Source organism: Massilia sp. ZL223 (assembly GCF_018119395.1).
GTDB lineage: Bacteria > Pseudomonadota > Gammaproteobacteria > Burkholderiales > Burkholderiaceae_D > Telluria.
On the sequence record NZ_JAGPWD010000027.1, the window covers coordinates 1 to 56,796 of the forward strand.

49 protein-coding genes and 1 tRNA gene (1 of these 50 only partly in view) are annotated in these 56,796 nt (G+C 66.5%); 11 read left to right on the forward strand and 39 right to left on the reverse strand.

Annotation, left to right across the window (positions count from 1 at the left end; genetic code table 11):
- Window positions 1-770 (reverse strand): beta-ketoacyl synthase N-terminal-like domain-containing protein (locus tag KBW95_RS16460; protein ID WP_267875473.1); only part of this gene is annotated, 770 nt, incomplete at its 3' end.
- Window positions 771-960: 190 nt separating this feature from the next.
- Here KBW95_RS16460 and KBW95_RS16465 point away from each other — a divergent pair.
- Window positions 961-1,938 carry an AraC family transcriptional regulator gene (locus tag KBW95_RS16465; RefSeq protein ID WP_229429811.1) on the forward strand — a complete coding sequence of 326 codons (978 nt, stop codon included), beginning with the start codon at window positions 961-963 and terminating at the stop codon, window positions 1,936-1,938.
- 17 nt (window positions 1,939-1,955) lie between these two features.
- On the opposite strand, the gene prfH is transcribed toward KBW95_RS16465, so the two are convergent.
- The 20 genes from prfH to KBW95_RS16565 all read right to left on the reverse strand — a co-directional run bounded on the left by prfH (window position 1,956) and on the right by KBW95_RS16565 (window position 26,987).
- On the reverse strand, window positions 1,956-2,579 hold the full coding sequence (gene prfH, locus KBW95_RS16470; RefSeq protein WP_211528785.1) for a peptide chain release factor H: 624 nt from the start codon (window positions 2,577-2,579) through the stop codon (window positions 1,956-1,958).
- Entirely contained in the window at window positions 2,579-3,772 is a 1,194-nt protein-coding gene (locus KBW95_RS16475; RefSeq protein WP_211528786.1) for an RNA ligase RtcB family protein, read from the reverse strand. Before KBW95_RS16475 ends, prfH begins: the two co-directional genes overlap by 1 nt.
- A gap of 212 nt (window positions 3,773-3,984) precedes the next feature.
- Window positions 3,985-5,430: a phosphatase domain-containing protein gene (locus KBW95_RS24815; RefSeq protein WP_211528787.1), complete on the reverse strand. Its 1,446-nt coding sequence runs from the start codon at window positions 5,428-5,430 to the stop codon at window positions 3,985-3,987.
- Between the two features lie 147 nt (window positions 5,431-5,577).
- A complete protein-coding gene (locus tag KBW95_RS16485; protein WP_211522802.1) occupies window positions 5,578-7,773 on the reverse strand; it encodes a DUF4962 domain-containing protein in 2,196 nt (731 codons plus the stop codon).
- Between the two features lie 339 nt (window positions 7,774-8,112).
- Window positions 8,113-8,895, reverse strand: coding sequence for a glycosyltransferase family 2 protein (locus KBW95_RS16490; protein WP_211522803.1), 783 nt, complete (start codon window positions 8,893-8,895; stop codon window positions 8,113-8,115).
- On the reverse strand, window positions 8,831-10,096 hold the full coding sequence (locus tag KBW95_RS16495) for a glycosyltransferase family 4 protein (RefSeq protein ID WP_211522804.1): 1,266 nt from the start codon (window positions 10,094-10,096) through the stop codon (window positions 8,831-8,833). Before KBW95_RS16495 ends, KBW95_RS16490 begins: the two co-directional genes overlap by 65 nt.
- A 14-nt stretch (window positions 10,097-10,110) precedes the next feature.
- Window positions 10,111-11,637, reverse strand: coding sequence for an oligosaccharide flippase family protein (locus KBW95_RS16500; protein ID WP_211522878.1), 1,527 nt, complete (start codon window positions 11,635-11,637; stop codon window positions 10,111-10,113).
- Window positions 11,637-13,100 (reverse strand): O-antigen ligase family protein, encoded by a 1,464-nt coding sequence (locus KBW95_RS16505; RefSeq protein ID WP_211522805.1) that lies wholly within the window; start codon window positions 13,098-13,100, stop codon window positions 11,637-11,639. Before KBW95_RS16505 ends, KBW95_RS16500 begins: the two co-directional genes overlap by 1 nt.
- Before the next feature lie 14 nt (window positions 13,101-13,114).
- The gene (gene epsI, locus KBW95_RS16510; RefSeq protein ID WP_211522806.1) at window positions 13,115-13,825 is read right to left on the reverse strand and encodes an exosortase-associated protein EpsI, B-type; all 711 of its coding nucleotides are present in this window, start codon (window positions 13,823-13,825) and stop codon (window positions 13,115-13,117) included.
- Window positions 13,822-14,778 (reverse strand): exosortase B, encoded by a 957-nt coding sequence (xrtB, locus tag KBW95_RS16515; protein WP_211522807.1) that lies wholly within the window; start codon window positions 14,776-14,778, stop codon window positions 13,822-13,824. Before xrtB ends, epsI begins: the two co-directional genes overlap by 4 nt.
- 1 nt (window position 14,779) lies before the next feature.
- Window positions 14,780-15,649 carry a chain length determinant protein tyrosine kinase EpsG gene (gene epsG, locus KBW95_RS16520; RefSeq protein ID WP_211528788.1) on the reverse strand — a complete coding sequence of 290 codons (870 nt, stop codon included), beginning with the start codon at window positions 15,647-15,649 and terminating at the stop codon, window positions 14,780-14,782.
- A gap of 15 nt (window positions 15,650-15,664) precedes the next feature.
- The gene (gene epsF / locus KBW95_RS16525) at window positions 15,665-17,071 is read right to left on the reverse strand and encodes a chain length determinant protein EpsF (protein WP_211522809.1); all 1,407 of its coding nucleotides are present in this window, start codon (window positions 17,069-17,071) and stop codon (window positions 15,665-15,667) included.
- A gap of 47 nt (window positions 17,072-17,118) precedes the next feature.
- Window positions 17,119-17,907, reverse strand: coding sequence for a polysaccharide export protein EpsE (epsE, locus tag KBW95_RS16530; protein ID WP_211522810.1), 789 nt, complete (start codon window positions 17,905-17,907; stop codon window positions 17,119-17,121).
- Between the two features lie 42 nt (window positions 17,908-17,949).
- A complete protein-coding gene (locus KBW95_RS16535) occupies window positions 17,950-19,014 on the reverse strand; it encodes an EpsD family peptidyl-prolyl cis-trans isomerase (RefSeq protein ID WP_229429812.1) in 1,065 nt (354 codons plus the stop codon).
- A gap of 164 nt (window positions 19,015-19,178) precedes the next feature.
- Window positions 19,179-20,168: a GDP-L-fucose synthase gene (locus tag KBW95_RS16540; RefSeq protein WP_211522811.1), complete on the reverse strand. Its 990-nt coding sequence runs from the start codon at window positions 20,166-20,168 to the stop codon at window positions 19,179-19,181.
- A gap of 2 nt (window positions 20,169-20,170) precedes the next feature.
- Window positions 20,171-21,286 (reverse strand): GDP-mannose 4,6-dehydratase, encoded by a 1,116-nt coding sequence (gene gmd, locus KBW95_RS16545; protein WP_211522812.1) that lies wholly within the window; start codon window positions 21,284-21,286, stop codon window positions 20,171-20,173.
- A gap of 306 nt (window positions 21,287-21,592) precedes the next feature.
- Window positions 21,593-22,975, reverse strand: coding sequence for an undecaprenyl-phosphate glucose phosphotransferase (locus tag KBW95_RS16550; protein ID WP_211522813.1), 1,383 nt, complete (start codon window positions 22,973-22,975; stop codon window positions 21,593-21,595).
- Between the two features lie 29 nt (window positions 22,976-23,004).
- A complete protein-coding gene (epsL, locus tag KBW95_RS16555; protein ID WP_211522814.1) occupies window positions 23,005-24,219 on the reverse strand; it encodes an XrtB/PEP-CTERM-associated polysaccharide biosynthesis outer membrane protein EpsL in 1,215 nt (404 codons plus the stop codon).
- A gap of 36 nt (window positions 24,220-24,255) precedes the next feature.
- Window positions 24,256-25,014, reverse strand: a complete 759-nt coding sequence (locus tag KBW95_RS16560; RefSeq protein ID WP_211522815.1) for a CAAX prenyl protease-related protein — start codon at window positions 25,012-25,014, stop codon at window positions 24,256-24,258.
- A gap of 44 nt (window positions 25,015-25,058) precedes the next feature.
- The gene (locus KBW95_RS16565; protein ID WP_211528789.1) at window positions 25,059-26,987 is read right to left on the reverse strand and encodes an ATP-binding cassette domain-containing protein; all 1,929 of its coding nucleotides are present in this window, start codon (window positions 26,985-26,987) and stop codon (window positions 25,059-25,061) included.
- Window positions 26,988-27,222: 235 nt separating this feature from the next.
- Between KBW95_RS16565 and KBW95_RS16570 the strand changes: the two genes are divergently transcribed.
- Window positions 27,223-27,297: transfer RNA gene (locus tag KBW95_RS16570), tRNA-Arg, on the forward strand.
- Window positions 27,298-27,390: 93 nt separating this feature from the next.
- Here the strand turns inward: KBW95_RS16570 and KBW95_RS16575 are convergent.
- Window positions 27,391-28,419: a hypothetical protein gene (locus tag KBW95_RS16575; protein WP_211522817.1), complete on the reverse strand. Its 1,029-nt coding sequence runs from the start codon at window positions 28,417-28,419 to the stop codon at window positions 27,391-27,393.
- A 351-nt stretch (window positions 28,420-28,770) separates the two neighbouring features.
- On the opposite strand from KBW95_RS16575, the gene KBW95_RS16580 reads away from it, so the two are divergent.
- Window positions 28,771-30,060: a right-handed parallel beta-helix repeat-containing protein gene (locus tag KBW95_RS16580; RefSeq protein WP_211522818.1), complete on the forward strand. Its 1,290-nt coding sequence runs from the start codon at window positions 28,771-28,773 to the stop codon at window positions 30,058-30,060.
- 55 nt (window positions 30,061-30,115) lie between these two features.
- Here the strand turns inward: KBW95_RS16580 and KBW95_RS16585 are convergent, their stop codons facing one another.
- The 8 genes from KBW95_RS16585 to KBW95_RS16620 form a co-directional block, all read right to left on the reverse strand.
- Window positions 30,116-30,661 carry a MarR family winged helix-turn-helix transcriptional regulator gene (locus tag KBW95_RS16585; RefSeq protein WP_211522819.1) on the reverse strand — a complete coding sequence of 182 codons (546 nt, stop codon included), beginning with the start codon at window positions 30,659-30,661 and terminating at the stop codon, window positions 30,116-30,118.
- Window positions 30,658-32,316: an AMP-binding protein gene (locus KBW95_RS16590; protein ID WP_211522820.1), complete on the reverse strand. Its 1,659-nt coding sequence runs from the start codon at window positions 32,314-32,316 to the stop codon at window positions 30,658-30,660. Before KBW95_RS16590 ends, KBW95_RS16585 begins: the two co-directional genes overlap by 4 nt.
- A gap of 106 nt (window positions 32,317-32,422) precedes the next feature.
- Window positions 32,423-33,157 (reverse strand): response regulator, encoded by a 735-nt coding sequence (locus tag KBW95_RS16595; protein ID WP_229429813.1) that lies wholly within the window; start codon window positions 33,155-33,157, stop codon window positions 32,423-32,425.
- Between the two features lie 27 nt (window positions 33,158-33,184).
- A complete protein-coding gene (locus tag KBW95_RS16600) occupies window positions 33,185-37,465 on the reverse strand; it encodes a hybrid sensor histidine kinase/response regulator (RefSeq protein ID WP_211528790.1) in 4,281 nt (1,426 codons plus the stop codon).
- On the reverse strand, window positions 37,462-38,631 hold the full coding sequence (locus KBW95_RS16605) for a patatin-like phospholipase family protein (RefSeq protein ID WP_211522822.1): 1,170 nt from the start codon (window positions 38,629-38,631) through the stop codon (window positions 37,462-37,464). The genes KBW95_RS16600 and KBW95_RS16605 overlap by 4 nt, the downstream gene beginning before the upstream one ends.
- Window positions 38,632-38,691: 60 nt before the next feature.
- Entirely contained in the window at window positions 38,692-40,473 is a 1,782-nt protein-coding gene (ggt, locus tag KBW95_RS16610) for a gamma-glutamyltransferase (RefSeq protein ID WP_211528791.1), read from the reverse strand.
- A 107-nt stretch (window positions 40,474-40,580) separates the two neighbouring features.
- Window positions 40,581-41,339 carry an SDR family NAD(P)-dependent oxidoreductase gene (locus tag KBW95_RS16615; RefSeq protein ID WP_211522824.1) on the reverse strand — a complete coding sequence of 253 codons (759 nt, stop codon included), beginning with the start codon at window positions 41,337-41,339 and terminating at the stop codon, window positions 40,581-40,583.
- A 122-nt stretch (window positions 41,340-41,461) separates the two neighbouring features.
- Entirely contained in the window at window positions 41,462-42,073 is a 612-nt protein-coding gene (locus tag KBW95_RS16620; protein WP_211522825.1) for a hypothetical protein, read from the reverse strand.
- Between the two features lie 397 nt (window positions 42,074-42,470).
- Between KBW95_RS16620 and KBW95_RS16625 the strand changes: the two genes are divergently transcribed.
- A complete protein-coding gene (locus tag KBW95_RS16625) occupies window positions 42,471-42,998 on the forward strand; it encodes a DsbA family protein (RefSeq protein ID WP_211522826.1) in 528 nt (175 codons plus the stop codon).
- A gap of 165 nt (window positions 42,999-43,163) precedes the next feature.
- Here KBW95_RS16625 and adk read toward each other — a convergent pair whose 3' ends face one another.
- From adk to KBW95_RS16655, 6 genes are all read right to left on the reverse strand, one after another.
- Entirely contained in the window at window positions 43,164-43,820 is a 657-nt protein-coding gene (gene adk, locus KBW95_RS16630; RefSeq protein ID WP_211522827.1) for an adenylate kinase, read from the reverse strand.
- Window positions 43,821-44,004: 184 nt separating this feature from the next.
- A complete protein-coding gene (gene kdsB / locus KBW95_RS16635; RefSeq protein WP_211522828.1) occupies window positions 44,005-44,757 on the reverse strand; it encodes a 3-deoxy-manno-octulosonate cytidylyltransferase in 753 nt (250 codons plus the stop codon).
- 8 nt (window positions 44,758-44,765) lie between these two features.
- On the reverse strand, window positions 44,766-44,936 hold the full coding sequence (locus tag KBW95_RS16640; RefSeq protein WP_211520764.1) for a Trm112 family protein: 171 nt from the start codon (window positions 44,934-44,936) through the stop codon (window positions 44,766-44,768).
- Complete coding sequence (lpxK, locus tag KBW95_RS16645; RefSeq protein WP_211522829.1) at window positions 44,917-45,942, reverse strand: tetraacyldisaccharide 4'-kinase; 1,026 nt, start codon at window positions 45,940-45,942, stop codon at window positions 44,917-44,919. The genes KBW95_RS16640 and lpxK overlap by 20 nt, the downstream gene beginning before the upstream one ends.
- Window positions 45,943-45,972: 30 nt before the next feature.
- Window positions 45,973-46,410, reverse strand: a complete 438-nt coding sequence (locus KBW95_RS16650; protein ID WP_211522881.1) for a biopolymer transporter ExbD — start codon at window positions 46,408-46,410, stop codon at window positions 45,973-45,975.
- Window positions 46,410-47,018, reverse strand: coding sequence for a MotA/TolQ/ExbB proton channel family protein (locus KBW95_RS16655; protein WP_211522830.1), 609 nt, complete (start codon window positions 47,016-47,018; stop codon window positions 46,410-46,412). Before KBW95_RS16655 ends, KBW95_RS16650 begins: the two co-directional genes overlap by 1 nt.
- A gap of 1,254 nt (window positions 47,019-48,272) precedes the next feature.
- On the opposite strand from KBW95_RS16655, the gene xseA reads away from it, so the two are divergent.
- Window positions 48,273-49,634, forward strand: a complete 1,362-nt coding sequence (xseA, locus tag KBW95_RS16660; protein WP_211522831.1) for an exodeoxyribonuclease VII large subunit — start codon at window positions 48,273-48,275, stop codon at window positions 49,632-49,634.
- An 89-nt stretch (window positions 49,635-49,723) separates the two neighbouring features.
- Window positions 49,724-50,302 (forward strand): superoxide dismutase, encoded by a 579-nt coding sequence (locus KBW95_RS16665; protein WP_211528792.1) that lies wholly within the window; start codon window positions 49,724-49,726, stop codon window positions 50,300-50,302.
- Window positions 50,303-50,395: 93 nt separating this feature from the next.
- Here KBW95_RS16665 and KBW95_RS16670 read toward each other — a convergent pair whose 3' ends face one another.
- A complete protein-coding gene (locus KBW95_RS16670) occupies window positions 50,396-51,130 on the reverse strand; it encodes a hypothetical protein (RefSeq protein ID WP_211528793.1) in 735 nt (244 codons plus the stop codon).
- Window positions 51,131-51,344: 214 nt separating this feature from the next.
- Between KBW95_RS16670 and KBW95_RS16675 the strand changes: the two genes are divergently transcribed.
- Both KBW95_RS16675 and KBW95_RS16680 read left to right on the forward strand, forming a co-directional pair.
- The gene (locus KBW95_RS16675) at window positions 51,345-52,310 is read left to right on the forward strand and encodes a hypothetical protein (RefSeq protein ID WP_211528794.1); all 966 of its coding nucleotides are present in this window, start codon (window positions 51,345-51,347) and stop codon (window positions 52,308-52,310) included.
- A 108-nt stretch (window positions 52,311-52,418) separates the two neighbouring features.
- Entirely contained in the window at window positions 52,419-53,105 is a 687-nt protein-coding gene (locus KBW95_RS16680) for a response regulator transcription factor (protein WP_211522835.1), read from the forward strand.
- 1 nt (window position 53,106) lies between these two features.
- On the opposite strand, the gene KBW95_RS16685 is transcribed toward KBW95_RS16680, so the two are convergent.
- Window positions 53,107-54,006 carry a LysR family transcriptional regulator gene (locus tag KBW95_RS16685; protein WP_211522836.1) on the reverse strand — a complete coding sequence of 300 codons (900 nt, stop codon included), beginning with the start codon at window positions 54,004-54,006 and terminating at the stop codon, window positions 53,107-53,109.
- 65 nt (window positions 54,007-54,071) lie between these two features.
- On the opposite strand from KBW95_RS16685, the gene KBW95_RS16690 reads away from it, so the two are divergent.
- Together KBW95_RS16690 and KBW95_RS16695 are read left to right on the forward strand one after the other, a co-directional pair.
- Window positions 54,072-55,292: a YbfB/YjiJ family MFS transporter gene (locus KBW95_RS16690; protein WP_211528795.1), complete on the forward strand. Its 1,221-nt coding sequence runs from the start codon at window positions 54,072-54,074 to the stop codon at window positions 55,290-55,292.
- Window positions 55,289-55,906: a carboxymuconolactone decarboxylase family protein gene (locus KBW95_RS16695; protein ID WP_211528796.1), complete on the forward strand. Its 618-nt coding sequence runs from the start codon at window positions 55,289-55,291 to the stop codon at window positions 55,904-55,906. The genes KBW95_RS16690 and KBW95_RS16695 overlap by 4 nt, the downstream gene beginning before the upstream one ends.
- A 13-nt stretch (window positions 55,907-55,919) precedes the next feature.
- Here KBW95_RS16695 and KBW95_RS16700 read toward each other — a convergent pair whose 3' ends face one another.
- Window positions 55,920-56,282, reverse strand: a complete 363-nt coding sequence (locus tag KBW95_RS16700; protein WP_211528797.1) for a winged helix-turn-helix domain-containing protein — start codon at window positions 56,280-56,282, stop codon at window positions 55,920-55,922.
- A gap of 97 nt (window positions 56,283-56,379) precedes the next feature.
- Between KBW95_RS16700 and KBW95_RS16705 the strand changes: the two genes are divergently transcribed.
- Window positions 56,380-56,796: the 5' portion of a hypothetical protein gene (locus KBW95_RS16705; protein WP_211522840.1), read on the forward strand. It continues 144 nt past the right edge of the window; the window shows 417 of its 561 coding nt (coding positions 1-417); the start codon lies at window positions 56,380-56,382; the stop codon falls past the right edge of the window.

Here is a 56,796-nt window from a genome sequence, read left to right on the forward strand (position 1 = left end):
CCCCCCCCCCCCCCCCCCCCCCCCCCCCCCCCGCCCCCCCCCCGCCCCCCCCCCCCCCACGCCTGGGTCGGGTGCCCGTTGAAGCCCGTGGACATGGTCCTTGCCGCGGCGAAGGCGCCGAAACTCACGCGGTCGATGCAGGCCTCGGCGCCGCCGCATACGGCGATGTCGGCTTCGCCGGCGCGAATCAGGCGCGCCGCATCGCCGATGGCCTGGGCGCTGGCGGCGCAGGCGGTGACGGGCGCCCCGAGCGGGCCGCGCAAGCCATGACGGATAGAAATGTGGCCAGCCGCCATATTGGCGAGGAAGCTGGGCACGGTGAACGGCGACAAGCGCTTCGGTCCGCGCTGGTCCGTGGTCCGGACGGCCTCCACGACGGCGCCGAAACCGCCGATGCCGGAAGCGACGATGGTCGCCGTCCTCTGGCGCGCGCTGTCCGACTCCGGCTGCCAGCGCGCCTGGTTCAAGGCTTCCTGCGCCGCGGCCAGGGCGAACATGGTGAAGCGGTCCATCTTCTTCTGGTCCTTGGGTTCGACGGCAAGGGCCGCGTCGAATCCCCATGGCCGCTCGGGCGCCAGGCTAGTGACGACGCCCGCGACCTTCGCTGCGATCCCTTCCGTGATCTCCTCCCCCAGGCCCGCCAGCCCTGAGTCGCCATTCAGGAGGCGCCGCCATACGGCCTCGACACCACACCCCAGAGGCGACACCACCCCCATGCCAGTCACGACAATGCGTTTCGTATTCACAGTTGCTCCCTCGTTGAAGATCATTGGCAAAATACGCCACACAACGCTCAAGGAAACCCTTGAGCGCCGCTTTACACGTGGGCCAGTATAGGGACAGTCAGCTAAAGAAATTGACGCATCGCGCCAACGAATGTGCAAAACGCGCCATAATACGCGCACTATGGATCGGTCCTGGCAACACTCGCTCACCGTCTCATCCCACTTCCTGCATGGGATGCTGCACTTCATCCGCACGCGTCACGGCGAAGCCGCGGCGGCGCAGGCGCTCGCCAGCGCGGCCATCCCGCAATCGCTGCTGGTGCAGCCCGATGCGCGGCTGACACGCCAGCAGTACGTGGCGCTGTACCGGACGGTCGCGGCGACGCTCGACGACGAGATGCTGGGACTGTGGTCCCGCCCGATCCGGACCGGTACCCTGAAATATCTGATGCTGAGCCTGCTCGACGCCCCGACCGTGCTGGTTGCCCTGAACCGCTTCGTGCGCTTCTGGAATCTGCTGCTGGACGATTACCGCCTGCAGATCTCGACGAAGAGCAATCTGGTGCGCCTGAGCCTGATGGAAAGAACGCCCGGCACGCCGGTCACGGTGCTGGGACATGAGTTGATGATGAAGCTGATCCACGGGATCACCTCCTGGCTGCTCGGCAGGGACATCAGCCTGCACCGCGTCGAGTTCGCCTTCGCCAGGCCCCGGCATGCGGAGGACTACGCCTTCTTCTACCCCGGTGACGTACGCTTCGATGCCGGCATGACCGGCATCACCTTCACCTACCAGGATTGCGCGGAGACCTTCAAGCGCGAGAAGCACGAGCTCTGGGCTTTCCTGAAGCGTGCGCCCGAAGACTGGACCTTCAGCGCGTTCCATCCCGGCTCGGTCACCGCCAAAACACGCGACTACCTGGAACAGCATATCGCGCGGCCCGTGAGCATCCAGGACCTGGCGCAGGCCTTGCACACCTCGGTGCGCACGCTGAATCGCCGCTTCGCGGAGGAAGGCACGCACTTCCAGCTGGTGAAGGATGGCCTGCGGCGCGACATCGCCGTCCACCGGCTGGCCAACTCGAACACGGGCGTGGCCAAGCTGGCCTACGACCTGGGCTTTTCCGACGCCACGGGATTCTGCCGCGCGTTCAAGCATTGGACCGGCAGCAGCCCGCTCGATTACCGCAAGGGCGCCCGCCACGAGGAGTGACGGGCGCCCTGCCCGGCTCAGGCTTCGGTGAAGGCCGGCCCGGCGAAGCGCTTGACCACCTCGCCGCCGGCTTTCGCGCAATGCCTGAGACGACGTTCCGCCTTGTGCAGGCGTGCCGACGCATCCACATGGTCGCGCACCCTGGCGCTGAGCAGCGCCAGCGCCGCCGCCTTGTTCGCGCTCTGGCTGCGCGAGCCGCCGATCTTGACCGACAGGCCCGTGGCCACATGGGTGGCCCGCACGGCCGTCTCGGTCTTGTTGGCGTGCTGCCCGCCCGGACCGGAGGAGCGCATCGTCTCGAACCTGACCTCGTTGCCGAAGCCGCGATCCGGTTCCGCAAACAAGCTCACATCGAGATACCAGTTCTTGCGGCGGTGCGCCGGCCGCAAGGGACTGGGACAGACCCACAGGATCGTGCCGGCGTAAGGCGCGGCGAACAGGCGGCAGGCCGCCTCCTCGCCTTCCAGCGCCAGCAGGACCGACTGCAGCAGGCCCGATCCGCCTTCGCGGGTCTCCTCGACCAGCGTGAGCGTGACGCCGCTGGCCCCGGCCTTCGCCTCCAGGTGCCCAAGCAGCTTGGCGACAGCCAGGCAGCATTCCGCCGGGCCGGTATTCGCGGAGATTTGCATCAAGGTCGTCATCAGCAGCACTCCCCACGCGTCTTGTAGGTCAGCACCGGCCGGAACGAAGCAACCGCCTCGACCAGCCCTGCGCCGACCAGGCTGTCGATCACGGTATCGATCGGCTTGTAGGCGGCGCCGGCTTCTTCATAGACAAGGTCCTTGTCGTTGCAGATGATGCGGCTGCCCAGCGCGCCTTTCGACACGTCCTTGCCCTTGATGTGGCGGCCGAGGCGCGCCTTGCAATCGGCGCGCATCCATTTGCGGCCGGCGCCGTGCGCCAGCGAACCCAGGCTGGATTCGGAGGCTTCCCCGATGGGCCTGACCAGGTAGCTGAAATGGTCCCGCGATCCCGGAATCAGGACGAGTTCGCCCGACATCGGGGTGGCGCCCTTGCGGTGCACCCAGCCGTCGGCGCCGTCGAAACGCTCGCGCGTGACCGTGTTGTGGTTCACATCCAGGCGCTGGCTGCCTTGCACGCCCAGGCGCACCAGCACGCGCACCGCGACCAGCCAGCGATTGAGTTCGGCAAACGCCACGGCCGCCTGGTGGCGCCGGACGTAGTCCAGCGCCTCGGGCGTGCCCTCCGCCAGGCCGCCATGCCCGAACTGCTCGACGTGCTCGCGCAGGATCGCGCCGCCGAGGCCCCTGGACCCGGTGTGCACGACCAGGTTCAGGTGCTTCGTATTGAGTACCTTGTCGTCCGCCGCGTCCGGATCGAGCACGTCTTCCAGGCGCTGCAACTCCAGGAAGTGGTTGCCCGAACCGAGCGAAGGCGCGGCCCGCATCCAGCCCGGATCGAGCCCGGCATCGGCCAGCGCCTGCTCGACCTGCGCCACCCTGGCGTCGAGTTCCGGATAAGCCGCGGCCATGTGCTGGCGCTCTTCGCCGGTCAGCGGACCATCGAGGTTGCCGACGAGCTTGTCCAGCTTGTCGAGCTTGACTTTCGCGGCCGGCAGTTCGGTGGTCCAGACGCTGACGCCGCAGCCGATATCGCCGCCTACCAGGGCCGGGTAGAAGCGGCCGGCGGTGAAGAAGGCGGCGCCGATCGGATAGCCGCGGCCAGGGTGCAGGTCGGGCATTCCGACGGCGCGCACCATGCCTGGCAGTTCAAGGGTTTTAGAAAGCTGTTGGATTGCCGCGCCCTCGATCCACAGACGTGGGGCGGCAACGAGGGTCGCACGGTCTGCGACCCGAGAAATGAAATTTCCCATTTGATTCCCGTATTCATACATTCAGAATTCCGGGAGCGGGACGAGGCGAGGCTGCTTGGACTGTTAGCGCCTGTGCGACGACACCGACCCAGAGATTGGAGGCTGCTGGGCGTGTTGGTATTGCATGCTTGCCTCCTGTTGGGTCGGTTGAAAGAAGCCGAATAGTAATGGAAAAACAACTCACAGCGCAAGAGCCGGAACAATTGTCCGGCTCAGGCTTTCGTCGTGATCAGCTTGTCGTCCTCGCGCTTGTCCGAGCGCACGTCGGCCAGGCGATCGACATGGATCAGCCCTTCCGCCGCCGCGTGCGAGGCGGCGAACACGCTGTCCGGCGCCAGGATCAGCTGGGCGCCGGTGGCGCTGACTTCCGCGATCAGGCGGTCGAGCGCGTCGATGCGGGCCGGGTCCGGGTTCACGTTGCGGATATAGATCATGCGCACCGCCTTCGGATGACGGCGCACCACTTCCGTGTAGATCTCCGGGTCCTGCTCCCCGCTGTCGCCGATCAGGACAAACTGCATGTCCGGGTAATAGCCGAGGATTTGCTCGATCTTGTCCAGCTTGTGGCTGCCATGGCTGGTCAGCTTGAGCATCTGGCTCGGGCTCAGCTCGCGCAGCATCAGCGGCCCCAGCGGAATGCCCTGCAGGCGCAGGAAGTCGACCAGCGGGCCGAACAGGTGCCAGGGACTGCTCGACACGTAGAACATCGGATTCTCGTCCTGCCCGCTGGCGCCGGCGCTCAGCGCCCGGTAGAACGCCGCCACGCCCTTGAAGGGCTTGCGCGTGTGGGCGTTGGACCGGGCCAGCATCAGGGCCATGTTCAGCTTGTTGGTGACATTGGTCCACAGCACCGTGTCGTCGATGTCGCTGATGATGCCGAAGCGCGCGGTGGCGGCCGGCACGGACGCCTGGGCCACCGCCCGCACCGTTTGCCCGTCGCGGGTGGCGCTGTCCGGCAATTCCAGCTCGACCTCGTGCCAGCCGCCGGACAAGGGCGCGGCGGGCACGATCTCGAAGCTGAAATAGCCGCCGCGGTCGGTCTGCGTTTCGAGCACCTGGCCCTGGAAGCGCGCCACCACGCGCGCGCCGGCCACCTCGTCGGATTCGAGCCGGCGGTACAGGGCGACCAGATTGTGCCAGCTGCTGTCGTGCTGCGTCTGTTCGCGGAAATCGACCTCGTCCAGCACCCGGCCCTTGATCCACAGCTTGCCGGTATTGCCGAAGCCGAAATACGGCAACAGCATCATCTGGCCGCCCTGCCCCAGCCTGCTCAGGCGGCGGAAGGCGTGGGTGGCGAAGGTGCCGACGACACCGCCGACGGCGCCGGCCAGGCGGCGGTGCAAGGCGCGCGAGCGCTCTTCCGGCACGTGCTCGGCTTCGGCCGGCGGCGCGGATGGTCCGGGCGCCGCGGCGCCATGCTCGACCCAGGCCGGACGGCCGAGCACGGCGTCCAGGTTCGCCTGCTGCGCGGGATCGATCGGGGAAGAAAGGACGTGAACATTGGCGCCCGCCTCGCGCAGGCGCGCCAGCTCGGTGTCGGAGGCGATGCCGGGATTGAGCATCAGGACCGCGCCCGGCTGCTCGATGCGCGCGACGAGGTCGTCGAAACCTGCCCGCGTCAGGATGAGGAAAGGCATGTCGTCGCTGGCCGTGCTCACGTCTGGGCTCCTCGCTGCTGTGGAGCGGCCAGTATGCCGCGCTTGGGGCCGGGCTACCGTGCGCCAGGTCCCATTGCCGGGCTGAGGAACAAAAAAATCCCCCTGGGGCGCGCAGCCGCAGGGGGATTTTTACTGCTCAGGCAGTGCTTAGTTGAGCGTCACCGACTGGCCGCCAACGGTCACGGTGCGCACCGAACCCGAGGTGCTGATGTTGACCGCCGGGCGCTTGCAGCCGACGTCGAGCAGCACCAGGAACTCGGCGACCGACTTGCCGTCGTTCTTCAGGTAAAAGGCGCCGTGGTCCTCGACCACATTGGTCTTGGCACCCGGGCCGATCCACTTGGCGAAGGTCGCCGCGGTGTTCAGCGAACGCACGCAGACCATCTGGTTGCCGGCCGCGACCTTGACGTTCAGGCCGTTCTCCACCGTCATGATGACCGGGGTGTGCATGTTCCACTCGTAGGTGCGGGCCACGGTGCTTCCCAGGCGGTCGCGCACCAGGATGGCGTTGCCGGCGTTACGCAGGTGCCAGACCTGGCGCTTGGCCATGGTCAGCTGGCCACCGTAGGACGGGGTCGCATCGCCTTCCGAGTAGTCGTAGGACGGCTGGGCCGAGAAACCGGTGATCTTGCCGTTGCGCTGCAGCTGCTCGCGGTAGCCGGTGACCATCTGGCCCTTGCCGCCGTCGAAGGTGACCGCATTCTGCGAACGGGTCTGGTGGTACCAGTCGGTCCAGTACGGCGAGCCGTACCAGTCGTACCAGCCGGCCTTCACCAGCAGGGGCTGGTTGGCGACCGACAGCAGGATGCCGTTCTGGTCACCGTGGCTGTGGTTGAACGAGCCGTACGGGCTGGACTTGAAGAACAGCGAGGTGCGCGAGCTCGACGCCAGGTCGCTGTGCATCGCCACCCAGCCGATGCTCGGGTAGTAGGCCGAATTCGACGGGGCCGAGTAGACCTTGGTGTCGGCGACCGGCAGCGGGTACTGGGCCTGCAGCAGCGACAGCGAATCCTCCATGCCGCCCAGGTTCTTCACGTACCAGGCCGCACGCGGCGACGGGATGCGCGAGGCGAAGGCGCGGAACACGCGGTGGTCCGGCTTGGTCTCCGAGGCGTCGCCGAAGGCGTGGACGCGCGCGCCCGGCGGGATGAATTCCATCGCGAAGTCGAGGAAGCCCAGGGTCCACGGCTTGGAGAAGAAGTTCACGCCGGTCGCATGGGTAAGCGGATCCCACAGCGCCACCAGGTAGCCGGCCGCATACTCGGCGTAGGCGGTGCCGTTGGCGTAGCCGCCTTCCGGGCCGCTCCACGGCGACGGGCTGTTGGCGTAGGCGCGGAACGAGAAGTCGAACCACTTCTGCGCTTCCGGGATGTCGCCCAGCGACAGGGTCGAGATCAGCACCATGAAGATCAGGCTGGTATTGCCGTGCGAATCGAACGGGTACTGGTCCAGGCGGCCGTTGTCGCCGGCCAGGTTGTTGTACATCTCGGTCGCGCGGGCCTTCACCGAGGTCAGCCAGCGGCTCTTACGGGTCGCATCCAGCGAGCCGCCCAGGACGTCGATCGCCTTGATCAGCGACCAGGCGATCTGGCGGTTGGCCTGGTCCTGGTTGGCGTAGCTGGTCGGGCCGTTCGGATCGAGCGAGGCCAGCTGGTCGCCGCGCGCCATGGCTTCGTTCAGGTAGATCGACTCGCCCTTCAGGCGGTACATGACGGCCGCGGCTTCGAGCTGGCGGCTGGCTTCGTTGATGCGCTGGCGCACGTCGGTCTGCTGGGAGGCCATGGCGGCCGTCAGCGGCGAGGTGATCACGATCGACCAGCGCGAGTCGGACAGGACCGGCACGGCGGTGATCTGCAGCTTGACTTCGTTGCCCAGGCGGCTCAGGTAGGGTTCCAGCTCCAGCTTCTTGGCCGCGCTCCAGGTCGAGAACGGGGTGAACGAGGCCGGCATCGAACGCGGACGCGCCTTCGACAGGATACGGTTGCGCAGGGTGGCGTTGTCCGGCACTTCGAACAGGTTCGACTTGCTGGTGACCGAGAAGGTGCGCGGGGTCGACCACTCGCTCGCGCCGCTCGGACGCACGCGCCAGGTGTAGTTGCCCAGGGCCAGGGCCTTGGACGGCAGGTACCAGTTGCGGTCCACGGTCACCTTGGTGGGCGACCCGCCGACCGGGGTGATCTCGAGTTCATAGGTGGCCGGGCCGGTATTGTGGCGCGCCCAGGTGAAACCGGGCGGGTTCTGGGCCTGGACCTGATTCATCGCCGGGCTCGGCTTGACGATCAGGGGATCGGTGGACTCGACCCAGTCGGCGCGTGCACTCATGCACACAAACAGCGATGCCATTGCCGCCGCGCGGACGAGACCATTCCGGTGAAATTTCATGCTGAAGCTCCGAGAAAAAACTTGAGATTTCTTGAGGTGGCGCCGCAGACGGGGCGCGTGTGTCAACTGCTGTGGCGGACGACTGATGCGCCCCGTCAACGAAAAGAATGGTAACCCAATCTTTTATTGAGCACAGGCAAATTTCCCAAAGAAATCAAATTTTTTTGCTTGCCTCACAGAAATACCACGCAAAAAAATCAATTTTTGCCGAATAATATTTCAAGCTTTCTAACGACCGTAAACTGCCTGATAACGGTCGTTCTGGGCCTGAAAAGACAGAAAGGCAAAGCTGTCAAATTGCTAAGCAGGTGCTTCCTGCGCCTCGGATTCCAGCGCGCGCATGCGCTTCATGTATCTCAGACAATAAATGCCGAAGGCCAGCGGCGCCTGCTTCATGTAGCGCTTGCGGACTTCGAACTCTTCCCTCCTCGCCTTGATCTTGTTGGCGGACGACACACTGCCGGCATGCTCGCGGAACACGGTCAGCGGCGTGTCCACCGTAGCCGGGCGCGCCACCGCGCCCAGGCGCAGCCACAGGTCGATATCCATCGCGTACTTGAGCTTCTCGTCGAACATCCCCACCCGCTCGAAGGCCGCGCGGCGGATGAAGACGGCCGGATGCGGGATCGAGGCGCGCCCGGCCGCGAACGAGCGGTAGGAATAGCGCGGCATGGCGTAAGGCGGAACCAGCTGGCCATCCTTGAGCACCTGGATATTCCCGTAGAGCCAGTCGACCGGCTGGCCGGCGGCGCGCGCCTCATCGAAGCGGCGCGCGACGGTCGACAGCACGTCGGGACCGGCGTAATAGTCGTCCGAGTGCAGGTGGGCGATGTACTCGCCCCGGGCGGCTTCGATGCCCTGGTTCATGGCGCGGCTGATGCCGCCGCCGACGTCGCGCAAGACGCGCTTGTTGCCGGGATAGGCGGCGATCATGTCGAGGGTGCCGTCGGTCGAGCCGCCGTCGACGAAGATGTGCTCGATGTCCTGGCAGGTCTGGGCCTGGACCGAGGCCAGGGTGTCAGCCAGCGTGGCGGCGCTGTTCCAGGTGCAGGTGACGATCGTAAAGGTGGGTGTGTTCGGCATACAGCTCCAGTAGTCGCGGTAGCAGCCGCCCGGCGTCGGCCCCGAAGCTTGGGGCCGGCGCCACGCGGCGCGGTGGTTCGGCAAGCTGGGCGCGGACGCGCTCCACCAGCTCGTCCATGGAAGCGGCCAGCTGCAGCTGGCCTTCGTACAACTGGTATTGCGCGAGTTCCGGCGTGCCGCCGCGCGCCATCGCCACGCACTGGCGCCCCAGGGCCAGCGCTTCCAGCACCGTGGTGCTGCAGGCCTCCTCGCACAGCGAGGGCACCACGCACAGGTGGGCGCGCGCGGACAGGGCCAGCGCGTCGCGGTAGTCCTGCCAGCCAAGGAAGCGCACCTGCTCGCCGCCATATTTTTCTTCCAGCGCGGCGCGCTCCGGACCGTCGCCGACGATCTGCAGGCGCGCATGCGGCGGCAGCTTGCCCTCCACCGCGGCCAGGAATTCGCCGAAGCCCTTGCCCTTGTCGACCCGGCCCACCAGCACCACATCGCCCTGCGCCGCTTGCGGCGCGGCCTCCGCGGCCGCTTTCAGCTGTGGATAGTCGACGAAGTTATGGATCACGCGGCAGCGCGACAAGTCGGCGCCGGGTACGGCGCGCAGGAACTGGCGGCGCAGGAAGTCCGACACAAACACCGTCTTGTGGCGGGCGAAGGCGCGCGCGGTCTGCTCGCGGTAGCCGTTGACGGCGATCGCCGTGACGCTCTTGCGCATCGGTCCCGCGCGGCGCGCGATGCAGGCCGAGCAATCTCCCGGCACCAGGTTGTCGCACACGGCGCCGTCGCGGAAGCGCAGGTGGGTCAGGCACTCGCTGCCCTGGTCGTGGCGGGTCTGGACGTAGTTGATGCCCTCGTCCACGTGGAGGCCGACCATGGGCAGGTGGCCGTGGTAGTGCACCACGTCGAAGTCGATCGCGTGTTGGTTGATCGCGCGCCCGATCTTGCGCGCGAAATAGGGGCGCTTGAGCGGGTTGAACACGCCCAGCTGCAGCTCCTTCCAGCCGGGGCGGGCCTGGTCGAAGCCGGGCCGGAAGCGCCCGCGAAAGCCGATCTGGGCGGCGCAGTGCTCGCGCCCGCGGTCGTCGCGCCCCAGGATCTCGACATGATGGCCTTCGGCCAGCAGGCGGTTGGCAAGCGTCACCACGTGCTTGCCCAGTCCGCCGATCTGTTCGCCCGGCAAGTCCTCCGACACCATCAAGATCCGCATGTCCACTCCATTGATCAACCTCCTGCCGGCTGCCAGCGCGCCCGAATTTTTTCCTTTGTGCGCGACCAGGCCAGCAAGCGGTCGTCGCGCTCGATCACGAACAGGAAGCCATGGGCTCCCAGCAGCATGACCGTGGCGCACAGGATTACGATGAAGTCGAGCGGGCCGGCGTCGAACAGCTGTTCGGCCGCGGTGGCGGCGATCGCCACCAGGGCCACGCCGGCCAGGCCCGGCGCATAACCCTGGCTCAGCAGGCGCGCCAGGCTGGTCGGCACCGTGCGGCCGTGGACGTAGAGCACGAAGGCGGTGGTGAACAGCATCGACCCCAGCAGGTGCCCCCAGGCGGCGCCGTCTATGCCCCAGCCGGCCACGCCCAGCCAGACGACCAGCAGCCCGGCCAAGGCGCGTCCCAGCGCGAACATGCCGGACACGCGCGGATGGCCCATGCCGTCGTTGACCAGGGACGGCAGGTTGGTCAGCGAGTCGACGAACTGCGACAGCGCCATCACCGCCAGCACCACGGCGCCGTGGCGCGCGAAGTCCTCGTTCATCCAGTAGCCCAGGATCTGGTGGGCGAACACCGCGACCAGCACCAGGATGGCGGCGTTCAGGTAGACCACGTAGCGCGTGGCCTTGACGTAGACCTGGTCCAGGCGCGCCAGCTCGCCGCGCGCGGCCAGGGCGCTGGCGGCCGGGAAGAACACGCCGGACAGGCGGAATGTCAGTCCCAGCACCCGGTTGGCCAGGGTCGCCGCCACCGTGAAATAGGCCAGGCCGGTGACCCCGACCAGGGCGCCGATGATCAGCTTGTCGGCATAGGCATAGGACAGCGAGGCGAAGCGCGCCAGGAAGGAATAGGCCGAGAAGCCCAGCAGTTCGCCGCGGATGCGCGCCCCCGGCCAGCGCCAGGCCAGGCCGGGCAGAAGGCTGCGGATGGCGCGCCACAGGAACAGGCAGTGCAGGCCGCTGGCAAGCACGCGCAGCAGGATCACTTCGAACAGGCCGTAGCCCAGCATCAGGATGCCCACCGTGGCCAGCGGCACCAGGGTGCCGAAGGCCATCTCGACCCGGCTCGAGAGGTCGTAGCGCATCAGCGATTGCGGCACGCTGTTCAAATAATTCTGCAGCTGGCCCAGCAGGAAGCCGAGGGCCGCCAGCTCCAGGGTCGCCGTCGCTTCCCCGATCAGGCGGGCCGGCACCGAGAACACCTCGGTGACGAACCAGTGCGCCCCAAGGAACAGGCCGCAGGCGCCCAGCAGGCCGATGATCAGGTAGGTCGCCAGCCCGAAGGAAAAGGTCTCGGCGATCTTGGCGTCGTCGCGGCGCGCATTGTGCTCGGCGATGTACTTGACCGAACCGGCGGTGACGTTGATGTCGATGACCGCGAAGTAGCCGACGATGGCCGTGACCAGCGAATACACGCCGTAGTTCGCCTCCCCCAGCCCCTTGACCACCAGGGGCACGGTCCCCAGCATGACCAGCGCGGGAATCGCGGCCCCGAGCAGGTTGGCCCAGGCGTTGCTGACCAGGCGCAGCTTCATCACGCCGGCACCAGGTGGGGACGCGGCGCGGCGGGCTTGGGCACGGCACGCGCCGGCGCCGGGGCCAGCTTCGCCACCGCCATCGCCAGGTAGGGCAAGGCCAGGCAGAAGGCCAGCATTTGCGTGGTGCGCACCTGCGGGAAGGGCGTGCCGACCAGCAGGTCGGGAATCATGAAGGCGATCCCGGCCACGCCGGCCGTGCCGAGCCCGAGCAGCTCGGGCGGCAGCTCGCGCAGCGCGCGCCGGGCGAACAGGACGAAGGCGGCGATGGTGCCGACCAGCAGCGCGAGGCCCAGCAGGCCGCTCTTGAGGGCGATGTGCAGCACGCCGCTGTGCAGGAACAGGCCGCCGTCCGGATTATTCTGCCAGGGGATGTACTGGTAACCGTTGTAGCGGCCCCAGGAACCGATGCCGGTGAGCGGCCTGGACAGGAAGTCGGCCAGCGCCAGCTTCAGCTCCAGCACGCGGTGGCTCTCGGGACCGAAGCGCTTCGACTGCATGTCGTAGACCAGGCCGGACAGCCCTCCCCCGGCGCCCTTGGTCTGGGTCAGGCGGCGCACGGCGGCATAGGCCAGGGCCGCGCCCACCAGCGGCAGGCCGGCCACGGTCAGGTGCAGGCGGCGCTTCACCGGGAAGCGGAACATCACCACCACGAATGCCAGCAGGAAGCCGATCCAGGCCGAGCGGCGGTAGGACAGCACCACGCACAGCGCCGTGCACACCAGGGTCATCCATTCGACGGCGCGCCAGAACTTCGGGCGGTCGAACTTGTGCACCTGGAACAGGTGAACGGCGGCGATGGCGAAGGCGACCGTGCACAGCAGGCTGTCGTTGATGTCGAAGAAGGTCAGCCGGATCTTGATCGCGTTCATGTTGGCGTAGACATTGTTCGGGTCGCCGCCGAAGGCGGCCCAGCGCACCAGACCGAACAAGGCGCGGCCGAGGCCGGCCAGCATGATGAAGTGGGTCAGCTCGATCACCTGCTCGCGGGTGCGGAAGGACAGCAGCACCAGCGAGATCAGCGGCGCCATCCAGACGATGTTGGAAAAGCCGGAAGGAGCGAGGGCTTCGGCCAGGGTCACGTCCGACGCCATCGCCACCGCCACATGGCCCGCCAGCAGCACCAGCCATCCGATAAACCAGGGCCGCAGGTTGCAGGCCGGGGACGGGTAGCGCTGGAAGCTGGCGGACACGCGCGCGCAGGCCCAGGCGCCCAGGACGTACCAGAGGACGACGCCGAAGAACAGCATGCCCGAGCCGCGGCTGTAGATGCTGCGCGAGGCGAACACGGCCAGGTTGCCGTAGCTGGTCGAGTTCACCCAGAAGAATACGCACAGATACGGATAGACCAGGAAGCGCGGCCACACCATCCCGACCCCGAAGCCGACCACGGCCGCGACCGACAGGGCGGCCACGAACAGCCAGGGCAGCGAGTAATAGACGTAGGTCAGGAGATCGTTCAAGGCGCCTTCCTTCCTCAGCCCTGCGCCGTACCGGCGCCCTGTACCGTGCCGGCGCCCAGCAGGCGTGCGCGGTCCCTGGGCGCCATCACCGCCAGCATCTCGGCGACGAAGCGGTCCTGCACCTGGTAGGCGGCGGCCTCGTTGGCGCCGAGGGTCGAGACCCGCACCAGCATGCCGTCCGGGATCTCGCCCGACAAGCCGTAGGCCAGGCGGCGCAGCTTCTGTTGCACGCCTGCGCGGGTGGCCTGGTTGCCGATCGTGATCCAGTAGGTGATCGGCTCGTTGCGCTCGTGCAGGCGCGCCACCAGGCGTTTGACCGGCACTTCGCCGAAGCGGGTCGGCAGCACGCCCTCCCCTTCCTTCATCATGGCGAAGCCCTGGGCCACGTAGCAGACCTCGGGCAGGTGGATCTGCAGCGACTTGCTCTGCTCGCCGCCATAGGCGATCGACAGCATCACGCGCTGGCCCTGCGGGTTGATGTAGGTGCGCGACAGCGTCTGGTCGTAGATCTTCTCGAGCATGCCCTGCTGTTCCGGATCGGGCGTGAGCGGCACCACGCTGGGGTCGATCTGCCAGTCGCCGAAGCGGGCCGGAATCATCTGCTCCAGGCTGAACTGCTCATGCGCCTGCGGCGCGCGCGCCTTGGGCGTCAGGGCCACGGTCAGGGCCGAGGTGCCGGCCATGGCCGCGCCCAGGATCAGGCTGATGGCGAAACGGCGGTTCATGTCGCCTCCTTCATTGCGTGTGGCGCGCCCGGACCGCCGCGGTCGTTGCTGCCGCGGCGCTTGAGCCACCATTGCAGGCTTGAATCGACCGCCAGGATCAGCACCAGGGCCGTGACGAACAGCACCATGCCCGCGAATCCATGCAGGAAGCCCTGGCCGGCGGCGTCGCCGAAATAATAGGTGATCAGGGTCAGGGTGATCACGCGGATCACGTTGGCCGAGAAGGAAATCGGAACGATCAGGATGGCCAGGCCGATGTTGCGGAAGGCCGAGGGGTGGCGCATCAGGTTCAGGTAGAACAAGCCCAGCGCTTCCAGGGTGAGCAGGGTCTGCAGGCCGGCGCAGGCGTCGGCCACCAGCAGCTGGTACTGGCCGATCTGCAGCACCACGCCGGACCGGGAGATCGGGTAGCCCAGCGCGAACAGGATGTGCTCGGTGGCCCAGGACACAGCCATCTTCATGGGCATGGTGACGGCCGCCACGAACTCGCTCGGCAGCGGCACCATGAACAGCATGAAGAAGAAGGGGAACCACAGGATGCGCAGCGCCCTGCTGCCGCGCTTGATCAGGAGCACGGCAGCCAGCACCACCAGGATGGAACCGACTTCGAACATCAGGATGCTCTGCGAGCGGCCCAGCAGGTGGATGGCCAGGCCGAAGGCCAGCACCGGCCAGCCGAGCCAGCTCGACACGGGCGGCGTGGTGGCCGCCATGACTTCCGGCCACTTGCGCCAGATCAGCCACAGGGCCAGGAAGAAGATGATGGGGCCGTGTCCCTGTTCCTCGCCGATCCAGGCGCCGGTGAACAGGCTGTGGAAGGTCGGCCCGAACAGGATCGCCAGGCCGGCGATGATGGGCCACCATTCGGGGAGCGCGTTACGCAGTTCGTTGCGCAGGTCGCCTTGCCGCTTGTCCGCGTCCAGCGGAACATTCGCATGCACCTGGGTCGCCATCTCAGAACTCCACCACCACCGAGCCGATCACTTCCGCGCCCGCCTCGGTCATCTGCTCGGCCATGCGGCTCATGTTGGCGATGCGGGTGCGGTGCTTGCAGGCCACCAGCAGCACGCCGCCGGCCCGTCCTGCCACCGCCAGCGCGTCGGCGCCGGATGCGAAGGGCGGCAGGTCGTAGAGCACCACGTCGTAGCGCGATTCGAGCTGGGTGTTGAGGTTGCGGAAACCTTCGCGCGCCAGCAGTTCCTGCGGATTGGGCGGCAGGGTCCCGGCCGGCATGATGGACAGGTCGACGAAGGCCGGCACGCGCCCGATCACGTCCAGGTCGGCGCGTCCGGCCAGCAGGTCGGACAGGCCCTGGCGCGGCTTGAGGCCGAACATGTCCTGCTGGCGCGGGTTGCGCAGGTTGGCGTCCACCAGCAGGGTCTGTTCGCCCAGCTGCGAGAACACCACCGCCAGGTTGGCCGCGAACAGGCTGGCGCCGTCGTCCGGATTGACCCCGGCGATCGCCAGGGCGCGCCGGCCGCGGGCGAACCAGCGCAGCATCAGCTGGCTGCGGATCGCGCGCAGCGCTTCCACCTGGGGCGAGAAGGGTTCGTAGGCGGCGACCAGCTTCGGCGACAAATTAGCCTGTCCCTTTTGCAGGTAGGGATAGGAAAACTGGCGCGCCAGCACCTGCTGGATATCATCCTCGCTCACCAGGCCGAGGCGCACGGCGGCCTCGCCGAAGCGGATCCCGAGGTCCTTCTGCATGCGCAGCACGCGCTCGGCGCTTTCAGGGGTGAGCTTGCCCGAGTCGAGCAGCAGTGCGCCCATGCTCGAGTCGGCGGCGTGGCCGGTAGGCAGTGCGGATAGCACGGATGGGTTCATATCGTGTCCACTCCTTTAGTTCAGGCGCAGGCGGCGCGGCGACATCAGCGAACGGATGCCGCCGCTGCGCGCGCGCGCCGGGCGCCATTCGATGGTGCCGAGCACCGGGATGCCCAGCATGTCCTTGACATCGCCGGCCGAGCGTACCGGGCGGTTCAGCAGTTCGAGCAGCAGCGCCAGGCCGACGCCCAGGATGGTGCCCAGCAGGATCGAGGCCAGGGTGTTGAGCAGGATGCGCGGGCCGGACGGCTCGGTCGGCGCCACCGCCGGGTTCAGCAGCGAGATATCCGACTGCTCGGACTGGGCCTCGATGCGGGTCTGCGAGAAGCGCTGGCTGGCGGCGTCGAAGGCGCGCTGGGCGCTGTCGAGGTCCTTCAGCAGCACGCCCAGCTCGTCGCGCGAGCGGTTCAGCTCCAGCACGCGGGTTTTTTGCGCGGCCAGCTCGGTGCGCAGCTCGGCTTCGCGCTGGCGCAGCACCTGGGCGTTGGCGCCCACGCTGCGCGAGACGGTGCCCAGCGCCGCGTTCAGTTCGCCGCGCAGCTTGCCGACCTCGGCCGAGGCGGCCTGGTATTGCGGGTGGTTGCGGCCATAGCGCGAGCCGGCCTCGGCCAGCTTGGCTTCGGCGCCCGACACCTGCACGCGCAGGTTCTGGATCAGGGCGTTGTTGGCCACGTCGGCCGAGTTCACGCCGCCGCCGGCGGCGCGCTCGCGCGAGCTGGCTTCCATGGCCTGGGACTGGGCCGCGACCAGCTGGGCCGACAAGTCATTCAGGCGCGACAGTTCCACGTCGACGCGGTTGTTGTCCAGGCTGACGATGCCCTTCTCCTGCTGGTATTTGGACAGGCGCGCCTGGGCGGCCTCGAGGTTGTCGCGCAGCTGCTTGGTCTGTTCGTTGAAGTAGGACGAGGCCTTCTTCATGGGCTCGGTCTTGAGCTGCACGCTGATCTTCTGGTACTCGTCGGCGAAGGCGTTGGCGACCGCGGCGGCGAAGGCCGGGTCGGCGCCCTTGAAGCTGATCGCGACCACGCTCGATTCGCGCGAAGGCATGATCTCGAGCTTCTTGAGCAGCAGGTCGGCCAGCCAGTCGCGCGCGCTGCCCTGCCCGTCGCTGGCTTCCTGCCACTGCTTCTGCACCGCCGGGCTGGAAGCGAGGCGCAGCGAATCGACCACGCGCAGCGCCACGTTCTTGCTGCTGATGATGTCGATCTGCGTCGCCATATAGCCCGGCAGCAGCTGGCCCGGCATGGTCAGTCCGGTCAGCGGATCCACCCCTTTGTAGTTCAGCAGCACGGACGCGGTCGCCGTATAGGTCTTTTGCTGCACGAGGCTCCAGCCCAGCGCGAGCAGCACCGTGACCAACAGGGTCGACAGGATGACTTTCTTCCTGGCGAGCAGAATCAGGAGGAATTGATGTACGTTCATGGCTTAAACCTTTGCAACGGGGTGTACAAAACCGGCGAGCCGGAACCTTAGAACCAGCTCTCGCGCACGGTGATGACGTCGTCCATTTGCACCGGATCGCTGGCCTTGACGTTGATCGTCACCGGATTGCCGCTGGCGTCGCGGCGGGTGATCTTCATGCCGTTGTTGCTGCCGCGCGCGCTCAGGCCGCCGCCGGCCGAGACGGCTTGCTGGACGGTCATGCCGCGCTCCAGGCGGAACGGACCCGGACGCTGGACTTCCCCGGTCACGTAGGCGCGCGGGGCGCGTTCGACGTAGATGATGTCGCCGCCGGCCACTTCGTAATCCTTGTCCAGCTCGCCCTTGCGCACCATCTCGACCACGTCGATGGTTTCGCGGCTGGTGCTGCCGTTGCGGGTGCGCACCAGGCTGATCTGGTCGCCGCCGTCGCCGTGGATGCCGCCCGCCATCGCCAGCAGGTCGAGCACCTTGCGCCGGCCTTCCACCGGATAGCGGCCCGGACGGTTCACATAGCCCAGCACCGACACCTGCTGGCTGGCCAGGGTGGTGACCAGCATGTTGACCTGGGCTTTCTTGAGGTAGCCGCCCTTCTCGAGCAGGCTGCCGATCTTCTTCTCGGCCTCGGCAACCGACAGGCCGCCCACGGCCACCTGGCCGAGCAGCGGGAAGGTGATGTTGCCGGTTTCGCTGACGCGGGTCTCGACCGACAGGTCGGGGCTGCCGTACACGGACATCTTCACCACGTCGCCCGCACCCAGCTTGACTTCCTGGGCGCCCGCCATGCCGAAGGTCAGCACGAGTGCGGCGGCCATCATCCACTTCACGAGTCGTTTCATGATTGCTCCTTGTTGTTCAGTTGTGTCGTCCAGATGGTTGATTTATTTAAGACCTGCTACGCCGCGGCTGACCGCGCCTTCGTCGGCGGCTGCAGCCGGCGCCGTGGCCGGCGCTGCCGCCGGGGCGGCGGCATCCGCAGCCGGGCCGGCGCCGTTAGCCAGCGCCGACGGTTCCGGCGCGGCGGCCGGTCCGCCGACGCCGGGGGCCGTCGTGGGCAGGCCCGGCTCCTTGCCGGTCGGCTGCAAGTCCTTGTTCAGGTACTCGATCTTGGCGGTCGAGCGCAGGCGCTGGATCTCGGCCTGGGCCAGCTCCTTGTTCTTCTTGTTGACCAGGAATTGCGTGATCTGGGGTGCGGCGATGTTCAGGGTGACGGGCGCGTCGCGCACGTCGGCGATCGAGATCAGGAGGGCGCGCTCGCCTTCCTTGACCACGAAGATCTGGCCCTTCGGCATGGCCAGCAGCTTGGACGCGACCTGCGGGTTCAGGTCGGCGGTGCTGCGGGTGACCTGGGCGCGGCCGTACTGGACCTTGCGGGCGTCGAGCAGCACGGCCACCTCTTCCAGCGACTTGGCGTTGTCGACCGCGCTGCGCACATCCTGCGTGAGGGCCGCAGCCGGCACCACCAGCTGGTTCATGGCGAACTGCTTGCGGTTGGCGAAGAATTGCGGGTTCTTGTTGTAGTAGTCCTGGACCTCGGCCTGGGTGGGACGCGCGACCTCGCCGATGCGCTTCTGCATGTAGGCCTGAGCGATGATCAGCGAGCGCGCGCGCTCGATCGCCTGCATCACCTTGGGATCGCGGTCCAGCTTTTCCTTGGCCGCCTCGCTCTCCAGCAGCTGGCGGTCGATCAGGGCCTGCAGCAGCTGCTTGCTGGCGACCTGCTGCTGCGCGGCCGGCACGCCGGCGCGCTGCATCTCCTCGTTCAGCTGCAGCACCGTGATTTCCTCGCCGTTCACGCTGGCCAGGGCCTGGCCTGGTTTCGCCTCTTTTTCCTTGTCGCCGCAGCCGGCCAGGGCCGCCGTGACGAGCACCAGCGCCGCGCACAGCGCACGCTTGGGGGTGGATGGGAAGGTGGTTTGCATGGCTGCCAAGTGGAAGGTTTTCAAGATGATTTCCTCGACGTTAAGGGCGGCAAGGCCGCCCGCTTGTTATGTGTGCCGGAGTCGCGATCTGGTCCCGGTCTGGACTCATCCATTCTGGGGAGCGCACGCCGGCCTCTCTGTACGTCAATTAACACTCTGCTAAACGGGTCGCCCACCGCATGCCCGCCTCAGGCCACGGCCCGCACCGGCTGCGCTTCCTCCTGCTCCGCCAGGTAAGCCGCATAGGCGCGCTTCAGGCCTTCCGCCAGCGGCGTGCTGGCGCGCCACCCCAGGCTGGCCAGCTTGGAGACGTCGAGCAGCTTGCGCGGCGTGCCGTCCGGCTTGCCGGCGTCGAAGACGATGCGCCCCTGGTAGCCGACGGTCTCGCCCACCAGGCGCGCCAGCTCGGCGATGGTCACGTCCTGGCCGGTGCCGACGTTGACGTGCGAGTGCATGGGGTCGGTATGCGCCGCATACACGTCCTGCGCCAGGTTCATCACGTAGACGCTGGCGGCGGCCATGTCGTCGACGTAGAGGAATTCGCGCATCGGCTTGCCGCTGCCCCAGATCACGACCTCGGGTGCGCCGTTCGCCTTGGCTTCATGGAAGCGGCGCAGCAGCGCGGGAATCACGTGGCTGTTCTCGGGGTGGTAGTTGTCGCCGGGCCCGTACAGGTTGGTCGGCATCACGCTGCGGTAGTCGGTGCCGTACTGGCGGTTGTAGCTCTCGCACAGCTTGATGCCGGCGATCTTGGCCATCGCATAGGGCTCGTTGGTCGGCTCGAGCTTGCCGTTCATCAGGTATTCCTCGCGGATTGGCTGGCCCGCCAGGCGCGGATAGATGCAGGAAGAGCCGAGGAACAGCAGCTTCTTCACGCCGGCGCGCCAGGCTTCGTGCACCACGTTGGCCTGGACCATCATGTTGTCGTAGATGAACTCGGCCGGATAGGTGTTGTTGGCGTGGATGCCGCCCACCCTGGCGGCGGCCAGGTAGACCTGGTCGACCTGCTCGGTGCGGAAGAACTCGCGCACCTGGGCCTGGTCGGTGAGTTCCAGTTCGGCATGGCTGCGGGTGACGATGTTGGTGTGGCCCTGGGCGTGCAGGACGCGCACGATGGCCGAGCCGACCAGGCCGCGGTGGCCGGCGACGTAGATACGGGGCTGCGTAGTGTTCGACACGTTTACTCCAGTGAAATTGCAACGTTGTAGCCATGCGAGGTCAGCAGCTTGTGGCGGCGCGCCGTCTCCAGGTCATGCGCCACCATCTCCTGCACCATCGCTTCGAAGCTGGTCGCCGGCTCCCAGCCGAGACGCTCGCGTGCGCGGCTGGGGTCGCCCAGCAGGGTCTCGACTTCGGTGGGCCGGAAGTATTGCGGATCGACCGCCACGATCGGCTGGCCGGCAGCCACGCCCGGCGCCTTGTCGCCATGGATGCGCGCCACGATGCCGCGTTCGTGCACGCCCTCCCCCTGCCAGGCGATCTCGATGCCGAGTTCCTCGGCGGCGATCTCGACGAACTGGCGCACCGAGTACTGGCGGCCGGTGGCGATCACGAAGTCTTCCGGCTTGTCCTGCTGCAGCATCAGCCACTGCATGTGGACATAGTCGCGCGCATGGCCCCAGTCGCGCAGCGCGTCCAGGTTGCCCAGGTAGAGCTCGCGCTCCAGGCCTTGCGAGATGTTGGCCAGCGCGCGCGTGATCTTGCGGGTGACGAAGGTCTCGCCGCGGCGCGGGGATTCGTGGTTGAACAGGATGCCGTTGCAGGCATACATGCCATAGGCTTCGCGGTAATTGACGGTGATCCAGTAGGCGTAGAGCTTGGCCACCGCATAAGGGCTGCGCGGATAGAAAGGCGTGCTTTCGCGCTGGGGCGATTCCTGGACCAGGCCGTAGAGCTCGGAGGTCGAGGCCTGGTAGAAGCGGGTTTTCTTTTCCAGTCCCAGGAAGCGAATCGCCTCCAGCAGGCGCAAGGTGCCGAGGGCGTCGACGTCGGCCGTGTATTCGGGCGACTCGAAGGACACCGCGACATGGCTCATGGCGCCCAGGTTGTACACCTCGTCCGGCTGGACCTGGGCGATGATGCGCGTCAGGTTGGAGGTGTCGCTCAGGTCGCCGTAATGCAGGATCAGGCGCGGATTGTCCGAGTGCGGATCCTGGTAGATATGGTCGATGCGGTGGGTATTGAACAGCGAGGCACGGCGCTTGATGCCATGGACCTCGTACCCTTTCGCAAGCAGCAGTTCCGCGAGGTAAGAGCCGTCCTGGCCCGTTACCCCGGTGATCAGAGCTTTCTTCATCTTGTTTTGTCCTTGTGTTTCCTGTTTGCCAGAGGCAGCCGGCCCTCCGAAAAACTTGCAAACTCATCAATGATTCTACGCAGCGTGCATGGTCGTGCAAACAAGACCGCAATCGTGCGCACCTCTTTTAAGTAGGACTTAAGTAAATCGTTGCCCTTTCGTACGATGACGTGTTTTCACACGTAAATGCGCGTGCTTTAGCGCAAATTAGTTACAGTTAGCAATCCAGGCAAACCGCGGCCCGCTGCTGTTCGATGCGCCGGAAACGGTCCGGTTCACTGTGCGCCGGAAGGCGCCCTGGTACGCTTAGTGCGCGTTTTCGCGGGTGAAGACGACCTTCACCGTCTTCAGGATGATCCAGAGGTCGAGCCACAGCGACCAGTTGCGCAGGTAGTCCAGGTCGTACTGGATGCGCGCCTCCATCTTGTCGAGGGTCGCGGTCTCGCCGCGCAGGCCGTTGACCTGGGCCCAGCCGGTGATGCCCGGCCTGACCTTGTGGCGCAGCATGTAGCCCTTGATCAGCTTGCGGTACTGCTCGTTGTGGGCCACCGCATGCGGACGCGGGCCGACGATGCTCATGCGTCCCTGCAGGGCGTTGATGAATTGCGGCAGCTCGTCGAGCGAGGTGCGGCGCAGGAAGCCGCCCACCCGGGTCACGCGCCGGTCGTCCTTCCTGGCCTGGACCACCACCGGGCCGTCGTCGGTGACGGTCATCGAGCGGAACTTGTAGACATAGATTTCTTCGCCGTACAGGCCGTAGCGGCGCTGCTTGAAGATGATCGGGCCCGGCGAACTCAGCTTGACGGCGATGGCGATCACCAGCATCAGGGGCGCCAGCAGGATCAGGGCGAACAGGGAGATCACGACGTCGCTGCCCCGCTTGAGCACGCTGTTGAAGCCCATGAAGGGCGTCTCGCTGATCGCGATCACCGGCATGCCGCCGACGGTGTCGAAGCGCGCCTGCATCAGGTCGAACACATACACGTCCGGCAGGAAGTAGACCGAGGCCGTGGTGTCCTTCAGCTCGTCGATCAGCTTGCGGATGCGCGGCTGGGCCGAGATCGGCTGGCTGATGAAGATCATCTTGATGTTGTGCTGGCGCACATAGGCGGCCACCTCGGCCATCTTGCCCAGCATCGGGTGGACCAGGCTGGCAGGCTTGCGCTCGTCGGCGCGGTCGTCGAAGAAGCCGATCACCTGCATGAAGAGGTTCGGATGGCGGTCGCACACGCCGGCGAACTTGATGCCGACGTCGTTCGCGCCCACCACCACGATGGAACGCACTTCTTCGCCGCGGTCGCGGCTGCCGGTGGCGCGGCGCACCGCGATGTGGCTGACCAGGATCGTGACCGGCGTGGCGACGAACCAGGCCAGCAGCACGCGCTCGTCATAGTAGTACTTGAGGCCGCTCGCCGAACCCAGGAAATACAGGACCGCGATCGTCACGCACCAGCCGAACACGGTGTCGCGCGCATAGGCCAGCATGCGGCCGCTGCGCCAGGTGCGGTAGGGATCGATGTGCTGGTAGACCGAGGACGAGATGAAGAACGCGAGGATCATCAGGACCAGCGAGTATCCCGAGAACGGCTCGCCGTACACCAGCGTGGCGAGATACAGGGTCCCCATGACGATCAGGGGATCGAGCACGCGCTGGAAGAACGAGATAATCGGAATATCGTTGACCGTCATGTTTCACGTCTTTTCTCTTGGTGTCCACGTCAGAACAGGACGTTGGCGCCGACCTGCACCACGTTGGCGTCGAAGCGGCTGGTGCCGAGTACGCGCGAACCGCTGCGCGCCTGGTGCGAATAGCCCGCCTGCACCTGGATCTTGCGTTTGACCTGCCAGGTGGCGCGCAGGTTGGCGGAGCGGATCGTGTCGTTGAGGTCTTCCGAACCGGGGAACTCCCGGCGCGCGTTGTAGTCGCGCTTTTCGTAGATGGCGCTGGCGTCGACCTTGACCTTGCCGGTCGCGTTCCAGGTCGCCCCCAGCATCGCGCCCTTGTTCAGGGTGTAGCTGACGACGGTGCTTTCGATCGGGGCGAATTCGCGCCATACCGAGGCGCTGTAGCTCATCTTGCCCCGCGGCTGGTAGAGCGCCGTCACGCGCCCGTTGACGCCGCTGGTCTTGCCTTCGCCGAAGGACGGCTGCTCGCGCCGCACATAGCCGACCAGCGCCTGCAGGGTGGTCGAGCCGGTGGCGAGCCAGTTGACGCGTGCCTTCAGTTCGTCCTGCGTGAAGTCGTCGGTCAGCAGCGGATTCGGACGGTTGGGCCGGCGGATGGGAAACTCGCCTTTCACCCGGCGCGCCACCAGGCCGACCGAGCTGCCGCTCCTGGGCTGGTAGATCAGCTCGGCCTCGGCCGCCTTTTCGGTGCGGTTGTTGAAGCGCTGGGCCTGCAGCTCGTAGTCCCAGCGCTCGCGCGCCACGCCCGCACGCAGCTTCCAGCTCGGATGCATCTTCCATCCGGCATCGAAGAACTGGCGGCGCAGCTTGCGCAGGTTGCGCTCGTTGCTCTGGAAGTCGGTGTAAGGCGCCAGCGTCTGGACATGGTTGACTTCCGCTTTGCCCTCCAGCTTGTTGCCGATCTCCCAGTTCCACTGGGCCTGCAGGTCGCGCCCATCGTAGTCGAGCTGCTTGAAGTGATCGAACTTGACCTTGGACGCCTTGGCGACGGCGGAAATGCGCTGGCGGCTGATGCGCTTGTTGTAGACCACGCCGCCTTCGAGCGTGCGGTAGGAATCGCCGCGCTTGCCCTGGAAGGGGCGCGCGTTGTCGGGAATGCGCAGCAGGTTGTCGTCGTAGGCCCAGCCGATGCCGCCGTAGAGGCGCATGCCTTCTTCGGGCGGGGCCGCGAATGCGGATGCGGCCGGCAGGGTGATGAGGGCGCCGATCACGGCGGCGGCCAGGGGACGGTAGCGGAAACTCAGCATGTTGTTTGTCTTCTCGAAAGTGCGACGCTAGTCGGATTACCAGAACGCCCAGCTGCCCGTCGTCACCACCCAGATCCCCAGCAATCCATTGGTGACGGCGTGGGCCAGCACGGGCGACCACAGGTTTCGGTGCCGCATGTAGAGCAGGCTGTAGGCGACGCCGGCGACGATGCCGGCCAGCCAGAGATTGTGTTCGAAGCCGAACAGCACGACGGGAACGAGGAAGGCCTTGAGACCGACTCGGGCCGGATCGACCTGCTCGAAGTCCGAGGCTTCCACCCAGCGCATCAGGAAGGAACGCCAGAACAGTTCTTCCATGACGGGCACGACCAGGGCGGCGCCGGCGATGCGGATAGCCGCCAGCAGCCAGTCGATCTCGCCCGCGGTGCGCGGGTCGTAGCCGGGACTCGATCCGACCACCATCCAGGGCGCGTCGAGATTAATCCACAGCACCAGCACGAGCACGCCGGCCGCGATGGCGACGGCGGCTTGCCTGAATGTGATGAAAGCGTGTCGCAGCTCGGCGTACTGCTTCCAGAACACGGCCAGCAGCACGGCCACCAGCCCGATCTGGACCGGATACAGCCAGCGCAGCTCGGCGCGCGCGAAGCCGGCGCGCTCGAGCATGTCGCCGAGGATGATGAAGAAGATATAGGTGCCGAAAGGCAGGATCCGCGCCCAGGCGGCGCGGCTCAGGAACGGCGTCTCCGCCGGGGAGGACTTCGCTGCAGCATGATGGACCGAGAGCGCCTTGGGCGCGGAGGAAACGATGCGTTGTTCGTTGTTCTCGGTCATGGATTCAATGGCGGGCGCCTGGCCCGCTTGCCTGTTTCGTTAGGCTACTCTCCCCTGGCGCGAGCTTCAATGCGCTCCCAGCGTTCCAGGGCGTCGAGCAGCAGATCGTCGATCTCGGCGTAGCGCGCATTCAGGCGCTTGGCATCGCCGGGATTCTGCTTGTAGAAGTCCGGCGAATTCATCTGTGCTGTAATCGCCGACTGCTCATCTTCAAGAGTCGCGATCAGCTGAGGAAGTTCCTCCAGTTCGCGCTGCTCTTTGTAGCTCAACTTTACCTTCTTAGCGGCAGGGCTCTGTGCGGTGGATGACATACCACTCGGTTTCGTCACGGCAGGCTTCGGCGCCTCCGCGGCCTTCGCGGGCTGGAACGCGGGTTCGCTGGCTTTCACGCGTTCCCAATCGGTATAGCCGCCGACGTATTCGCGCCACATGCCGGCGCCTTCGGCAACGATCACCTGGGTCACGACATTGTCCAGGAAGGTACGGTCGTGGCTGACGAGAAACACGGTGCCGGTATAGTCCTCAAGCAATTCCTCGAGCAGTTCGAGGGTGTCGATGTCGAGGTCGTTGGTCGGTTCGTCGAGCACCAGGCAGTTGGCCGGCTTGGCGAACAGGCGCGCCAGCAGCAGGCGGTTGCGTTCGCCGCCGGAGAGCGACTTGACCGGCGAACGCGCGCGTTCCGGCGCGAACAGGAAGTCGCTCAGGTAGGTCATCACGTGCTTGCGCTGGCCATTGATCTCGACCCAGTCGCTGCCCGGCGAGATGGTGTCGGCCAGGCTCGCCTCTTCGTTGAGCTGGGCGCGCATCTGGTCGAAGTAGGCCACGTTCAGGCGCGTGCCCAGCTTGACCGTGCCGCTGTCGGCGCTCTCCTCGCCCAGGATAATCTTGAGCAAGGTGGTCTTGCCGGCGCCGTTGGGGCCGATCAGGCCGACCTTGTCGCCGCGCAGGATGGTGCCGGTGAAATTCGTGATGATCTGCTTGTCGCCGTAACGCTTGGAGACGTTCTCGAGCTCGGCCACGATCTTGCCGGAGCGTTCTCCGGTGCCGACGTCGAGCTTGACCTGCCCTTGTTGGTCGCGGCGTGCCGCGCGCTGCAGGCGCAGCGCTTCCAGGCGGCGCACGCGGCCTTCGTCGCGGGTGCGGCGCGCCTGCACGCCCTTGCGGATCCACACTTCTTCCTGGGCCAGGAACTTGTCGAACTTGGCGTTCTCGACTTCCTCGTTGGCCAGCAGTTCGCGCTTGCGTTCCTGGTAGGTCGAGAAATTACCCGGGAAGGAAAGCAGGCGGCCACGGTCGAGTTCGACGATGCGGGTGGCCACGTTGTCGAGGAAGCTGCGGTCGTGGGTGATGAACAGCACCGAGCCGCGGAATTCGCGCAGCAGGCCTTCCAGCCACTTGATCGAGGTGAAGTCGAGGTGGTTGGTGGGTTCGTCGAGCAGCAGCACGTCCGGGCCGGAGACCAGTGCCACGGCCAGGGCCACGCGCTTCTGCATACCGCCGGACAGGGTGCCCATCTTCGCTTCGCGCGCCAGGCCCAGGCGGTCGAGGGTGGTGTCGACCTTGTGCGCCAGGTTCCAGCCGTCGAGGGCGTCGAGCTTCGACTGCAGCTCGTGCATGCGTTCCATCAGGGCTTCGTCGTCGCCCTGGCCGAACTTGCCGGTGAGCTCTTCGTACTCGGTGAGCATGGCTTGCTGCTCGCCCATGCCGGCGGCGACCGCGTCGAACACGGTGACCTCGGGGTCGAACACGGGTTCCTGCTCGACGTAGGCGATCTTCAGCCCCTGCTGCATGACCAGCAGGCCGTCGTCGAGCCTGGACCGGCCGGAAATAATCTTGAGCAGCGAGGATTTGCCGGTGCCGTTGCGGCCGATCAGGCCGACGCGCTCGCCGGCCTCCAGCGAAAAGTCGGCGTGGTCGAGCAGTGCCACGTGGCCGAAGGCCAGCTGGGCGGAAGTAAGGGAGATGACAGCCATAATGGGTTAGCGTCCTGCGGGCGCGGGTTGCTGCCGCAGCGACAAATGCATGAAATGATTGAATGAGACCGGTATTGTACCGACTCGTGGGGCAAGGCCTCGAACAATCCGGCCATCCTCGGCTATAATTGCGCTCGGTTCACGGTTCCGGCCCGTTCGCGGGGTCCGCCCGCCGGACTGCAGGCCTGGTTCTGCCGGGTGACTGCCCTGCCCGCTTCACGGCGGCGCTCGCGTCCTCTCCGTAGCACAATGGATAGTGCACATGCCTCCTAAGCGTGGGATACTGGTTCGATTCCAGTCGGAGGGACCAACTCGATAGACCTTCCCTCATCTGCCAGCCCGTCCGACCGGATAAGTGGCGCCGATCGGCTGGCGCTGGCACTCGGCTGCGCCGTATCGCGAATCAATCCATCGGCTCCTTAGGAAGGCAGGAAAGCATCTGCTGGATACGCTGCTCGGAATAAACGCTTGCCGCGGCCTGGAGCGCTTCCTGAGTGACCTGGGACTGGATGACCCCTCCCTTTTTGGCCAGCAAGTCTTTCCCGAGGATGACAAAGTCGAGCATCTGATTAATCCCCGTATAAGCGCGAATATCGCTTCCTGACGAGGCAACGTGGCCCTGCCTGCATCTGTCGGTTTTGATATCCGGCTTGGAAACGAAGGGCGCCTTGAGGTTCAGCTCTTCCGGACTGCAGCGTTTCGCCACGGGGATGGGTCCGGGCTTTTGGGGCGATACCTTGCCATAGCGGAGCAACTGGTGAAGGGCAATCGAACCCTCGCCAAAGGCAGGTCCGCTGTCGGCGATCACAGCCCATGTCGGCTTGTAGCCCGCACCACCGATCCATACCACTTTGCCCAGCAGGTCCTCGGTGGGGGTGACCGCAACGGGAAGCGACTCGGCATCCAGGTACCGCGCTTCGCCATCCACCAGGTGCCGCAGGGACGTGGCGGAGAAGTAGGCTTGAATCTGTTCTCCTGCTACGGTTTCCAGCAAGGCTCCCATTTTCGGCCTGCCTATCCCATTACCAGCCACGTAGCCCTTTTTGCATGACGTGGGACTCCGCCCGGGCGCCAAGGCTTCGACCTCCATGCCGAACACACAAAACATTGGTGTGCCGGGGCCGAACCCGGCCTTTGCGGCCTGAGAAAATTCCACGGCACAGGTGGCATCGCAGGATTGAGTCTCTTTACCGTTCCAGCGGGACATACCATTTTGCAGGTAAGTAAAACCGTGATCGCCAACCGTATACGACGCCGGGCCACCGTCCGGATTCACGGCCAGCCGCGCACGCACGGCGATGGACCCATCGGCGAATTTGCGCGTGCTGGCTTTCATCTTGTCGCCGGCGCGGTTCTTGACTGTAATCTTCCCAGGGATACCGCAGTCCTCGGCACCGATGACCGCGGCTGTCACAAAGAACTGGGCTGTCATGATAGCTATTGCTGGCTTAGGAAATCTCATTTTCTCTCCTTTAACAAGTTGGCTTGTCAAACCACCTGCGACAGGTAGCACCAGGCTTCCACACTACCGAGCTACATATTGCGCCGGTTTGCCGGTTCTGCATATGAATGCCTAGACGACAGGCCGCTGAAACAACACGCGGATACGGTGCCATCGCTTGCAGAGTTCTTGCTCGGCAATAACATTGGGAACTTCAAATCCTTAAATTTAACCATTGTTGTTTTAACGAAATTTGTGTTGCCTGGACTTAATACCCCCCAGTAAACTCAAGGGCTTTGCCGGTCGTGCCACGCGACCTTCCTCTGTCCTGAAGAGATTCCCTTGAAGTTCACGTCACGCTCCCGCACCACGCTTCTCCTGCCTGTCCTGCTTTGCCTTACCGTCCTGACCGCCTGCGGCGGCGGTAGTGGAGATGCCGCACCTGCCACGGCTTCCAGTGTCCCTTCCGCATCGGCAGCCGCCGTCAGGACCGCCTCGCTGGTCCAGATCTGCCCCGGCCAGAGCGCCGATCCGACCGGCGAAGTACCGGCCTCGGCAGCCATCCAGGCCTGCGTCGACCAGATCGGGGCCAAGGGAACCCTGGAACTGCCTCCGGGCACCTACCTGATGAGCTCGCAGTTGAGGTTCAGGTTCCCCTTCACCCTGAGGACCAAGGGGTTGGCCGGCTCGACGGCGACCTGCACCCAGGGCGCCGATTGCGCCACCTTGAAGGCATCCCCCTTGCTCGCGGAAAAGTTCGGCATCCTGTTTGTCGGTGGCGAAGGCGTCGCCGTCGAAGGCTTCGTCATGGATCATGTGACGCTCGACGGCAACCGCGCCGAGCGCCTGCTCGGCGTGGCGCGCGACCGCTGCGTTGCAGGCGACAATCGCTACGGCTTCAACGCCTCGATCGAGAGCTGCACCTCCTGCAGCGTGACCTACTCCGCTTCGGTGAACGCCGTTTGCGGCACCGGCCTGGCCTGGTCCGGAAGCAAGGCGACGATCGAAAGGAACGTCTTCGCGAACAACGGCGACAACGACACCCCTTACCTGTGGTCCGACGGTTTGTCGGTGGTCCTGGCCGATGACTCGTCCATCCAGGAGAACCGCTTCATCGACAACAGCGACGTGGGCCTCATCTCCTTTGGTTCCGCGCGGACCAAGATCCTGAACAACGTGGTAACTCAGGACAAGATCAAGGCCTTTGCCGGCTTCATGCTGGACTCGCTGCAGACCGGCGACTTCAGCGACTCGACCATCTCGGGCAATACGGTAAGCTGCGCGCCGGGGAAATGCTTTTTCGGGGTCAATATCGGTCCCAGCCCCTGGTACCCGAAAAACAAGCCCGTGTTCGGCGGACGCTTCGAGGGAAATACGATCAGCGGCGGCACGATCGGCCTGAACATCAGCGGCATCAAGGCGAGTCCACAGATGATGTACGTGGGCGGGAACATGCTGGTCGGCTCCTATCCTGCCGGGCGGACGACTTGCCGCCACGTCGGCAGCGTGACGAGCACAGCTATTTCCCGCGATCCGAACATCGCGAACTCCGCCATCGCGCTCGGCACCAATTACCTGAACCAGCAGACGGTCTTCCCTCTCCTGCAGTCGACGGATAATTGCATCGGCTGAACGCCGCGGGCTGGGTATGGTCCGTCGGCGAATGCACCGGAGCGTGCGTGGCGGCCTAGCTGCTTGCCGGACGTCCGTCGCCGATCCGGATCCGGCGCTTCATCGTGGACAGCAGGCCGATCATGCTGTCCTTGTCCTCGGCCGGGATCTCGGACAGGATCTCGTCGATCCAGCGCTCGTGCACGGCGGCCATTTCGGCGAAGGCGAGGCGCCCTGCCGGCGTCAGCTTGACGGCGAAGGCGCGCCGGTCCTTCGCATCGGGCACGCGCACCACCAGCTGCTCGCGCTCGAGCTGGTCGGTGATGCCGGTGATATTGCCGCCGGTGACCATCATGCGCCGGGACAGCTCGCCCATGCGCAAGCCGTCCGGATGGCGCTCCAGCTGCGCCATCAGGTCGAAGCGCGGCAAGGTGATGCCGAAGCTGGTGCGCAGGCGGCTGCGGATCTCGTTCTCGATCCGCAAGGTGCACGACAGCATGCGCAGCCACAGGCGCAGCGACTGGTGGTGTTCCTGCGTCAGCCGGCTCTCCAGGTCGAGGCTGTCCAGATCCTCCGGCGCCTCCCGCAAGCCGTCGCTTCCCCGACCGTCGACATCCTTCATGCTGTTCCCTGGGCCGTCTCGGCGCGTAGTTTGAACCGTTGCAGCTTACCGGTTTCGGTGCGCGGCAACTGTTCGCGAAACCGCACAGCGCGCGGGTATTTGTAGGGTGCGATCTGCTGCTTGACGAATTCCTGCAGCTCCTGCGCCAGCGCATCCGAGGGCGCCTGGCCGCTGCGCAGCACCACGTGCGCCTCGACCAGCTGGCCGCGCTCGGCATCCGGGCGCCCGACCACGCCGCACTCGGCCACGGCCGGATGGCGCAGCAGCGCTTCCTCGACCTCGGCCCCGGCGATGTTGTAGCCGGCCGAAATGATCATGTCGTCCGTGCGCGAGCGGTAGTAGAAGTAGCCGTCGGCATCCATCTCGTAGGCGTCGCCCGTGAGGTTCCAGCCGTTCTTCACGTAATCGAGCTGGCGCGGGTCGTCCAGGTAGCGGCAGCCGGTCGGTCCCTTGACGGCGAGCCTTCCGATCACGCCTGGCCCCACCGGGCGGCCCTGCGCGTCGAGCACGCAGGCCTGGTAGCCCGGCACCGGCTTGCCGGTGGCGCCGGGACGGATCTCTCTGCCGGCCGCCGAGATAAAGATGTGCAGCATTTCGGTGGCGCCGATGCCGTCGATCATGGCCAGGCCGGTGGCCGCCTGCCAGGCCTCGCGCGTGGCCAGCGGCAGCGCCTCGCCGGCCGAGACGGTGCGGCTCAGGCTGGACAGGTCGAACTGCGGGGCCAGCGCCGCCATCTGGCGGTAGAAGGTCGGGGCCGTGAAGCATACCGTGGCGCGCTGCTGCTCGATCGCGGCCAGCAGGGTTTCCGGCGTCAGCTTTTCGATCAGGACCGCGCGTGCGCCCACGCGCAGCGGGAACAGCAGCAGGCCGCCGAGGCCGAAGGTGAAGGCCAGCGGCGGCGTGCCGATGAAGACGTCGTCGATGCTAGAACCCAGGATGTGGCGCGGGAAGCAGTCGCAGATCGCCAGCACGTCGCGGTGGAAGTGCATGGTGCCTTTCGGGACGCCGGTGGTGCCCGAGGTAAAACTGATCAGGCAGACGTCGTCTGCCGCACTGTCGACGGCGTCGAACGGCGCTTCGTAACGCGCCATGCGCGCCTCCAGCCCCTCTTCCTTGTCGCTGTCGAAGCAGACCAGGGGCACGCCATCCAGCGCCAGCGCCTCGACCTCGCCGCACAGGGCGGCCGCGCACAGCACGGCGCCGACGCGCGCCTTGGCCGCGATGGCGCCCAGCTCGCGGGCGCGCAGCAGCGGCATGGTCGGCACGGCGATGCAGCCGGCCTTGATCACGGCCAGGATGCAGGCAGCCATCATGGGACAGTTGGCGCCGCGCAGCAGCACCCGGCTGCCGGTGGGCAGGCGCAGGTCTTCGCGCAGCACGTGGGCGATGCGGTCGACCCGGGCCAGCAGCGCGGCATAGCTCAGGGTCTCGCGAGCGCCAATCAGGGCGCTGCGTTCGCCCCAGCCGCGCTGCACACCCTTGTCCAGCAGTTCGGCCGCGCAGTTGAGCCGCTCGGGGTAGCGCAGCTCGGGCAGCTCGAACAGGAATTCCGGCCAGAGTGCGCGCGGCGGCAGGTTGGCGCGCGCAAAGCCGTCGGTATAGCCGGAACGGGTCAGTTCCGTGGAAGAGACTGCTGCTGGTGCGGCATCGGTCATGTGAGCCCTCTTTGGTAGGTCAGGCAAGCGTCCGCAGGTACTTTAAATCTAAAGTAACCCAGCAGCAAGGGATTTGCGGGGTTCGCGGCGGACGCCTCTAGTGCGGTTATGCGCTACGGGCACGCCCGGCCTGGCGCAGCGCGGCGGCGCCGGCCTGCCCCAGGACTTGTCCGAGTCGGGCCGCGTCGAGCGCACCGTCGGCGAGCTGTTCCAGCTGCTCCAGGCTGGCTGCCGCCGCGTGCAGGCCCAGGGTGGCGCAGCCCTCGCGCAGACGCTTGAGGCGCCCGGCCACGGCATCGCCCTCGCCTGCCGCCAGCAGGCCGGCCAGCTCGGGGCCCGCCGCGGCCAGCTGGCGCTGCAGGCCGTCAAGGTAGAGCTGGAGGCGCGCGCTATCGATGCCGAGGCGGCGCGCCACGTCCTGCGGGTCTTCGTCGGCAGCCCCGGCCGGCGCGCCGGCCAGGCGCGCGAACTGGGCGCGCACGTCCTCGGCCTGGAAGGGTTTGACGATGTAGCCGTCCGCGCCCAGGCCGTCGGCTTCGGCCATGGTGGCGGCATCGGCGGAGGCGGAGACCAGCACGAAGCGCTGCTGCGCATGCACCGCGTGGGCGCGCATCCTGGCCAGCAGTTCGAGCCCGGACAGGCGCGGCATGCGCAGGTCGCAGAACACGATGCCCGGGGCCAGGCCGGCCTCCAGCTGGCGCCAGGCGTCCTCGCCGTCCTCGGCCTCGAGAATCTCGTGGCTGCCGCAGCTGTCGACCAGATGCATCAGCATCATGCGCGAAACGACGTCGTCGTCGACCACCAGCACCTTCATCGGCTTCCCCTCGTTAGAAGCCGGCATTATAAACGCGCAAGCTCGGGCCGGGCTTCACGCCTGCCCCGTAGCGAATCCGGCAAACAGGATGGCCAGGCGCGGCAGACCCGCGCGCAGGCGCGTTGCGTCGCGCGCATCGGCGGCCGCTTCCAGCTCGGCGCACAGCTGCTGGATCGCGCTCTCGCCCAGGTGGCTGGCGCTGCCCCGCAGACCGTGCAGGACGCGCCCGGCGGTGTCGAAGTCGCCGGCGTCGATGGCGGCGTCGAGCTCCGCCCGGCGGCGCGGCAAGTCGGCGGCGAAGGCGGCGCGCAGGCGGGCGCTCAGGTCGTTGGCGCGCCGTCCCGGGTTGGCCGCGGCCGGCGCCGGCGCCGCAACCGCAGCTTCCGGCGTCACGCCGAACATCGCATCCAGCTCGGCCAGCGCCGCCACGCTTTCGCGCACCGGGGGCGCGGCCGCCTTGGAGGCGTCGTGGGCCGGCATCGGCGTCAGCGGCAGGCCGCGCTGCTGCTGGCGCTCGATCGCGCGCGCGATCTGGTAGTGCAGCGCTTCTTCGTCGATCGGCTTGGTCAGGAAGGCGTCCATGCCGCAGGCCAGGTAGCGCGCCCGGTCCTCGCTGGTGGCGTTGGCGGTGAGCGCGACGATCATCACATGCTGGTCGATGGCCGGCGACTCCATGGTGCCGCCGGCGCGGATCAGGCGGGTCGCCGTGGCGCCATCCATCTCCGGCATGCGCCCGTCCATCAGGACCAGGTCGTAGCGCGTGCGGGAACAGGCCTGCACCGCCTCGGCGCCGTTGGCGACCACGTCGACCTGGTGTCCCATCTCCTCGATCATCAGGCGCGCGATGATCTGGTTGGTCGGGAAGTCCTCGGCGCACAGGATGCGCAGGCGGTGGCTGTGCGGCGCGCGCGCCAGCTGCTCGAGCTGGGGCGGCTCGACGCCGTCCGCCAGCGGCAGCAGCACGCTGAACACGCTGCCCTTGCCTTCGGTGCTGTTGACGCCGATGGTGCCGCCCATCAGCTCCACCAGCTGGCGGCAGATCGCCAGGCCCAGGCCGGTGCCGCCGTAGCGGCGCGTGGTGGTGGTGTCGGCCTGTTCGAACTTCTGGAACAGGCGCGGCAGCGCGGCGGCCGGGATGCCGATGCCGGTGTCGCGCACCGTGAAGCGGATCATGTGGCCGCCTTGACCTGCTCCCTCGCCTTTCGGCTGATCTTCGGCGCGGCGCTCGACCTCGACCCGCACCCCGCCCGACCTGGTGAATTTAAACGCGTTCCCGACCAGGTTGACCAACACCTGGCGCAGGCGGGTCGGGTCGCCCACCACGAAGCGCGGCAGCTCCTCGCCCAGGCTCACCGCGAAGTCCAGGCTGTGGGCCGCCGCCTGTTCCTGGAACAGGCTGGCCACGTTGGTGATGGCCGCGTGCAGGTCGAAGTCGATGCTTTCGATGCTCAGCTTGCCCGCCTCGATCTTGGAAAAATCGAGCAGGTCGTTGATGATCGCCAGCAGCGCCTGGGCGTTGGCCTGGCCGCGCAGGATCTGGTCGCGCGTGGCGTCCTTGAGTGCGCCGTCGCGCAGCGCGAAGCCGAGCATGCCGATCACGCCGGCCAGCGGGGTGCGCATCTCGTGGCTCATGTTGGCCAGGAATTCGGACTTCTGGCGCGTCGCATCCTCGGCGCGCTGCTTGGCCTGGCGCAGGAATTCCTCGTTCTCCTGCAGCGCGCGGTAAGCGTTCTGCAGCTCGTTGGTCTGGGCGCGCACGCGCCGCTCCTGGTCGCGCAGTTCCTGGGTCTGGCGTTCCAGCACGCGGTTCTGGTGCTCGACCTGCTCGGTGCGCGCGCCCACCTGGCGCTCGAGGCGTTCCTTCTGGTGGCGCAGCCCTTCCAGGCGCATGCGCAGGCCTATGTACACGGCGGCGCAGAACAGGGCCGCGGCGCCGATCCGGAACCAGGGGGTGCCCCAGGGCGGCGGTTCGATGGTGAGCGCCAGCGCGGCGACGTCCTCGCCCCAGACCCCGTCCTTGTTGGCGGCGCGCACGCGGAACACGTAGGTGCCCGGCTCCAGGTTGGTATAGGTGGCGAAGCGCTTGTCGGCGCCGGTCAGCACCCAGCCCTGGTCGAAGCCGTCCAGGCGGTAGGCGAACTGGTTGCGCGAGGGCGCGGCGAAATGCAGGGCCGCGAATTCCAGGGTCAGCACGGCCGCTTCGTCGGGCAAGGTGACCTGGTCGGTCTGCTCCACCGGGCGGGTCAGGAGGCCCGGCATGGCCTGCTCGATCGGGCGGTTGAACACCTGCAGCCCGGTGATCACGGCGCGCGGCGCGGTGCGGTTGTCGCGGATGGCGCTCGGATCGAAGGCCGTGATGCCGTTGAAGCCGCCGAAGTACAGGGTGCCGTCGGAGGCGCGCAGGGCCGAGGCGTCGAAGAAGGCGCCGTCGGTGATGCCGTCGGCCGAGGTGTAGTTGCGGAAGCGCCCGCTTTTGGGGTCGAAGCAGGACATGCCGCTCGAGGTGCTGACCCAGATGCGGCCGTCGGCGTCTTCCAGCATGGCGGCGACCGCGTCGTCCACCAGCCCGTCGCGCGCGGTGTAGCGCACGAAGCGCACCGAGCCGTCGGCGGCCGTGATCATGCGGTTGAGGCCGCCCGCGGTGCCGACCCAGATGTCGCCGCGGCTGTCTTCCAGCAGGTAGTGGATCTCGTCGTGACTGAGGCTGTTCTTGTCGTAGGGGTCGTGGCGGAAGTGGCGGAAGCGCCCGCTCTTGCGGTCGAGCAGGTCGAGGCCGTCGAAGGTCCCGACCCAGAAGCGGCCGCGCCGGTCCTCCAGCAGCGGACGGGTGATGTCGTCGGCCAGGCTGGCCATGCGGTTGGCGTCGTGGCGGTAGCTGACGACGTCCTGGGTGACGGGATCGAGCCGGTGCAGGCCGCCGCGCGTGGTGATCCACACATAGCCGTCGCGCGCGGCCAGCATGCCGCGCACGTTGTTGGAGTCGGCGTCGCCCGGCAGCACCTTGCGCCGGAAGCGCTTGGTGCGCGGATCGAAGCCGGTGACGCCGGTGCGGCTGCCCACCCACAGCACGCCGTCGCGGTCGCGCGCCAGCGCCGTGGCCGGGGCGTCGATCAGGCTGTTCGGATTGGCCGGGTCGTGGCGGTAGACCACGGCGCGCCCGGTGGCCGGATCGAGGTTGCTCAGGCCCGTGACGCTGCCGACCCACAGCCGGTTGCCGTCCTCGAGCAGCACCCGCACCTTGCTGTCGGCCAGGGAGTCGGGCTCGCCCGGACGGGCGACGATGCGGGCGAAGCCGCCGCTTTCGAGGTCGGTGCGCGAGACGCCGCCATACCAGGTGCCCACCCAGAAGGTGCCGACGCGGTCGCGGTACAGGGCCGAGACGAAGTTGTCCGCCAGGCTGCGGCGGTCGGTGACGCTGTTGCGGTAAGGGTCGAAACGGTCGCCGCCCTCGCGCCAGCGGAACAGGCCGTCGTCGTGGGTGCCGGCCCAGATCGTGCCGCCCTCTTCCTGGTACAGCGCAGTGATCCAGAAGCGGCCGATGCCGTCCTCGGGCCGGTAGCGGCGCACCTTGCCCTGGTCCTCGCCGCGCAGCGCATGGCGTTCGAGTCCGCCGTAGCGGCCCACCCACAGGCGCTGTTCGCTGTCCACCATCAGCGCGTGCACCGGGGCGTCGCGCTTGCCCAGGCCGGCGCCGTGGTGCTCGAAGCGCTTGCGCTTGGGGTCGAAGCTGTCCAGGCCGGCCGCGGTGCCGATCCACAGGCGCCCGCTGGCGTCCAGCGCCAGCGCGTTGATGCCGTCGTCGCTGAGCGAGCCGGCGCCCGGCTCGCTGTGCCAGCTGGTGAAGCGCTTGCTCACCATGTCGAAGTGCTGCAGGCCGTCGCCGGTGCCGATCCACAGGCCGTCGGCGCCGTCGCTGATCAATGCCTTGATGTGGCGGTTGCCGTTGCCGCGCCGCGCCGGGCCGTTGGACACGAACAGGGTAAAGCTGCGCGTCACCGGGTCGAAGCGGTTCAAGCCGCCGTCCGTGCCCAGCCACAGCTGGCCATGGCGGTCGATGTGCAGGATCCGCACCCAGTTGTTGGCCAGGCTGTTCGGCTTGCCCATCTCGCTGCGGTAGTTGGTGAAGCGGTAGCCGTCGAAGCGCGAGACGCCGGACTGGGTGCCGAACCACATGAAGCCCTCGCGGTCCTGGACGATGGACAGCACCGATTCCTGCGGCAGTCCGTCGTGCACCGACAGGTGGTCGAAGCGCAGGGTCGGCTCGGGCCCGGCGTGCGCGAACCCGGCGCAGAACAAGGCCGCCAGCACCAGCAGCAGTCGCAGGCAGGCCGTCATGGGGCGAAGAAGGACAGGACGTCCTGGCGGCGCGCGAGCGTGTCGTGCTCGCCCAGGCGGATCAGCTCGCGCGTGTAGCTGGCCTCGAACAGCAGGTAGGAGGCGAGCGCCGAGCCGCGCGATTCCAGCGCGCCGATCCCGCCCAGCAGGGTGCGCACCGGCGGCGGCAGGCTCTGGGTGTGGCGCGCGGCGATGTCGTCAAGGCGCTCGCTGGGCGCGATCACGAGCAGCTTGACCGGCCTGAGCGGCATGGCGGCGCGCGCCTCGTCGGGGATGCGGCCGAGCGTGTGGTTGACGCGCTGCAGGCGCTCGACGTCCGCCGCCAGGCTGTCGAGGAAGATCGAGGACAGCGCATGGCCGGCGACCTGCGCCAGACTCGGATAGCCGCCGCTGTTGACCTCTTCGCGCGCCGGCTCGGTCATGCGTCCGGCGCCGACCACCAGCACGCGCGTGGCGCCCAAGTGGATCGCGGGGGCGATCGGAGCCAGCTGGCGCATCGAACCGTCGCCGCAGTACTCGCGCCGGCCCGCCAGGTAGAGCGGCACGGCCGGGAAGATGAAGGGAATCGCGCTCGATGCCAGCAGGTGCTCGACCCCGATCTGGGTGGCCAGCGCCATGCGCTGGTGACGCACCCAGGGCTCGATCTGGGCGGCGCTCTGGTAGAAGGTCAGGTGGTGGCCGCTGCTATAGGACGAAGCGGTGATGGCCAGCGCGTGCAGTACGCCGTCCGCCAGGGCCGCATCCAGGCGCGGCAGGTCGAGCGCATGGTGCAGCAGGCCGGCCAGCGGGGTGTTGTCGAGCAGGGACTGGGGCGGCGAAGCGTGCCACTTGCGCAGCAGCCAGCCGAAGGACAGCAGCGACAGCCAGCGCGCCCCTGAACGCAGCACGGCCAGCGAATCGGCGCGGTAGACCTGGTGCGCGGCCACGTTTTCCCAGACCGACAGCAGGCCGCGCACGCCGTCGGCGAAATCGTCGGCGCGGCACGCCAGGGCGGTCGCGTTGAGCGCGCCGGCCGAGGTGCCGCAGATGATGTCGAAGGGGGATTGGGGGGCGGTGCGGCCGGCCTCCACCAGGATCTGCCGGACCGCATGCAATACGCCCGCCTGGTAAGCGGCCCGTGCGCCGCCCCCAGTCAGGATGAGCCCGGTTTTTTCTTTACTGTCCACCCCGCCAAGCTTAGCAAACAAAGACTAGCTATAGGGAAATAAGTGCCATTTCGTCAGCATTTAATCCCCTTTTGCAACGCCTTCGCGTCGCGGATCCGCACCACCGAACCACAGCGGCACGCCGTGGATGTTCAGGCGTTCGATGCCTTGCAGGCCCGAAGTCTGCTCGCTCTGGCGCACCTTGTGGCCGCGCGCCTGCAGCGCTTCGACGGTGGACAGCGGGAAGCGCCCCGCTTCGAGCTCGGTCGGTCCGTTGCGGCTGCCGAAGTTGGGCAGCGCGATCGCCTGCTGGACGTTCAGGCCCCAGTCGAGGGTGCCGACCAGGACCTTGGCCACGTAGTTGATGATGGCCGGGCCGCCGGGCGAGCCGACCGTGAGCGCCAGCTTGCCGGTCTTCTTGTCGAACACCACGGTCGGCGACATCGCGCTGCGCGGGCGCTTGCCCGCCTCGACGCGGTTGGCCACCGGGCCGTTGGCGTCACGCGCATCGAAGGAGAAGTCGGTCAGCTGGTTGTTGAGGATGAAGCCGTCGACCATCTGGCGCGAGCCGAAGGCGTCCTCGATGGTGGTGGTCATCGCCAGGCCCATGCCGTAGCCGTCGACCACCGCCACATGCGAGGTGGACGGGGTTTCGATGGCGTTGTCGGTGCCCCACTTCGCGGCCACTTCCATGCCCGGCGGCGTGCCGGCCGGCGCTTCGCCCATCGAGCGCTGGCCCACCAGGGCGGCGCGCCGCGCCAGGTAGGACTTGTCGATCAGGCTGGCGATGCCCTTGCCCGGCAGCGGCACGAAGTCGGTGTCGGCGGCGTAGCGGTTGCGGTCGGCGTAGGCCAGGCGCCCCACTTCCGAGAACACGTGCACCGCTTGCGGGCCCGGCACGCCATTGGCCGGCGCCAGCGCCTTCATGTCCATGGTCTCGAACATGCCCAGCATCTGGGCCACCGCGATGCCGCCCGAGGACGGCGGCGGCATGCCGCAGATGGTGTAAGTCCTATAGTCGCTGCAGACCGGCGTGCGCACCTTCGGCTGGTAGCCGGTGATGTCGGCCGCCGTGAGCAGGCCCGGGTTGGTCGGGTGGCCCGCCACCTTGGCGGCGATGTCGCGCGCGATGTGGCCCCTGTAGAAGGCGTCGGCGCCGCCCTCGGCGATCTCGCGCAGGGTCCTGGCCAAGGCCGGGTTCTTCAGCACGTGGCCGACCGGCCAGGGACGGCCGGCAGGGTCGTAGAAATAGGCGGCGGCCACCGGGTCCTTGCGCAGGTGGGCGTCGTAGCTCAGCAGCCCGTTGAGGCGCGGGCTGACGGCGAAGCCTTGTTCCGACAGGCGGATGGCCGGCTCGAACAGGGCTTTCCAGGGCAGCTTGCCGTGCTGGCGGTGGGCCAGCTCCAGCATGCGCAAGACGCCGGGCGCGCCTACCGAGCGGCCGCCGACGATGCCCTCGACGCGCGAGAGCGGCTTGCCGTCGGGACGCTGGAACAGGCGCTCGTCGGCCCTGGCCGGCGCGGTCTCGCGGCCGTCGAAGGCCTGGACCTGCTTGCCGTCATAGTGGACCAGGAAGGCGCCGCCACCGATGCCAGAGGACTGGGGCTCGACCAGGGTGAGCACCAGCTGGGTGGCGATGGCGGCGTCGATGGCGCTGCCGCCCTTCCTGAGGATCTGGTAGCCGGCGTCCACCGCGAGCGGATTGGCGGCGGCGACCATGTATTTTTTCGCGGGCCAGCCGGCCTTGTCCTGGTAGCCGGTGGCCGCTTCCGGTGCGGCCTGGCGGGTGTCCTGTGCGTGGACGGGAGACTGGAAGGCGCCGGCCAGTGCCAGGCCGATGGTAATCAGTGTGAATCGGTTCAAATCGGCTCTCCAAAAGCAAGGCGGGCGCGCAATATGGGATGCCCCATGATTGGCCGCGCCCGCTACCCCGGCATCGTACAACAATTGCCGGTTGCTTACAGAACAGCTTATTTAGGCTGCATACGGATCGCGCCGTCCAGGCGGATCGTTTCGCCGTTCAGCATCACGTTCTCGATGATGGCCTTGGCCAGGTGCGCGTATTCCTTCGGCATGCCGAGGCGCGGGGGGAACGGCACCATCTTGCCCAGGGAGTCGCGCACTTCCTGCGGCATGCCCATCAGCATCGGGGTTTCGAAGATGCCCGGCGCGATGGTCATCACGCGGATGCCGCTGCGCGCCAGGTCGCGCGCCATCGGCAGGGTCATGCCGGCGACGGCGGCCTTGGACGAACCGTAGGCGGCCTGGCCGATCTGGCCGTCGAAGGCCGCGACCGAGGCGGTGTTGATGATGATGCCGCGCTCGCCGTACTCGCCGGCTTCGGTCTTGCCCATCGCATCGGCGGCCAGGCGCGCCATGTTGAAGGTACCCACCAGGTTGATGTTCACCGCGCGCTGGAAGGCGTCCAGCGGGTGCGGGCCGTCCTTGCCCACGGTCTTGACTGCCGGCGCCACGCCCGCGCAGTTGACCAGGCCGCGCAGCGTGCCCAGTGCGGTCGCGGCGGCGACCACGGCCAGGCCGTCGGCTTCCGAGGTGACGTCGCACTTGACGAATTGGCCGCCCAGCTCGGCCGCCAGGGCGGCGCCCGCTTCGGCCTGCACGTCGGCGATGACGACCTTGCCGCCGGCTTCCGTGATCATGCGCGCAGTGGCCGCTCCCAAGCCCGACGCGCCACCGGTGACGATGAACACATTGTTCTGAATTTGCATGGTTTTCCCTTGTAAAAGTTCATATGACGCCGGTCCGCGCTCAGTGTCGCGCGATTGACCTTTACGTAAACGTCAAGCAGCGGCATTGTAGCGAACTTTTGCCCGGAAAAACCATGTTCTTGTCAAAAGCACTGCATCACGGTCCCGTTGCGGTTGCACAGCCGGCCGCTGCTGTTCACGGCCGCGTTGCCCACGCCGGTCGCGTAGGAGGTGCCGCTGGCATCGGTGCAGACGTTGCCCTGGCAGGTGCTGATCTGGGCGCCGCCTGGCGCGCCCGGTGTGGGCGCGGGGGCGACCGGGACGGGGACGCGGGCGTAAGGCTGGCTTGAAGGTGCTGTGATGCGCGCCGTCGGCTCGATCCGCTGCTGGGCGCCGGGGCGCCGCGGCGCAGGCTTGGCCTTGGGATCCTTCTTGGGCGCTTGCTGGGCCTTCTGGCCGGGTTCCGGCTGGGGCGGCTGGGGTGCGGGACGGGCCGAGGGATCGGGCTCGTCCTGGCGCTGCCGGGCTTGCTGGGCCGGCGCGGCGCGCTCTTCCTGGGCCTGGGGCCGGGCATCGGCAGCCGGGATGGGCTGGGGCGACGGCGCCGCCTGGGGATTCAGCACGGGCCCGTAGGTCGGGCCGGTCGCGCGCGCCTTCTCTTTTTCCTGGGACGCGCCCCCGGTCGCCTGGGCCTGGACGATGCCGGCCGCCGAGAGTGCGACGGCAAGCAGGAGGATATGGCTAGAATGGTTCATGGTTCTCCTCGTGGGCTTGATGACCGTGAACCCATTATCGGCCTGCCCAGGCGGGCACGGCGCACACGAAACACATTCTCACATGATTGCGCGGCGACATGCCGCAGGGTTCTAACAGTTCGCGCGAAACTTATTCATTTTTGATTAGTCATACAGAAGCACTCAGTTCGAACGTTGTAGCCGAAGCTCGTAGTGTCTTGCTGCGCTACGTCTACATGCCAATGAAACTGAGTTGGCTTGCGGTGAGTTCCACCGTGACTGCCTGTGGAGGGGAAGGCGCTGGCCTTGCGCCCGAGCGCAAAGTGAAACCGGCCCCTATGAAGCAGGAACCCAACTGTATGGCCAACTTTAAGCAGCATCGAGTAGCTGTACGTAAGTTTGGGAGAACGGAGCGGCAATGGGCGAGCAGGTAACAGCGGCGGCGAACGACCATCTGCGCGGCATGCGCGATGCGGAACTGGTGGTGATCGAGTATGGGGACTTCCAGTGCCCGTATTGCGGCCGGGCGCGCCCGACCCTGGCCGACCTGCAGGAGCGGCACGACGGCCGGATCGCGCTGGTGTACCGGCACCTGCCGCTCGAGCACCTGCATCCGCTGGCCGGACTGGCCGCCGAGGCGGCGGAAGCGGCCGCGGCGCAGGGACAGTTCTGGGCCATGCACGACGCCCTGTTCGAGCAACAGCGCCAGCTGAACGCAGCCAACCTGCCGCTGCTGGCGCAGCAGATCGGACTGGACATGGAGCGCTTCAGGCGGGATGTCGAGAACCGGCGCTATCGCGACAAGGTGCGCGAGCATGCGGAAGACGCTGCGCGGGTCGGGGCGACGGGGACGCCGACCTTTTTCTTCAACGGGCAGCGGTATCCGGGGGATTCAGATAAGGAATCGCTGACGAAGGCGATCGAGGAAGCATTAGGCGTGCGTTGAACGCGTTGGCATGAGACCTGCCAACCCTACGATATGCCGACAATGCCTCCCCTGGCCCGCGCCTAATGCCGTCGTTCCGGCGGAGGCCGGAACCCAAGTTCGTCGAATCACCCAAAAAACAAAAGCGGCCCATCGGGCCGCTCCTGTCATCAAGCGAAAAAACGCTTACTCGGCCAGCGCCGCAAACGCCGCCTCACGCACCTGCTCGACCGGGCCCACGCCCGAGATCTTGCGGTACTTCGGCGCGCCCGGCAGGCCCGACTGCGCCCACTTGTTGTAGTAGCCCAGCAGCACTTCGGTCTGGTTGTGGTACACCTCGAGGCGCTTCTTGACGGTCTCTTCCTTGTCGTCGTCGCGCTGGACCAGCGGCTCGCCGGTCACGTCGTCGACGCCTTCGGCCTTCGGCGGGTTGAACTTGACGTGGTACACGCGGCCCGAACCCGGGTGCGAGCGGCGGCCCGACATGCGCTCGACGATCATGTCGTCCGGCACGTCGATTTCCAGCACGTAGTCGATGTTCACGCCGCTGTCCTTCATGGCGTCCGCCTGCGCGATGGTGCGCGGGAAGCCGTCGAACAGGTAGCCGTTGGCGCAATCCGCTTCCTTCAGGCGCTCCTTGACCAGCCCGATGATGATGTCGTCGGACACCAGCTGGCCCGCATCCATCACTTTTTTGGCAGCCAGGCCCAGCTCGGTCCCTGCCTTGATCGCGGCGCGCAGCATGTCGCCGGTCGAGATTTGCGGGATGTTGAACTTCTCTTTGATGAAGTTGGCCTGGGTGCCCTTGCCGGCGCCGGGTGCTCCTAACAGAATGAGACGCATGAGTTTCCTAGTGTTCTAATGGATGTGTGGAATAGTGAGGTGCGAGCGATCGCGCGTGATGCATATCTGACTAGCTTGACACGAAAGTTACCACAAAAGTCAGCATCAACGCCACCTTGCGGCCTTCCGCCGGCAACAAAAGTTGACGCAGCGCAGACGCCTTGAAGGCGTCTTGCGCGCAGGATCAAGACGCAAAATGCAGGCGCGTGCGAACCAGATCTTCAGGGGTATCGACCCCTGCGGGCGGGGCGCTGTCGGTCACGTGCACCGCGATCGGGTAGCCATGCCACAGCACGCGCAGCTGCTCCAGGGCCTCGATCTGTTCGAGCGGCGAGCTCTCCAGTTTGGGATAGGCCTGAAGGAAGGCATTGCTATAGGCGTAAAGACCGATATGGCGCAGCGGTGCGTAGCCGGCCGGCAGGCCGTCGCGCGACTGGGCGAAGGCGTCGCGGTGCCAGGGGATGGTGGCGCGCGAGAAGTACAGCGCCCTTCCCTGCTTGTCGAGCACGACCTTGACCACGTTCGGGTTGAAGGCGTCGTCGGCCTGGTCGATCGGGTGGGCGCAGGTGGCCATCGGCACGCCTTCGCCGATGCGCGCGGCGCATGCCGCCAGCAGGCTCGGGTCGATCAGCGGCTCGTCGCCCTGCAGGTTGACCACCACTTCGTCCTCCGGCAGACCCAGTACCAGCGCCACTTCGGCGATGCGGTCGGTGCCCGAGGGGTGGTCGGGGCGGGTCAGCACCGCATGCACGCCATGGGCGGCGCAGGCGGCGGCGATGTCTTCGTGGTCAGTGGCGACGATGATGCGGGCCGCGCCCGACAGGCGCGCGCGTTCGGCCACGCGCACCACCATCGGCTTGCCGCCGAGGTCGGCCAGCGGCTTGTTCGGCAGGCGGGTCGACGCCATGCGCGCCGGGATGATGACGGTAAAGCTCATGCCGCGACTCAGGTGGGTTCGATGCGACGAGCCTGGTCGGCCCACATGATCGGGATGCCGTCGCGGATCGGGTAGGCCAGGCGGTCAGGGCGGCAGGTCAGTTCCTGCGCCTTCTTATCGTATTCGAGCGGGCCCTTGCACAGCGGGCAGACCAGGATATCAAGCAGTCGAGCGTCCACGACATTTCTCCACGATTTGTTCGGCCAGCGCAGCATCGAGCTGCGCCGTCACCGGCACGACCCACAGCCGCGGGTCGTCCTTCAGGTTATCAAGTTGCCGACATTTTACTGCATCCTTCTCCGTGATCAGGATGACATCGGCGTCGATGCCGTCGAAGGGGCGGTCGAGGAAGTCGTGGTGGTCGGGCAGCGGCAGCTCGGCGAAGGCCAGGCCGTGGCTGCGCAGCATGGCGAAGAAGCGGCCCGGATTGCCGATGCCTGCGGCGGCCACCAGGCGTTTTCCGGCCAGGCTGGCCAGGGGAACGGAGGCGCCTCCAGGCAGCGGTTCGGCCACGCCGCCTTCGAGCTGCATGCGGAAAGGCCGGCCGCCGACGGCGCGCGCCAGCGCCGGCGTGATCTCGGGCGCGTTCACCACCGTCACGTCGCGGCGGCGCGAAGGCGGTTCGCGCAGCGGGCCTGCCGGCAGGGTCCAGCCGTTGCCGACGCCGCGGCCGTCGAACAGGACGATCTCGACGTCACGCGCCAGCGCATAGTGCTGCAGGCCGTCGTCCGTGATCAGGACGTTCACCTCGGGATGGGCGGCCAGCAGCGCCCTGCCCGCTTCCGCGCGGCGGCGACCGACGAAGACGGGGCAGCCTGCGCGCGCGGCGATCAGGAGCGGCTCGTCGCCGACCTCGAGCGGGCTCGAACCCGGCGTCACTTCGCGCGGCGCGCTTTCCTTGCCGCCGTGACCGCGCGAGATGACGCCGGGACGCAGGCCGGCCGCGCGCAGCGCCCGGGCCAGCCAGATCGTGAGCGGGGTCTTGCCGGTGCCGCCGATGAAGATGTTGCCGACTACGACCACCGGCACCGGCAGGCGCTCGCTGGCCAGGATACCGGCGCGGAACAGGCGCACGCGCAGCGCGGTGAGCAGGCGGAACAGGAGCGAGACCGGCAGCAGCGCGCAAGCAAGCGGGCCGCGCCGCAGCCAGGCGCGGGTCAGGGTCGATTCGAGTCGGGATGCCATGGGATGCAGGAGGCGCGGGGCCTCCCCTGTTTACTTCTTGGCGCCGGTCTGGGCCGCGAAAGTCAGCTTGTCGTAGCCGGCCAGGCGCGCCGCTTCCAGCACGTTGATGACCATCTGGTGCATCGCGAACTGGTCGGCATTGACGATCACCACCGGGCTGGCCACCACCTGGCCCTCCTGGGTGCGCGCGGCGTTCTTCAGGTCCTGGGCCAGGCCCGCCACGCTGTGGAAGGACACCGGCACGTTGTTGACCGTGTAATTGCCCTTGGCGTCGATGGTGACGTTGATCTCGAAAGGCTTTTCCTGCTGCTTTTCGGCGTCGGCGGTCGGCAGCGTGATCTGCAGCTCGGTGAACTTGCTGTAGGTGGTCGAGACCATCAGGAAGATCAGGACCACCAGCAGCACGTCGATGAACGGGATCAGGTTGATCTCCGGTTCCTCGGGCCGGCGGCCGCGGCGGAAATTCATCATTTGCGGGACCCGTGCACGACGTCGACGAACTTCACCGCCTGCAGTTCCATGTCGACCACATAGGTGTCGACCAGGTTGCGGAAGTGGCGGTAGAAGACCAGGGCCGGCATGGCGATCGCCAGGCCGAAGCCGGTGTTATACAAGGCCACCGAGATGCCGTGCGCGAGCTGGGCGGGGTTGTTGCCGCCGGTCGGGCTCTGGGCGCCGAAGATCTCGATCATGCCGACCACGGTGCCGAACAGACCCATCAGCGGCGCGAGCGAGGCGATGGTGCCGAGCGTGGTCAGGAAGCGTTCCAGGCCGTGGGCGACGCCGCGACCCGCTTCCTCGATCGATTCCTTCATCACGTCGCGCGGCGCGTCGACGTTGCGCAGCGCGGAAGCCAGCACCGCGCCGAGCGGCGAATTCTGTTCCAGGGTGTTCACCACGTCCGGGGTGACCTTGCCGCTCCGATAGACGCGGATCACATCATCGAGCAACTGCTTCGGGAGAATCTTCTCGCGGCGCAGGTAGATAAGGCGTTCGACGATCAGGGCGACAGCAACGATCGACGCGATCAGCAAGAGCCAGATCGGCCAGCCTGCAGCTTGAAAAATGGCGAGCAAGAGAAACTCCTATGTTGAGAAAAATCACTCGGCAATGTAGCAAGTTGCCAGCTTTGCGGCAAGTAGAGTTCTGCACAACTTCTGTGGATAAAATTGTGCGCAAGGGGTCCCGTCAAACCTAAGCCCCTTGATTCATAAGGACTTTCTGATCCTGCGCAAGAAAATGGCAGGCTCAGGACTCACTGCCCGGCTGCGAACCAAGTTGATCCGCCTCGGTTTTGCCGAACCAATAGTTCTTGTAGTTACGAACAAATTCTGTGGACAAAATTGTGTGCAATGCCTCCTAGCAAGTACTAAGCTGTTGATTTGGCTCAATAATTTGCACGCGGTTAAAAAACAGGCAGCTCCGGACAGCTGTACTTCTCTTCCACCTCTGTGTGGTTCCTCACATTTTTTGTGGACAAGAATGTGATTAAGGCTCCATTTTTATGCTTAAGTACTTGATCTAGATCATAAAAAACTCATAGCTCAATATTTGAGCAAAGCGGCCCTATGCACAATTTCCACTGCCTGGAAGGGTTTGGATCCCCGATTTGTTCGCCTTCCGAGCGTTACTCACATGCAATATTTGGCTGTGCACATTTTTTGTGGATAAGAATGTGAGAAAGCGCATGTTTTCATGTTTAAGTCATTGATTTTAATCAATTCGTACTGCGGTGCTCAAAAAGCAGGCATGTCCTCATGCCTGTCCCAAGCGAGCATTTCCGCGTGCCCAAGGCGAGGCAGCGCACTGGCAGACGATGTTTAGTGCGGCCCCAGCCCTAGCTTGTGCACATGTTTTGTGGACAACATTGTGAGCAAGGATACTTTCCACCTGCTAAGCTATTGATTTTACTCAACAAAGTTTCCAAGCATCATTTTTAAGCACGGCAGTGCAGTCTGGCGTCGCCCACGCAAGTTCGGCGTTTGCCCAGGCCGCATGAGCTCGGCTATGCACAGATTTTGTGGACAAGCACGTGGGTAAGCTACTCTACGGGCTCCTAAGTGCTTGATCCAAAAGGGAACACCCTACCCTGCCCAAATCCCGCGCAGTCTTCGGTCTTATGCATGAGTTCCCCACAGATTTTGTGGATAAAACCACCCTCATGTGTGAATATCGCATCGCAAGCCCTTGAATTTAAAGGGTTTCAATAAAATGCATTGAAAAGCAGCAACTAGTAGTTTTCCGCACACCATTGAACGACAGGGCTTGTCGATTTTGCCAAGATATGACATAAGCATCAGCTTTGCTCCCGCCACCACGCCACGACTCCTATGCAACGCCCGCCTGATGCCGATCCCGCCTACACCGCCCCGCCGGTGATGACCGTCACCGCCCTGAACCAGCAGGTGGCGCGCCTGCTCGAACGCAGTTTTCCACTGGTCTGGATTGGCGGCGAAATCTCCAACTTCACGCGCGCCAGTTCCGGCCACTGGTATTTCACGCTCAAGGACGATGCCGCCCAGGTACGCGCGGTGATGTTCCGCAGCCGCGCCCAGATGGCCGGCTTCACCCCGCGCGAAGGCGACAAGGTCGAGGTGCGCGCGCTGGTGACCCTGTACGGCGCACGCGGCGACTACCAGATCAACGTCGAGGCCATGCGCCGCGCCGGCGTCGGCCAGCTCTACGAAGCCTTCCTGCGCCTGAAGGAAAAGCTGGCCGCCCAGGGCCTGTTCGACCAGGATCGCAAGCGCGCCCTGCCCCTGTTCCCGCGCACCATCGGCATCGTCACCAGTCCCCAGGCGGCCGCGCTGCGCGACGTATTGACCGCGCTGCGCCGCCGCGCGCCGCATGTACGCGTGATCCTGTACCCCGCCCCGGTCCAGGGGCAGTTCGCGGCGGACAAGATTGCCGAAGCCATCACCACCGCCTCGCGCCGGGCCGAGGCCGATGTGCTGCTGGTCTGCCGCGGCGGCGGCTCGATCGAAGACCTGTGGTGCTTCAACGAGGAATGCGTGGCGCGCGCAATCGCCGCCTGCAGCATTCCCGTGATCTCGGGCGTCGGCCACGAAACCGACTTCACCATCGCCGACTTCGCCGCCGACATGCGCGCCGCCACTCCGACCGCCGCCGCCGAGCTGGCCGCCACGCCACGCGCCGACTGGATCGGCTCGCTCCAGGCCGACGCGCTCGACCTGCGCCGCGCCATGCGCCGCACCCTGTCGGACGCCAGCCAGGGCCTGGACAGCCTCAGCCGCCGTCTGCTGAGCCCGTCGGACCGCATCGGCCACCAGCGCCTCAAGCTCTTGTCGATGGCGACCGCCATGACCCACGCGGCCCAGCATCCGATCAACCGCCAGGGCCTGGTGCTGGCCCAGCTGCGCCAGCGCTGGGCGCGCCACCGCCCCGATATCCGGGCGGTGCGCGCGCAGCTGCTGTCGGACCAGCGCCACCTGAACGCGAGCCTGTGCAGCCAGGTCAAACAGCGGCGCGACGCCCTGGGTGCGCTGGCGGCCCAGCTCGAACTGCTGAATCCGCAGCGCACGCTCGAACGCGGCTACGCCATCGTGCGCGACGCCAAGGGCCAGGTCTTGCGCGACCCGGCCGCCATCCATGCGCGCGACACCCTGACCCTGCGCCTGGCCGGCGGCAGCGCCGAGGTCGGCGTGGCCCATGTGCAGAGCGTGCTCGAGTGAGCCAAGGCCATTTATGCAACATTGCGGTATCCGGTTTAGAATAAGCGCCGCTATCGGAACAAACCCGTCCAACCAACAAAGGAAAGAACATGGAACATACCCTGCCGCCACTGCCGTACGCCAAGGATGCCCTGCAGCCGCACATCTCGGCTGAGACCCTGGAATACCACCACGGCAAGCACCACCAGACCTATGTGACCAACCTGAACAACCTCATCAAGGGCACCGAGTACGAGAACATGCCCCTGGAAGAGATCATCAAGAAGTCGTCGGGCGGCCTGTTCAACAACTCGGCCCAAGTGTGGAACCACACCTTCTTCTGGAACTGCATGACCCCGAACGGCTCGGGCGCACCGAGCGGCAAGGTCCTTGATGCCATCAACGCCAAGTGGGGCTCGTTCGACAAGTTCAAGGAAGAGTTCAACAAGGCTGCCCTGGGCAACTTCGGTTCGGGCTGGACCTGGCTGGTGCAAAAGCCGGACGGCAGCGTCGACATCGTCAACACCTCGAACGCCGCCACCCCGCTGACCACCGCCGACAAGGCCCTCCTGACCGCCGACGTCTGGGAACACGCCTACTACATCGACTACCGCAACGCCCGCGCCAAGTTCCTGGAAGCGTTCTGGAACGTCGCCAACTGGGACTTCGCCAACCAGAACATGGCCTGAATGGCCTGAGGATCCTGTGCCCCGGCACAGGATGCGCGAACGATACGGCCCGCCTTGCGGGCCGTATTGCTTTGTGCCCGGCGAAGGACGGCCTCAGTCGCCTCCACCGCAGCCGCCGCCGCATCCGCCCCCGCCATCCCCTCCGCCGTCGCAGTCCCCACTGCCGTCACCGGTACCGGAACCGGTATCGCCGCCATTGTCTTCCCGCCGGCGCAGCGCCTCCGCGTAGATTTCCTCGCTGATGAACCCGGCCGCGAGCAGCGCCGCCAGCGAGAGTTCGGGCTGGCGCCGCGCCACCCCCAGCCTGCGTCCGCTCGCGCCGAGCCGGGCGTAGGCGACCTCGCCGCGCTCCGTCCAGTAGCCGTGACCGCGCGGCATCCGCAGTCGCGCATCCAGCGTGAAGAGACGCGGCAGCGCCGGACCGTGGACGGGAATGCCATCCAGCGCCCGGCATGCCACCAGGGCCCTGGCCAGCGCGCCCGGCTCCAGGCTGGCCGCCTCCAGGTGCGGCACCGCGGCGCCGAAGTGACGCCGGCAAAAGCGCTCGAGTCCGATCGGGTCGTGCGCCAGCCAGGCATGCCACACCGAATCCGCCGCGAGCGAGGGCAAGGCGCAGGACGCACCCTGCCTGGTGAGCGCGTCGAAGAATCCCAGCAGTCCTTCCGCCGCACGGACGAAAAAAAGGGCATCCCTTGGGATGCCCGGAAACTCGGTCGATGCGCCGTGCCGCCACGCGGCCTCCAGCCCCGGCGGCAACTCCGCCAGCGCGGTCCTGTAGCGCGACGTCCGCAGGTGGCGCTTGACGCGCAGATTGATCAGCCAGTTCATGTTGCCTCCTTTGTGATTGTTATCGGCAGGATCAGCGTAAGCCAGGAATGTGACAGGAACATGACATCCCGGATTCCGCTCTGCCCCCACCCAGGGGGCTAGTCCCGTACCGTCCGCACCACTACATTGACTGACCGAATGCACGGGCGCCATCCGGCCTCCGGCACCGCTCACCCCGACCATGACACATCGACTTCTCTCCGGACTCGCCCTGATGCCCGCCCTGCTCGCATCGCTGCCGGCCAGCGCCAACGATTGGCTCAACAAGCTGGCGAAACAGGCGGCCAACACCGCGATCCAGCAGACGGCAAAGAACCTGAACGCGACGGCATCCGCGCCAAGCTCCGCGCAAAGCCCGGCGCCCACCATGGCAAGCGCTGCCGTCAGCTATCCTGCCCCGACCGCCGCACCACGCGCAGCCCGCATGCGTTTCGAGGACGGCACGATCCTGTATGGCGACTATCTGGCTGATTACTGGAGCCGGCCCGACGCCAGCACGCGCGGCGCAACGCCGGACAGCGACGCACCCGGGCATGTCATCGGCAAGCCGCTCAGCTTTGGCGGCAGCCGCAAGGTCGTGGGCACCGCCGACATGCAGCGCAAGCTCGAAGCGATCTTCCCGCGCGTGCTGGCCCACCCCGCGCTGGCCGGCATCCGCGGTTCCAGCCTGCGGCCGGGCGGCGGCTTCGGCCATGCGAACGGCGGCCCGATGCGCCACGCGACGGCCGGGCAGGCCACCCTGCTGGCCTATCCGATCCGCCTCGAGGATCCCGAAACGCATAAATTCCCCGACGGGACCTTCCACAGCCCCGGCGAAGGCGTCGTCATGCGCATCGGCGTCAACGACACCGACGAGCTCGACGGCCGCACGCCGCTCGGCACCTGGAACGGCATGACGGTGCTGCGCGCCGGCTACATGTTCGTCATCCCGAATACGGAGCGGCCGCTGTACGTGCGCGACGCTTCCGGTCGCCAGGTAGTGAACCCGAACCTGATCGACGTCACCCGGCCGCGCTCGGACATCCAGTTCATGACCGTCTATGTGGGCACCGATTCGGCCGAGCACAACGAGGTCGTGCGCCAGCGCGTGCTGCCCACCTCCGGGTTCGGCCGCCTTGTGGGCGTGCTGTACAACACCGACTGGCGCACCCTGCTCCGGGAAGTCAACGACATTCGCTAAGCGGCCCGCATGAATTTGTCGTGAATCTGTAATCAAATGTCACCCCTTTGGGGAGGGTATGTTTTTCCCTGGACGGTCTTATACAATGGCAGACCCAAGGAGAAACGCATGTACCGAGTGATGTTGGTGGAAGATGACGCGCGGTTGGCCGAGCTCGTCACGGAATACCTGTCTGGCTACGAATTTTCGGTCGATCTGGTGACGCGCGGCGACGCCGCCCTCGGCCGTTTCAAGGAACTCAGCCCGGACGTGGTCGTGCTGGACCTGATGCTGCCCGGCCTGGACGGCATGGTGGTGTGCCGCCAGATCCGCGAACTGTCGGAAGTGCCCATCCTCATCCTCACGGCGCGCGAGGATTCCTACGATGAAGTCTCCGGCCTCGAACAGGGCGCCGACGACTTCGTCAACAAGCCGGTGCAGCCACGCGTACTGCTGGCGCGCCTGCGCGCGCTGATGCGCCGCACCCAGGCCAAGAGCGGCGGCGACACCCGGGTGCTGCAGTTCGGCGCGCTGCGTATCGCCACCTCGGACCGCAGCGTGATATGGCGCGGCCAGCCTTGCGTGCTGTCGAATACCGAATACAAGCTGCTGCTGGTGCTGGCGGAGGCGGCCGGACGCGTGCTGTCGCGCGACGCCCTGCTCAAAAAGATGCGCGGCATCGAGTTCGACGGCCTGGACCGCAGCATCGACAACTGCATCTCCAAGCTGCGCCGCAAGTTCGACGACGTGGATTCGGAGAAGATCAAGACGGTGTGGGGCGAAGGCTACCTGTTCTCGCCCTCCGCCTGGAACTGACTCAGGCGGCGATCAGGACGCCTTCCTCGGCGCCGGGCGCCTCCAGCGCCAGGACCTCGACCAGCCGGTCCAGGGCCAGCGAACGCTCGCCGCGCCACACCAGGTGCGTGCGGTTGGTGGCGAAGCGTTCCGGCAGCGGATGCTGGCTCACCTTGCCGGTCGCGTGCAGCGCCGCCAGCACCGACTTGGGCATGATCGCAAAACCAGTCCCCGCGGCCACGCAAGCGATCATGCCCTGGTAGGAGCCGAATTCGAGCACATGCTCGGGCATGACATTGTCGCCGCCCAGCCAGTCTTCCAGGCGCTTGCGGTACGAGCAGCCATGGGCGAAGGCGATCATCGTGCTGCGCCCCAGGTCGCGCGCGGTCCGGACGCTGCGCACCTCTTTGGACGTGACCAGCACCAGCTCCTCGCGGAACACCACGGTGGATTCGAGCTCGGGCGCCGTGAACGGCTCGGACACGAAGGCCGCCTCGATCTCGTATTGCATCACCCGGTTGATGAGGGCGCCCGTGGTCCCGGTCACCAGTTCCACGACCACCCCCGGATGCTCGGCATGGTAGCGCGACAGGATCGGCGCCAGCCGGCTTCCCGCCGTGCTTTCCAGCGAGCCGAGCCGGAACGTCCCCTGCGGCTTGCCGCTGCGCAGCGCATTGACCGTCTCGTCCGCCAGCCTCAGGAGCCGCAGCGCATAGTTCAGCAGCATCTCGCCCTCGCTGGAGAGCGTCAGCGAGCGCCCTTCCTTGCGGAACAGGCGTACGCCGAGGTAATCCTCCAGCTGGCGGATGCGCGTGGTGACGTTGGACGGCACGCGGTGCAGCTTCTCGGCAGCCCGGATGACGCCGCCCTCCTCGACCACGGTGCGGAAGATGGCAAGGGATTCCAGATCGATCGTTCTCATATGGAGAATGGTACTCCACATTTATTCATTAGTCTTTCATGGGCAAACAAGGTGTAATAGAGCCCATGACCAGTTCCACTCTCAGCTCAAGCCTGCCCTCCGGGCGCACCGCCCTCCTGGTGTGCACGGCGGCCGTCCTCTCCCTGGCGGTGGCCATGGGCATCGGCCGCTTCGCCTTCACGCCGCTGTTTCCCCTGATGGTGAGGGATGGCCTGCTCGACAGCGAAGCCGGCGCCCTGCTCGCGGCCAGCAATTACCTTGGCTACCTGGTGGGCGCCATGCTCGCGTCCAGGCTGAGCCTGAGAGCGGAAACCCTGCTCGCACTCGGCCTGGCCGGCACCGTAGCGGTCACGGCGGCGATCGGCTGGACCGCTTCCTTGCCGGCCTGGGCAGTCCTGCGCTTCCTTGCCGGCGTACTGAGCGCCTGGACCCTGGTCGCGACCAGCACCTGGGGCCTGGGCTGGCTGGCCGCCGCCGGCCGCGCCCACCTGGCGGGGCTGATGTTCGCGGGCGTGGGCCTGGGCATCGCCGCGGCCGGCCTGTTCTGTCTCGCACTGGCGGGCTCCGCCATCTCCTCGCAGGCGATGTGGGTCGACCTGGCCTTGCTGGCGGCGGTCGCCGTGATCCTTCCGCTGGCGGCCAGCAGGCGCCTGCCCGTGCCCGCCCCTGCCGCGGCGGCGCCCGCGCCAGACGCCGCATCGCGTACGTCTGCGGTACGCACGGGCGGCCTGATTGCCTGCTACACCCTGTTTGGTTTCGGATACATCCTTCCGGCCACGTATCTGCCCGCACTGGCGCGCCAGCTGGTGGATGACCCCGCCATCTTCGGCTGGGCCTGGCCCGTGTTCGGCCTGGCCGCGGCCTTGTCGACGGTGCTGGTGTCCTGGCGCCTGCACAAGGCGAATCGCCTGAAGGTGTGGGCCGGCGCCCATGTCGTGATGGCGGCCGGCGTGCTGCTGCCCGCGCTGTGGGTGTCGCTGGCCGGCGTCGTCGCCGCCGCCTTGCTGGTCGGCGGCACCTTCATGGTGATCACCATGGTGGGCATGCAGGAAGCCCGTCACCGCGTCCAAGGCAACGCCGCCGCCATCCTCGGGCGGATGACCGCCGGCTTCGCCTTCGGCCAGCTGATGGGTCCGGTCGTCTCCGGCGCCATCGGCTATCTCACCGCCCATTCCCCGGCCGCCCTGCACACTGCCTTGACGCTCGCAGCAGCCGGCCTGATCCTCAGCGCCATCTGGCTGTGGCGCGAAGCAAGCCATTCCACTCTCATTAAGGAGCATCCATGAACCAAGCTACCGAACTCAACGCAACTGCCCAGGGTTTCGGCGCCTCGGCGTCCCAGCGCCTGCTCATTCCCGACCGCGAGGCCATGAGCGAGGCGCAGCGGGCGGCGGCGGATTCCATCATCAACGGCCCGCGCAAGGCGATCTTCGGTCCCTTCATCCCCCTGCTGCAAACGCCGGCGCTGATGGAGCGCATCGGCAAGACCGGGGAAGCGCTGCGCTTCGAGGGCAAGCTGACAGACAATATCCGCGAACTCGCGATCTGCGTCGTGGCGCGGGAGACGGGGAATCAGTTCGAGTGGCAGACCCATGCGCCCCTGGCGATCAAGGCCGGCGTGCCGGAACAGGCCATCGCGGCGCTGGCGGCGGGGCGGCGTCCGCGCGGCCTGGCGGCTGAAGAAGCCTGCGCCGCCGATTTCGTCGCCGAGCTGATGCTCAGGCACGGGGTCAGCGACGAGACCTATGCGGAAGCCGTCGCCTGCTTCGGCCAGGACGGCGCCGTGGAGCTGACCGCGCTGGCCGGCTATTTCGTGATGGTGTGCTGGGTCATGAATGTCGGCCGGACGCCCGGACCGGCCAATGCGGCGGCGCCTGGCCTGCACGCTTTCCCGGGATAGAAGCTCGCGCGCCTCAGCCCTGGATCTTGCCGTCGGTGGCGCGCAGCATGCACTGCGACAGGCGGTCGAAATGCTGGAGCGCCGCCTGGGTCAGCTCGATCTGTTTGCGCCGGGCGTCGTCGGTGTCGCTCAGCATGATCCAGCCCTTCTCGCGCATGGATTTCAGGCGCGCATGCACGGTGGCGGGCGCGCCCAGCTCGTGCTTGGCCATCATGTCGCGCACGGACAGGCGCAGCTGCTCCTGCTGGGCGCGCGCGACGATGGTGAGGATGCGCTCCTCGAGCGGATCCAGTTCCGGCAGGGTCGGCAGTCCGCGTATTGCTTCGGTCAGTTGCAAAAAACGCAGATAAATATCGGCAGGACGTACCTTCTTCATCAAATCTCGATTCCTGGTTGCAGCAGCACATCGACTTACGCTAAGCTCATAACCTGTATTCGGCAGGCATGTCATTTTACTCCAACGAAAAACAGGCATGAGCCAACTGAAATTGAACCTTGCGATGATTGCCGCGACAATCGTGCTTTTCATCGCCACACTCGCACTGAACGAGCTGCTTTTCACCCGCCTGGAATTTGCCAGCGGCATCAACTGGATCTACCTGCCCGCCGGTGTCCGGCTGCTCTGCACCTTGCTCTTCGGCGGCGCCGGCGCGATCGGCCTGCTGCTGGTCTCGTGGGCGGTCTGCTTCCTGTATTTCTTCCCGGACGACATGATCCGTTCCTTCATCGGCGGCATCCTCGCGAGCGCGGCGCCCTACCTCGTATACCGCATCATGCAGCGCCACTGGGGCCTGCTCGCCACCTTGCAGAACCTGACGCCGAAGCGCCTTCTGATCTGCTCGCTCGCCTTTTCCCTTGCCAGCCCTCTGCTGCATCACCTGTGGTTCGCC

Excerpts from the sequence above, each read along its gene's own strand:
- KBW95_RS16465 (WP_229429811.1), top strand. The coding sequence starts at position 961 with ATGCTGCACTTCATCCGCACGCGTCACGGCGAAGCCGCGGCGGCGCAG.
- prfH (WP_211528785.1), bottom strand. The coding sequence starts at position 2,579 with ATGACGACCTTGATGCAAATCTCCGCGAATACCGGCCCGGCGGAATGC.
- KBW95_RS16475 (WP_211528786.1), bottom strand. The coding sequence starts at position 3,772 with ATGGGAAATTTCATTTCTCGGGTCGCAGACCGTGCGACCCTCGTTGCC.
- KBW95_RS16485 (WP_211522802.1), bottom strand. The coding sequence starts at position 7,773 with ATGGCATCGCTGTTTGTGTGCATGAGTGCACGCGCCGACTGGGTCGAG.
- KBW95_RS16490 (WP_211522803.1), bottom strand. The coding sequence starts at position 8,895 with ATGCCGAACACACCCACCTTTACGATCGTCACCTGCACCTGGAACAGC.
- KBW95_RS16495 (WP_211522804.1), bottom strand. The coding sequence starts at position 10,096 with ATGCGGATCTTGATGGTGTCGGAGGACTTGCCGGGCGAACAGATCGGC.
- KBW95_RS16500 (WP_211522878.1), bottom strand. The coding sequence starts at position 11,637 with ATGAAGCTGCGCCTGGTCAGCAACGCCTGGGCCAACCTGCTCGGGGCC.
- epsI (WP_211522806.1), bottom strand. The coding sequence starts at position 13,825 with ATGAACCGCCGTTTCGCCATCAGCCTGATCCTGGGCGCGGCCATGGCC.
- xrtB (WP_211522807.1), bottom strand. The coding sequence starts at position 14,778 with ATGGCGACCCAGGTGCATGCGAATGTTCCGCTGGACGCGGACAAGCGG.
- epsG (WP_211528788.1), bottom strand. The coding sequence starts at position 15,649 with ATGAACCCATCCGTGCTATCCGCACTGCCTACCGGCCACGCCGCCGAC.
- epsF (WP_211522809.1), bottom strand. The coding sequence starts at position 17,071 with ATGAACGTACATCAATTCCTCCTGATTCTGCTCGCCAGGAAGAAAGTC.
- epsE (WP_211522810.1), bottom strand. The coding sequence starts at position 17,907 with ATGAAACGACTCGTGAAGTGGATGATGGCCGCCGCACTCGTGCTGACC.
- gmd (WP_211522812.1), bottom strand. The coding sequence starts at position 21,286 with ATGAAGAAAGCTCTGATCACCGGGGTAACGGGCCAGGACGGCTCTTAC.
- KBW95_RS16550 (WP_211522813.1), bottom strand. The coding sequence starts at position 22,975 with ATGACGGTCAACGATATTCCGATTATCTCGTTCTTCCAGCGCGTGCTC.
- epsL (WP_211522814.1), bottom strand. The coding sequence starts at position 24,219 with ATGCTGAGTTTCCGCTACCGTCCCCTGGCCGCCGCCGTGATCGGCGCC.
- KBW95_RS16560 (WP_211522815.1), bottom strand. The coding sequence starts at position 25,014 with ATGACCGAGAACAACGAACAACGCATCGTTTCCTCCGCGCCCAAGGCG.
- KBW95_RS16565 (WP_211528789.1), bottom strand. The coding sequence starts at position 26,987 with ATGGCTGTCATCTCCCTTACTTCCGCCCAGCTGGCCTTCGGCCACGTG.
- KBW95_RS16575 (WP_211522817.1), bottom strand. The coding sequence starts at position 28,419 with ATGACAGCCCAGTTCTTTGTGACAGCCGCGGTCATCGGTGCCGAGGAC.
- KBW95_RS16585 (WP_211522819.1), bottom strand. The coding sequence starts at position 30,661 with ATGAAGGATGTCGACGGTCGGGGAAGCGACGGCTTGCGGGAGGCGCCG.
- KBW95_RS16590 (WP_211522820.1), bottom strand. The coding sequence starts at position 32,316 with ATGACCGATGCCGCACCAGCAGCAGTCTCTTCCACGGAACTGACCCGT.
- KBW95_RS16595 (WP_229429813.1), bottom strand. The coding sequence starts at position 33,157 with ATGCCGGCTTCTAACGAGGGGAAGCCGATGAAGGTGCTGGTGGTCGAC.
- KBW95_RS16600 (WP_211528790.1), bottom strand. The coding sequence starts at position 37,465 with ATGACGGCCTGCCTGCGACTGCTGCTGGTGCTGGCGGCCTTGTTCTGC.
- KBW95_RS16615 (WP_211522824.1), bottom strand. The coding sequence starts at position 41,339 with ATGCAAATTCAGAACAATGTGTTCATCGTCACCGGTGGCGCGTCGGGC.
- KBW95_RS16620 (WP_211522825.1), bottom strand. The coding sequence starts at position 42,073 with ATGAACCATTCTAGCCATATCCTCCTGCTTGCCGTCGCACTCTCGGCG.
- KBW95_RS16625 (WP_211522826.1), top strand. The coding sequence starts at position 42,471 with ATGGGCGAGCAGGTAACAGCGGCGGCGAACGACCATCTGCGCGGCATG.
- adk (WP_211522827.1), bottom strand. The coding sequence starts at position 43,820 with ATGCGTCTCATTCTGTTAGGAGCACCCGGCGCCGGCAAGGGCACCCAG.
- kdsB (WP_211522828.1), bottom strand. The coding sequence starts at position 44,757 with ATGAGCTTTACCGTCATCATCCCGGCGCGCATGGCGTCGACCCGCCTG.
- lpxK (WP_211522829.1), bottom strand. The coding sequence starts at position 45,942 with ATGGCATCCCGACTCGAATCGACCCTGACCCGCGCCTGGCTGCGGCGC.
- KBW95_RS16650 (WP_211522881.1), bottom strand. The coding sequence starts at position 46,410 with ATGAATTTCCGCCGCGGCCGCCGGCCCGAGGAACCGGAGATCAACCTG.
- xseA (WP_211522831.1), top strand. The coding sequence starts at position 48,273 with ATGCAACGCCCGCCTGATGCCGATCCCGCCTACACCGCCCCGCCGGTG.
- KBW95_RS16665 (WP_211528792.1), top strand. The coding sequence starts at position 49,724 with ATGGAACATACCCTGCCGCCACTGCCGTACGCCAAGGATGCCCTGCAG.
- KBW95_RS16670 (WP_211528793.1), bottom strand. The coding sequence starts at position 51,130 with ATGAACTGGCTGATCAATCTGCGCGTCAAGCGCCACCTGCGGACGTCG.
- KBW95_RS16675 (WP_211528794.1), top strand. The coding sequence starts at position 51,345 with ATGCCCGCCCTGCTCGCATCGCTGCCGGCCAGCGCCAACGATTGGCTC.
- KBW95_RS16680 (WP_211522835.1), top strand. The coding sequence starts at position 52,419 with ATGTACCGAGTGATGTTGGTGGAAGATGACGCGCGGTTGGCCGAGCTC.
- KBW95_RS16685 (WP_211522836.1), bottom strand. The coding sequence starts at position 54,006 with ATGAGAACGATCGATCTGGAATCCCTTGCCATCTTCCGCACCGTGGTC.
- KBW95_RS16690 (WP_211528795.1), top strand. The coding sequence starts at position 54,072 with ATGACCAGTTCCACTCTCAGCTCAAGCCTGCCCTCCGGGCGCACCGCC.
- KBW95_RS16695 (WP_211528796.1), top strand. The coding sequence starts at position 55,289 with ATGAACCAAGCTACCGAACTCAACGCAACTGCCCAGGGTTTCGGCGCC.
- KBW95_RS16700 (WP_211528797.1), bottom strand. The coding sequence starts at position 56,282 with ATGAAGAAGGTACGTCCTGCCGATATTTATCTGCGTTTTTTGCAACTG.